The organism is Pseudomonas sp. Irchel 3F3 (assembly GCF_900187545.1).
In the GTDB taxonomy this organism is placed as follows: domain Bacteria; phylum Pseudomonadota; class Gammaproteobacteria; order Pseudomonadales; family Pseudomonadaceae; genus Aquipseudomonas; species Aquipseudomonas fortuita.
In genome coordinates, this window is record NZ_FYDS01000009.1 from 113,230 (window position 1) to 167,862 (window position 54,633).

A 54,633-nucleotide genomic window follows, 5' to 3' on the forward strand; every position below is an offset into this window, starting at 1 on the left:
GCCAATCTCACGCAGGATGCCGTCGCACACGTTGTGCGGGCTGATCCTCTCAGGCCGGGCCAGCCACGGCCGAGCGGCTGCCAGATCATCCTCGTTACGAAGCCGTGCATTCAGTGCATGGGCAAAACCGCACAGGCTGCGCAGCAGCTCCGTACGCAGGTGGTCGTCAGCAATCACCACGCTTTCGCGCACGAACGAGCGGGTTTCGATGATCAGCTTGCCCCAGGCCTTGCGGCCCTCCCACCAGCGGTCATAGCAGGCGTTGTTGCGAAAGCTCATGAAGATCGACAGCGACAGGCCAAGCAAGGTGAACGGCGTGGCGCTCACCGGGTAGAAAAACGCCGGGTAATGGCGCTCGATCAGCACGATCAGCGCTGCCAGCAGGGTCACCATCAGGCAGCGCAGGGCAATGCGCTTGACGATCGAACCCTTGAGGGTGAACAGCACACGCAGTACATCAGGGGTTGGGTGGACGATCATGGATATCCAGAGACGGCCGCTTAGCCGCCGGTCATGTTCATGAAGCGCAGGATCTGCACGTCGCCACCGACTTCGAAGTGATGGCGGTACGGCTTGAGGTGCAGCGAATCGCGGATGGCCTTTTCCAGGCGTTCGGCGTTGCCGGGGTGGGCGCGTAGCACGTGCTTGAGGTCCACCGAGTGTTCATTGCCCAGGCACAGCAGCAGCCGGCCTTCGACCGTCAGCCGTACGCGGTTGCAGGTGGCGCAGAAGTTGTGGCTGTGCGGCGAAATGAAGCCTACCCGGGTGTTCGCTTCTGCCAGACGCCAGTAACGGGCGGGGCCCTGGGACGACTCGGTGGATTCGATCAGGGTGAACTGCTCGGCCAGGCGCGCGCGTACTTCGTCGCTGGAGCAGAACGACTCGCCGCGCTCGTGTTCGCTGATCACCCCTAGCGGCATTTCTTCGATGAACGTGATATCCAGTTCGCGATCGATGGCAAAGCGCACCAGGTCGACCAGCTCGTGGTCGTTGCGCCCTTTGAGCACCACGCAGTTGAGCTTGGTGCGCTTGAAGCCGGCTTGGCGCGCGGCGTCGATGCCGGCGATGACCTGATGCAGGTCGCCGGTGCGGGTCAGTTGCTTGAAACGGTCGGCATCCAGGCTGTCGAGGCTGATGTTCAGGCGCGAGACCCCCGCGTCGAACAGTGGCTGTGCCAGGCGCCCGAGTTGCGAGCCGTTACTGGTCAGGCACAGTTCGCGCAGGCCGGGCAGGGCCGCGATGCGCCCGCACAGGTCGACGATGCCCTGGCGTACCAGTGGTTCGCCGCCGGTCAGGCGGATCTTGCGGGTGCCCAGGGCGACGAAGCGCTCGGCCACCTGGAACAGTTCTTCGAGGCTGAGGATCTGCTGGCGCGGCAGAAACTGCATGTCTTCGGCCATGCAGTAGACGCAACGGAAGTCACAGCGGTCGGTGACCGACATCCGCAGGTAGTCGATTTTCCGGTTGAAGCCGTCAATCAGGGCCCGGCTGTTCTGTTCCACGTTCGCGCTCGAATGGGTTGGGACACATCTCCAAGCTATAACCTGGCCGCAGGGGCGTCAAATTGCTTTGTCCGACTGCTTGATCGACGGCCTCTATCATGGCTGCAACCACATTCCCGGCCCATGATCGAAACCGCTTATCACACCGTAAGATCTTTCGATTGGACGCCCCTGCCTCACGCTCAATAGGCTGGAAAAAAGCATCGAAGCGTGGGGATTCATCGCATGAGCCAGGACGAACACATCAGGGACTACAAGGGTGCCGCCGCAGGCTGGGGGGCGCTCAAGAGCGTCACCAAAAGCTGGCTGGGCAGCGAAAATGCCTTCAAGAACCTGCGGGCCATGCTCAAGACCAACCAGAACGGCGGCTTCGACTGCCCCGGCTGTGCGTGGGGCGAGTCGCCGGAAAGCGACATGGTCAAGTTCTGCGAAAACGGCGCCAAGGCGGTTAACTGGGAGGCGACCGGTCGCTCGGTCGACCCGGCTTTCTTCGCCAAATACAGCGTCAGCGCGCTGAGGGAGCAGACCGACTACTGGCTCGAATACCAAGGCCGCCTCACACACCCGATGCGTTACGACGCTGCCACTGATCACTATGTCGAAACCACCTGGCAGGAGGCCTTCGAGCTGGTCGCCAGGCACCTGCGTGCGCTGCAGTCGCCCGATGAGGCCGAGTTCTACACCTCGGGCCGGGCCAGCAACGAGGCGGCGTTCCTCTACCAGCTGTTCGTGCGCGCTTACGGCACCAACAACTTCCCCGATTGCTCGAACATGTGCCACGAAGCCAGCGGCGCAGGCATGTCGGAAACCCTCGGGGTGGGCAAGGGCACCGTGGTGTTCCACGACCTGGAGCTGGCCGACGCCATCTTTGTCATCGGCCAGAACCCCGGCACCAACCACCCGCGCATGCTCGAACCGCTGCGTGAGGCGGTCAAGCGTGGGGCCCAGGTGGTCTGCTTCAACCCGCTAAAAGAGCGTGGCCTGGAGCGCTTCCAACATCCGCAGCACCCGTTCGAAATGCTCAGCAACGGCTCTGAGCCGACGTCCAGCGCCTACTTCCGCCCGGCCCTGGGTGGTGACATGGCGGCCATGCGCGGCATTGCCAAGTTCCTGTTGCAGTGGGAGCGTGAAGCCCAGGCCAAGGGCGAGCCGGCGGTGTTCGACCATGCCTTCATCGCCGAGCACACCAGCGGCGTCGATGACTACCTGGCAGCGGTGGACGCCACCTCTTGGGAACACATCGTCAAACAGTCGGGCCTGACCCTGGCCGAGATCGAGCTGGCCGCACGCATGTACCGCAAGGCCGAGCGGGTGATCATGTGCTGGGCCATGGGCGTCACCCAGCACCGCCATTCGGTGCCTACCGTGCAGGAAATCGTCAACCTGCAGTTGCTGCGCGGCAACGTTGGCAAGCCCGGGGCCGGTCTGTCGCCGGTGCGCGGCCACAGCAACGTGCAGGGCGACCGCACCATGGGCATTGACGAGAAGCCCAAGCCGGCGTTGCTCGACGCCATCGAAAAACGCTTCCAGTTCCGTGTGCCGCGTGCCCACGGGCACAACGCGGTGCTGGCGATCAAAGCCATGGAGGAGGGGCGGGCCAAGGTGTTCATCGCCCTGGGCGGCAACTTCGCCCAAGCCACCCCGGACACCCCGCGCACCCACGCGGCATTGCAGAACTGCGCGTTGACCGTGCAGATTTCCACCAAGCTCAACCGCTCGCACCTGGTCACCGGCCGCGATGCACTGATCCTGCCGTGCCTGGGCCGTACCGAAATCGACCTGCAGGCCGAAGGGCCGCAAGGCGTGACCGTGGAGGACACCTTCAGCATGGTCCACCTCTCCAACGGCCAGTTGCGCCCACGCTCGCCGCACATGCGCTCGGAGCCGTGGATCATCGCCGGCATGGCCAAGGCCACGCTGGGCAACCAGCCGATCGACTGGGAGTATGCGGTGGCCGACTACAACCGCATTCGTGACATGATCGCCGACGTGATCCCAGGTTTCACCGGCTTCAACGAACGCCTGCATAGCCCGGGCGGTTTCCACCTGGGCAACAATGCCGCCGATCGCAACTTCCGCACGACCACGGGCAAGGCTCGCTTCATGCCCCACGCACTGCCGGAAGAGTTGATCAACGCCAAGGTATTGGCCCGGGGTGACAAGCCCGACCTGATCTTGCAGACGCTGCGCTCGCATGACCAGTACAACACCACCCTGTATGGCCTGGATGACCGCTACCGCGGGGTGTTTGGCCTGCGTGAAGTGGTGTTCGTCAACGAGGCCGACATCCGCCGCATGGGCTTTGAGCCGGGTGAGCAGGTGGACCTGGTGTCGCTGTGGGAGGACGGCGTGGAACGGCGCGTTTCTGGGTTCCGCCTGGTGGCGTATGACGTGCCTGAGGGGCAGGCGGCGGCGTATTACCCGGAGACCAACCCACTGGTGCCGCTGGAAAGTTATGGCGAGGGGACCTACACCCCTACCTCGAAATTTGTGGCGATCAAGGTCGAGAAAGCCAAGGCAGGGAACCGCATTGCGGCGGTGTTGGCCGCGGATTGACGGGTTGCCTGCAAGGGCCCTATCGCCGGCAAGCCAGCTCCCACAGGGACTGCACAGCTTTCAGAACCTGTGATAAACCTGTGGGAGCTGGCCTGCCGACGATAGGGCCGGTGCAGCATACAGAATCAGGAACGATGCACCGGGTAAGCCGTGGTGTACTTCATCTGCTCCATGGCAAAACTGGAGGTGATGTTCGACAGCCCATCGGTGCGGGTAATCAGCTTTTTGTAGAACCGGTCATACGCCGCAATATCCCCCACCACCACCCGCAGCATGTAGTCCCAGTCCCCCGACATGCGATAGAACTCCATCACTTCCTCAAACCCGGTCACGGTCGCGGCAAACTGCTCCAGCCAGGCGCTGTCATGGCGCTGGGTCTTGAGCTGGACGAACACCGTCAGCCCCAGCCCCAGGCGTTCGGGGTCCAGCAGGGCGACACGGCCGAGTATGTAGCCTTCTTCTTCCAGGCGCTTGACCCGCTTCCAGCACGGCGTGGTGGACAGGTTGACGGCCTCGGCCAGGTCCTTGAGCGCGATCGAGGCATCGCGCTGAAGCAGGGTAAGTATGTGCTGGTCGAAACTGTCCATATCGCGCGCGGGCCGTGTAGAAAAATTTTTCACAGATTACCCCAAGGCCAGACGATTTGGGTTGTGCGATAGTTGCAGCCTTCACTCTGCCAATGGGCCTGACCATGTCCGACAAGCCGCGCAATTTCGCCACCCGTACCATTCACGCCGGCGAGCAGTTCAGCGTTGCCGAAAACGCCATTTTCCCGGCTATCGTCACCGCCAGCTCGTTCACCAAGCGCAGCCTGGACGACAAGCCGGAATACTCCTACAGCCGCGTCGGCAACCCCACCCGGCATGCCTACGAAACCTGTGTCGCTGCCCTTGAAGAAGGCGTGGGCGCTGTGGCCTGTGCCTCGGGCGTCAATGCCACCGCAACCGTGCTTGAGCTGCTGCCCAAGGATGCCCACGTGGTGGTGATGAACGGCGTGTATGGCGGCACCTTCCGCATTCTGGAGGACTACCGCAGCCGTACCTCGGGCCTGACCACCACCTATGTCGACCTCAACGACCTTGAGGCTGTGGCCGCCGCCATCAAGCCGCAAACCCAGCTGATCTGGATCGAGTCGCCGACCAACCCGTTGCTGCACCTGGTCGACATCAAGGCGGTGTGCGACCTGGCCAAGGCGCGGGGCATCCTGACCTGTATCGATAACACCTTCTGCTCACCGTGGAACCAGCGCCCGATCACCTTGGGCGTGGACCTGGTGATGCACTCCGCCAGCAAATACATCGGCGGCCACTCCGACCTGACCGGTGGCGTGGTAGTGGCGGCCAATGATGCACTGCTGGCACGCCTGCGCCGCATCAGCATGGCGATTGGCGCGGTGCAGGGGCCATTTGACTGTTACCTCGCCCTGCGCGGCCTGAAGACCCTGGATGTGCGCATGGAGCGCCAGTGTGCCAACGCCCTGCAGGTGGCACGCTTTCTCGAAGGGCATGCGCAGATCGAGCAGGTGTATTACCCGGGGCTGGAAAGCCACCCCCAGCATGAACTGTGCAAACGCCAGATGCGCAGTGGCGGGGCGGTGGTGGCGATGAAGGTGAAGGGCGACCGCGCCGCGCTCAACCGCCTGGTGGAGGCGTTGCAGATCTTTGTGCTGGCCGACTCGCTGGGCGGGGTGGAGAGCATGATCAACCACTCGTGGACCATGTCGCATTGCTCGCTGAGCCCGGAGCAGAAAGGCGTAATGGGGATCAGCGAGAACCTGCTGCGGTTGTCGATGGGGATCGAGGATTACCGCGACCTGATCGAGGACCTGGATGGTGCTTTGAAGGCATCAGCGGCGGGCTGATATAAACGCGGTCTTGTGGGAGCGGCCTTGTGCCGCGAAAGGGCCGCAGCGCGGCCCCGGCAATCTATGCGTTATTGCTGAAACCTTGGGGCCGCTACGCAGCCCTTTCGCGGTGCAAGGCCGCTCCCACATGGCGCGTTCAGGCCTGTGAAATCAATCAGGATTTGGGCGGATGGATGATCCGTTCGATCTTGTCCTTGATCAGCAACCGTTCCTTGCGCAGCCGGTTGACGGCGTCGTCGTTGGTACCGTTGCCTTCGGCGGCGACCACCTCCTTGTCCTTGGCGTTGTATTCCTTGTGCAGCGCGTGCAGCGCCTGGTCCTTGTCAATGAGCGCCTGGAATGCATCAGCGGTAACGTGCAGGTCAGCGAGCAGATCATGCGGAACTGGCATTTCTTCACCTCTGTCAGGGTTGTCGGTAAGGTCCTGACCACTGAGGATAGCCGCGTTTGCGCAGGCTTGTGAGGGCGGCCACGCTGAATGGCAGCTGAATGACTTTCACGAAATTGATAAAAGACCACGCTTCACGAAATTGTTACCGTCTTTTTCACAAAAAATTGATGATGCGCTTTCTAGAGTTCGCCCAACTTTCCCACGGTGCCATCCGGCCTGGGGGCTGATAATCACTCTTGATTGCGAACGCTGATGCTCAACCTTAAATCCCTGCGGACTGAATGGGTCACGCTGCTGGCCAGCCTTTACCTGCTGATTGGCTTGAACATGTTTCTCTGGGAGCACTTGCAAGAGGTGGTGCCCGCCGGCCTGTCAGGGCTTTGGCTGAGCCTGGCGTTTGCGGTGCTGATGTTGTTCGCCTTCAACCTCATTCTCACCCTGGTTGCCTTCCGTTATGTATTGAAGCCGGTACTCATCGTGTTGTTCATGAGTGGCGCGGGCGCGGCTTACTTCATGAACCAGTACGGTGTACTGATTGATGCCGGCATGTTCCGCAATATGGCTGAGACCAATGTTGCAGAAGTGCGCGATCTGTTGTCGCTGAAGTTTGCTGCCTATATCCTGTTATTGGGTGTCTTGCCGTCAGTGTTGTTGTGGAAGGTGCAGATCGCTTACCGCCCCTGGCACCGCGAGCTGCTGGGCAAGCTGGTGGTCAGTGGTGCCTGTGTCGTGGCCCTTGGCTCGGTAGCGCTGGTCAATTATCAAGGGTTGTCGTCGCTGTTTCGCAACCACCACGAACTGCGCCTGATGCTGACGCCGAGCAATATCGTTGGGGCCTCCATCGGTTATGTCAGTGAGCGGGTCGGTACTGCCTCGCGCCCATTCCAGTCTTATGGCGAAGATGCCAAGCGAGATGCCGCCTGGCAAAAACACGAGCGCAAGTCGCTGACGGTGCTGGTCGTCGGCGAAAGTGCCCGGGCAGACCATTTCGGCGTGCTGGGCTACGAGCGCGATACCACGCCGAACCTGGCCAAGGAACAAGGCCTGCTGGCGTTTTCCGATGTGCACTCGTGCGGCACGGAAACCGCAGTCTCGGTGCCGTGCATGTTCTCGGGCATGAAGCGCAAGGATTACGATGCCCGCGTGGCGAAGAACCGCGAAGGGTTGCTGGACGTTCTCCAGCGTGCCGGCCTGGCCGTGCAGTGGCGTGACAACCAGTCGGGCTGCAAGGGTACCTGCGACCGCGTGCAGTTCATTGATGTCAGCAACCTCAAGGACCCCCAACTGTGCGCCAATGGCGAATGCCATGACCAGATCCTGCTGCAAGGTCTGGACGAGCTGATCGACAACCTCGACAGGGACACCGTGCTGGTGCTGCACCAGATGGGCAGCCACGGGCCGGAATACTTCAAGCGCTACCCCAGTGGCGGCGAGCGCTTCACGCCGGTATGCCAGAGCAACGCACTTAACCAGTGCAGCGAGCAGGAGATCATCAACGGCTATGACAACACCCTGGCCTATACCGACAAGGTGCTGGCTTCGCTGATCGACACCTTGCGCAGCAAACAGGACAAGGTCGACACGGCCATGATCTACCTGTCCGACCACGGCGAGTCGCTGGGCGAGTACAACCTGTTCCTGCATGGCACGCCTTACCCCATCGCCCCTGAGCAGCAAAAGCACGTGCCGCTGCTGACCTGGTTCTCCGACAGCTACAAGGAGGACTTCGGCCTCGACACCGACTGCCTGGCCAAGCTCAGCGATGCCCCGCTGTCGCAGGACAACCTGTTCCACTCCATGCTCGGCCTGTTGCAGGTGCGCACCGAGGTCTACCAGCAGTCGCTGGACATGTTCGCCAGCTGCCGGCCTTGGCTGGCGGCCAAGCGCTGAAATGCCGTTCCTTCACTCACAAACAGCACCACTGATCGATATCAAGGATGGCCCGGGTTTCACCAGCAGTGCCCGCGCCGTATATACTGCGCGCCAATGTTAGTGGGAGAGCCTCGTGGCCATCGAAATTCACTGGATCCGTGACGACCAGAGCCTGGCCGAACACTGCCGCGACTGGCACCAACTGCCCTTCGTCGCCGTCGACACCGAATTCATGCGGGTCGACACCTTCTACCCGAAAGCCGGGCTGATTCAGATCGGTGACGGCCAGCGGGCCTTCCTGATCGACCCGCTGCTGATCGGCAACTGGCAACCCTTGGCCGATCTGCTGGAAGACTGCGGTGTGGTCAAGGTGCTGCACGCCTGCAGCGAAGACCTTGAAGTGCTGCTGCGCCTGACCGGCAAGCTGCCGCAGCCGCTGTTCGACACCCAGCTGGCTGCCGGTTACCTGAACCTGGGCTTCTCCATGGGCTATTCGCGCCTGGTGCAGGAGGTGCTGGGTATCGAGCTGCCCAAGGGTGAGACCCGCTCCGACTGGCTGCAGCGCCCGCTCTCTGAAACCCAGATCAGTTATGCGGCCGAGGATGCCGTGCACCTGGCCGAGCTGTTCACGGTGCTGCGCCCGCGTTTGTCCGACGACAAGTACGCCTGGGTGCTGGAAGACGGCGCCGAGCTGGTGGCCGCATTGCGCCGTGAAGTCGAGCCCGAAAGCCTGTACCGCGACGTCAAGCTCGCCTGGAAGCTGGCCCCCCAGCAACTGGCGGTGCTGCGCGAACTGTGCGCCTGGCGCGAGCGCGAAGCGCGCAACCGTGATGTGCCGCGCAACCGCATCCTCAAGGAACACTCGCTGTGGCCCATGGCCAAGAGCCAGCCGAACAACCTGTCGGCGCTGGCCAAGATCGACGAGATGCACCCGCGCACCATTCGTCAGGACGGTGAGTTTCTCGTGCAGCTGATCAAGCGCGCGGGCAGCCTGCCTGCCGAGCAGTGGCCAGCGCCGTTGCCTGAACCACTGCCGATCGAGGCTGCGGGCATTCTCAAGCAACTGCGTGCCATCGGCCAGGCCGAAGGCGAGCGCCTGGGCATTGCCCCCGAGCTGATGCTGCGCAAGAAAGCCCTGGAAGCGCTGCTCAAGACCGGCTACCCCCATGGCCCTTATCAACTGCCCGATTCGCTGCGCGGCTGGCGCCGTGAGCGCATGGGCCAGGCCCTGCTGGACAACCTGGCAGCTGCCGGAGAAACCCGATGAAACGCATTTGCTCGATCTACAAGAGCCCCCGCAAGAACGAAATGTACCTGTACGTGCTCAAGGCCGACGGCCTGGAGCGTGTGCCCGAAGGCCTGTTGCCGGCCTTTGGCACCCCCATGCACGCGTTTGACCTGGTGCTTAGCCCCGAGCGCAAGCTGGCCCGCGAGGACATCACCAAGGTGCTGGAAAACCTCGATAACCAGGGCTACCACCTGCAGATGCCGCCGCTGGAAGATGAGTACATCGAGCACCTGCCCGAAGAGCTGCTGCGCCGTAACGACCCGGTCTGACCATGCGTGTACTGATTGCTGAGCATGACCATGCTCGTTACGCCGGGCTTTTGCGCGAAACAGCGCCGAACGTGGAAGTCCTGACCAGCGGTGACTCCGCCGAGCTGGCCCGTCAGGCAGCGCAGTGCACGGTGTGGCTGGGCCAGCCGGACTTGCTGGCGAGCTTGCTGCGCCAGGGCCTCAAACCGGAATGGATGCAATCGACGTGGGCCGGTATCACGCCGTTGCTGGCCGATGGCCTGCCGCGTGACTATCGCCTGACCCGTGCGGTGGGCATATTCGGCCAGGTGATGGCCGAGTACATGCTGACCTACATGCTCGGCCATGAGCGCGAGGTGCTGTCGCGCCTGGTGAGCCAGGTCGAGCGGCGCTGGGATGACCGCCCGGGGCGCACGCTGGAAGGGCGCAAGGTGCTGATTGTCGGCACCGGCGACATTGGCCAGCGGGTGGCCGAGTTCCTGCAGCCGTTTGGTGTGGTGCTGTACGGCGTAGCCAGCAGCGCCCGGGAACAGGCACCGTTCGTCGAGGTGGCTGCGCTGGCCGACTTGCCACGCATGGTGGGCCAGGCCGACTACGTGCTCAACCTGCTGCCGGACACCCCTGCTACCCACGACCTGTATGACGCGGCGCTGTTCAAGTGCTTCCAGGCCACGGCGTTGTTCATCAATGCCGGGCGTGGCGCGGCCGTGGTCGATGCCGACCTGGTAGAGGCACTGAAGCAGGGCCATCTGGCCGGAGCGGTGATCGATGTCTGCCGGCAGGAGCCGTTGCCCCGGCAGCACCCGTTCTGGACCGCCTGGGGGCTATTGTTGACCGGGCACAGCTCGGCACCCACCTCGCCGGCAGCGATGGTGCGGTTGTTTGTCGAGAATGTGCGGGCTTATGAAGCGGGGCAGGGGTTGCGTGGGGAAGTGGACTTTGCCCGGGGCTACTGATTGATGTTGCCTGTGCCGGCCTCTTCGCGGGCTCGCCCGCTCCCACAGGTACAGCACCGTGCCTGTGGGAGCGGGCGAGCCCGCGAAGAGGCCAGTAAGGCCTCCACAAGGCTTACAGGCTGAAATCACCCTCGGCAGCCAGCTCGCTCAGCGGCTTGCGCGGGCTCGGTACTTCACGCGACTGCAGCGCTTCATCCAGGCTGGCCTTGTCACCCAGCTTGCCGATCGCCACCATGGCATGCAGCACGTAGCCCTCGGGAATCTTCAGTTCCTGACGCGCCAAGTCCTGGTCGAAACCAGCCATGCCATGGGTATGCCAGCCGCTGATGCTGGCCTGCAGGGCCAGGTGGCCCCAGGCGGAGCCGGTGTCGAAGGTGTGCCACAGCGCCGGTTTTTCTTCCGTGGCGCCCGGGGCTGCAAAGGTGGTCTTGGAAATGATCAGTACCAGCGCCGAGGCCTGTTGCGCCCAGCTGCGGTTGAACGGCACCAGCAGGTTCAGGTAGCGCTCCCAGTTTGGCGTGTCGCGGCGGGCATACAGGAAGCGCCAAGGTTGCGAGTTGTACGCCGACGGTGCCCAGCGTGCGGCTTCCAGGAAGCTCAGCAGGGTCTGTTCGCTGATCGGTTCGGCGGTGAAGGCGCGTGGCGACCAGCGGTTGATGAACTGTTCGTTGATGGCGTAATCGGCAATGCGGGGGTTGGCGCTCATGACAGCTCCTGCAAACGGACGGGAAACCCGCACGCTACTGCGTCCCGTCGCGACTGACAAGCGGTCTGGCTTTGCCGATGGCCAGGCTCTAGACTGGCGCCGCCGCGCGCCGTGGCCCTAAAGATGAATGCAGGAAACCGTGTGATGATCGCTGAAAACGCGCCGTTCTGGCGGCGCAAGACCCTCGAGCAACTCAGCCCGCAAGAATGGGAGTCGCTGTGCGACGGCTGCGGCCTGTGCTGCCTGCAAAAGCTTGAGGACGAAGACGACAACAGCGTCTATTACACGCGTATCGCCTGCAAATTGCTGGACATGGATACCTGCCAGTGCAGCGACTACCCCAACCGCTTCGCGCATGTACCGGACTGCATCCAGCTCACCCCGGGCAAGGCCGACCAGTTCACGTGGCTGCCAAGCACCTGCGGTTATCGCCTGGTCAGCGAGGGCAAGGACCTGCCGGCCTGGCACCACCTTGTCTGTGGCGATCGCCAGCAGGTCCATGAACAGCGCATTTCCCAGTCGGGGCGTATGCTCAGGGAGCAGGATGTGCACGAAGACGACTGGGAAGACCACCTGATCTTCCGCGCCAGCTGACCGGCGCGGCCCGCTGCCACGGGGAAACAAGGAGTTTCTGTATGCGTTGCCAGCTGTTGTTGCTGTTGGGCCTGATGGCCAGTTCGCCAGCCTGGGCGAAAAAGGTCGACCTTGACTACCAGGTGCGCCTGTTGCCCGCCAGTGGCCAAGCGGAAGTCCGCCTGACCCTGGCTGAAGGCAGTGCCGTGCGCAGCCTCGACTTCGACCTGGGCAAGGCGGCGGCCTTCAGCGGCTTCCAGACCGATGGCCAATGGCAACTCAAGGGCCAGCGTGGCGTGTGGCAGCCGGCGGCCGGCAAGACCAGCCTCAGCTACCGCGTGCAGTTGGACCAGAAGCTCGCCAGCGGTGCCTATTCCTCGCGTGTTACCCCTCACTGGGCGTTGTTCCTCGGCGACCAGCTGGTACCGCCTGCGCGGCTTGACCAGCAAGATGGCACGGAGCTTGTGGCACGCCTGGCGTTCGACTTGCCCGAGGGCTGGAAGAGTATCGAGACGTCCTGGCCACGCATTGGCAAGGACAAGTTCCGCATCGACAATGTTTCGCGCCTGTTCGACCGCCCGACTGGCTGGATGCTGGCCGGCGACCTGGGTAGCCGCCGTGCCCGCCTGGGCGATACCGAGGTCACTGTGGCCGCACCGGTCGGGCAGGGCATGCGGCGCATGGACAGCCTGACCTTGCTGACCTATGTCTGGCCGCAGTTGCAGGCCGTGTTCCCGCGCAACCCGCCAAAGCTGCTGCTGGTCGGTGCCCGTGACGGCATGTGGCGCGGGGCAATGGCAGCGCAGGGTTCGCTGTACCTGCACAGCGCCCGGCCGATGATCAGCGAGAACGGCAGCAGCCCGTTGCTGCGCGAAATGGTGCAGCTGTTCGCGCAGATCCATGGGCGTGACGGCAGTGACTGGCTGGTGGAAAGCCTGACCGACTACTACGCCAGCGAGTTGCTGCGCCGTTCAGGCGGGGTGAGCGACGACCGCTACCAGGCCTGGCAGGCACGCCTGAGCAAGCAGGGCGCCAAGGTCACCCGGCTCAAGGGCGAACGCGCCAGCCCCGCTCAGGTGGCCCGTGGGGTGATCTTGCTGCAGGCACTGGACAAGGAAATCCGCATCCACACACAGGCCAAGCGTTCGCTGGACGATGTGGTACGCGGGCTGATGCGCTTGCCCAGCGTGAGCACTGAAGACTTTGTGCAAATCAGCGAGAACGTCATGGGGCGCAAGTCCGAGGTGCTGCAGAGCAAGGTGTTGCGCTAGACATCCCTGGGGCCTGTACCTCGAACCCTGTGCGGTACCTGTGGGAGCGGGCTTGCCCCGCGAAGAGGCCAGCCCAGACGATACAAAGATCAGCTGTCTGCCAACGGATCCTTCCCGGTCACCGTCACTCCCCGCGTCGCCGCTTTGGCACTGGCCTTCAACGCCTCCAGCTCCACCGCACTGCGTTCTATATCCGAACGCAACCGGTGGTACTCCTGCCGATGTCGCTGCCACCACGCCTTGGTCGAGCAATGCCCGCTGACCCCGCGTGCCACCGCAATACCTCCGACCACGAGCTGCAGCAAGCCGATCAAGCCACCCTGGCGCAGCCCTTTGCTCACCATCAGTGCCCCTCCAGCCAGCGAACTGACCCGTTCCAGGCCATGGACATTGTGCTGCGAAGACGCAGAAGACGCAGCAGAATGGATATCGAACATGGCAAGACCTCCGTGTGAAATGTAAGCAGCTGACCAGCAGGGTGTCAGCCGCGTTCACTCGGGGCGCTCAGCGGCAACTTTATTTGAACTTGGGCCCAGAGCGGGTATTCAGCCCTTTGGCCAAACGGTCATACAGCACTACATTCACGGTCGCGGCCAGGTTCATGCAACCCTCGGTGGGGATGTAGATGGTCTCTTCACACCATGCCCGCACCTCGGGGCTGAGGCTGCCGTCTTCCGGCCCGAAGATGTAGATGGCCCGGTCCGGGTGGGTATATTCCGGCAGTGGCCGCGCACCTTCCACCAGCTCGACCGCCACCGGGGTACAGCCCAGCGGAACGATGCGCTGCAGGTCATCGATGCCGATCAGCGGAATGTCGTAGTGCACGCGCTTGGTGTCAGTGACAAAGTCACGCGCACGTTCGTAGCGTTTGCCGGTGTAGAACACCGAATTGACGCCATAGCAACCCGCAGCGCGCATCACCGAGCCCACGTTTTCTGGGGACTTGGGGTTGAACAGGCCGATGCAGCTGTATCGTTTGTTTGCCACGTACCGGGGCCCTTCGCGAAAAAAAGCGCGATTATACGGGCTGCCCGGTAGCAGTGGGGGCCGAATCGATGGTCAGTCTTTCTTCAACATGCCCGCCAGCGCGGCGAACGGGTTGTGGGTGGCCTTGGCGATGCTCGGTGTGCTGGTGGAACCTTCGCTGAAGTACTGCTGGTCGGTGTAGCGCGAGTGCTCGTTGTCGTGGCAGTACAGGCACAGCAGCTCCCAGTTGGAGCCGTCCTGCGGGTTGTTGTCGTGATTGTGGTCACGGTGGTGCACGGTCAGCTCGCTCAGGCGCTTGCCAGCGAATTCGCGGGCGCAACGGCCGCAGACGTGCGGGTACATTCTCAGGGCCTTGTCGCGGTAGCCCATTTCCTTGTCACGCTTGGCATCGGCCAGGATGCGATCAAGGCGCGCGGTGGCGGCGGCGGAAGAGGTGGAGCTCATGGTGTTTCCTTTGTTCTGATCAGGCAAATGACGGTTATGGCATTGAGTCTAGCGCGCTTGCAGGGCAGGCGGACAGGCGAAAGCGGTGATTTAGGCGTAGCCTGTAGAAAGGTTCCCGACAGGAGGTTGCTGATGTTTCACGCGATCCTGACCGCGCTGCTGATGGCTGGCCTGCCCCTGGCCGAAGCTGCCAGCACGCCACCTCGCCTCACTACGCCAGTGCCGGGTGCACCGGGCACCCCCACACCCACGCCATACCCGCAGATCACCCCGAGTACACCGCCCAAAGCCTACGACAGCCAGCCGGGGGCGCCCTTGTTGCCGCCAATGCCAGTGCCCGGGCCGCCGAAGGACCAGCCATTGCCGGGGTTGCGCCAGGACCCACCGAAGCCGGCGGTGCAGGATGATTGAGCATGAGCGGCCTGCGCTGGTCCTGTGGGAGCGGGCAGGTGCTCAAACCTCCCTTCAGGCGATACCTAATTCGCCAAACACGAACGCATACTCCAGGGCCACATCTTTCAACCCCTGGTACCGCCCGCTCATCCCACCATGCCCAGCTCCCATCTCGGTCTTGAGCAGCAGCAGGTTGCTGTCGGTCTTGTGCGTGCGCAAGCGCGCCACCCATTTGGCTGCTTCCCAGTACTGCACGCGGCTGTCGTTGTAGCCCGCTACCACCAGCATCGCCGGGTAGGCCTGCGCTTTTACATTCTCGTACGGCGCATAAGCCTTGATCCGTTCATACACCTGCGGCTCCTCAGGGTTGCCCCATTCGTCGTACTCGGTCACGGTCAGCGGCAGCTCGGGGTCGAGCATGGTATTGAGCACGTCGACGAACGGTACTTCGGCAATCGCACAGCGGAACAGCTCGGGCCGCAGGTTGAGCACTGCACCGATCAGCAGGCCGCCAGCGCTGCCGCCGCTGATGGCCAGCTGCTCGGCAGTGGTCACACCCTCGGCGATCAGGTGTTCGGCGCAGGCGATGAAGTCGTTGAAGGTATTGGGTTTGTGCTCCTGCTTGCCGGCGCGGTACCAGGCTTCGCCCAGTTCGCCACCGCCGCGCACATGGGCGATGGCAAAAGCCACGCCGCGTTCCAGCAGGCTCAGCCGCGCATGGGAGAACCAAGGGTCCAGGCTTTCGCCATAGGCGCCGTAACCGTACAGGTACAGCGGCACGGGTTGGCCCAGGTCCTGGCGGCGACGCACCAGGCTGATCGGCACCTGGGTGCCATCCGCTGCGGTTGCCCACCGGCGCTCGCTCACGTAGTCATCAGCATCGAACGCACCCAGCACCGGGGTTTGCTTGAGCACGGCCTGGGCGCCGCTGGCCAGCTCCAGCTGGCGCACCTGGGCTGGGCGGTTGAGCGCTTCGTAACGCAGGCGTACGCGTGTGCTGGCAAACTCCAGGCTGTCTTGCACGTACAGGCTGTAGGCGGCGTCGGGGAGTTCCACACGGTAGCATGGCAGGCCTTGTGGGCGTACTTCGATGATCGGCAAACCGCCTTCGCGCAGGCTCAGGGTCAGCGCGCCGGCATTCAGGCTGAGGCCTTCGAGCATGATCGCATCGCGGTGTGCCACCAGCACCTGCCAGTGTGCACGGCTGGGCACCGGTGTGGCAGGGGCCTGGTACAGCGCGAAGTTGATACCGTCCTGGTTGGTGCGGATGAACCAGCGCCACTCGCCATCGAGCTGGCCATGGTCGGGGAAGTACTCATGGCCTTCGACACGCGGCGCCAGGCAGGTGAACGGCGCCTGCGGCGTTTCGGCATTTAGTACCCAGGCCTCGCTGGTGGTCTTGCTGTTCAGCAGCAGCACCAGTTGGCGCTCGGAGCTGGTGCGGTAGCAGTGCAGGAAGAAGCGCCCGTCGGGCTCTTCGAACACGGTCTGCGCAGCGTCGCTGCCGAGGGTATGACGGCGCAGGCGCCAAGGGCGGTGGGTGTCGTCCAGTTCAGCGAAGAACAGCGTCTGGCTGTCATTGGCCCAGGTCAGGCTGCCGTCGCAGTCGTCGAAGGGCAGGGCGGTGATGCTGCCGGTGGCCAGGTCCTTGACGTACAGGGTGTAGATTTCATCGCCGCTGGTGTCGAGGCTGTAGGCAAGCAGGCGGTGGTCGGGGCTGACGTTGAACCCACCCAGCGACAAAAAGCCGCCATTGGCCAGGGCGTTGGGGTCGAGCAGCAGTTGCTCCTGGCTTTCATCGACGGTGTTCGAGTCGTCTGCCGGGCGCGGGCAGCGGTAGTGCCGTGGGTACTCGTCGCCTGCGGTGGTGCGGGTGTAGTACAGGTAGGGGCCCCAGGGGGCCGGCAGTGACAGGTCGGTTTCCAGGATGCGGCCCTTGATCTCTTCGAACAATTGCTCACGCAACGGTGCCTGGTCGGCCAGGCAGGCTTCCTGGTAGGCGTTTTCGGCTTGCAGGTAGGCGAGTACCTCGGGGGTGTCGCGCTGTTGCAGCCAGGCGTACGGGTCGGCGGCGTTATCGGCGTGGGCGATGGGAGGTTGGGGCTTGGTTTGCATTGAGGGTCTCTTGGTTGGGGTTGCCTGTACCGGCCTCTTGGCGGGCACGCCCGCGAAGAGGCCGGTACAGGCAAACACTGTCTGCGCCCGGAAAAGTGTTTATCATAGGCATCTCTTTGCCTGGCTTGCACGAACACCATGACCGAGAACGACTACACCTTTGCCTGGGGCCTGTACGCCGTGGCCGCCTTGGGCTGCCTGCTGGTGGCCTTCAAGCTTACCGGCTGGATGTGGCGCTGGCTGCGCGAACCGCTGCGGGTGGTGCTGGCAGTGCTGCTGCTGACCCCGACTGTCGTCGACCCGGTCAAGGACAGCTTCGCCCCGGCCATCGCCATCACTGCCCTGGACCTTGCCTTCAAGGTGGGCAACAACGCCTGGCGTGCGGTGTCCGACTTCGCCATGTACGGCATGATTGCCTTCGGCCTGTATTTTCTCTTCGTGCTGGTGCGCTGGCCGCTGGAAAAACGCGCCAGTGAGCGGCGTGTGCAAGCCGAGGCGGCCGCCAAGCGCCAGGCGGATGAAGATGACCAGGTCGCCGGGCAAGCCCCCTTGGCCGCCGAGCGCGGCGACCGTTACCGCGACGACCCACGCCCTGCCGTTCCCCGCGGCAATGGCCGGGTCGAGCCCCGTCTGTAAGCGGAGGAGACACGCCTGTGTGCGAACTGCTGGGCATGAGTGCCAACGTCCCCACCGACATCGTTTTCAGCTTTACCGGCCTGATGCAGCGCGGGGGCCGTACCGGCCCGCACCGTGACGGCTGGGGTATCGGCTTCTATGAAGGCCGCGGGCTGCGCCTGTTCCAGGACCCGGCCGCGAGCAGCGAGTCGGAAGTTGCCAACCTGGTGCAGCGTTACCCGATCAAGAGCGAGGTGGTGATCGGGCATATCCGTCAGGCCAACGTCGGCCGGGTGTGCCTGTCCAACACCCACCCGTTCATGCGGGAAATGTGGGGCCGCAACTGGTGCTTTGCGCACAATGGGCAACTGGGCGATTTCAAAGGGCAGGCCAGCTTCTACCGGCCGGTGGGCGACACCGACAGCGAAGCGGCTTTTTGCGACTTGCTCAACCGCATCCGCAGTGCTTTCCCCGAGCCGGTGCCGGTGGAACAGCTGCTGCCGGTGCTGGTGGAAGCCTGTGCCGGCTACCGTGGCCGGGGTGTGTTCAACTGCATGCTCAGCGATGGCGACTGGCTGTTCTGCTTCTGTTCGACCAAGCTGGTGCACATTACCCGCCGTGCGCCATTTGGTGCCGCGCGGTTGAAAGATGTCGACCTGATCGTCGATTTTCATACCGAAACCACCCCCAACGACGTGGTCACGGTGATTGCCACCGAGGCCCTGACCGAGAACGAGACCTGGCATCGCTACGAGCCCGGTCAATGGGCCCTGTGGCGGCACGGCGAGTGCGTGGCACACGGCCAGAGCTAAGGACGCTGCATGTTCAGAAGTTACCTGCGGTTGCTGCTGTTCACCTTCGGCCTGCTGGCCGGTATCCAGGTCCCTGGGCTGGTCAAGGACTATAGCCAGCGGGTCGAGGCGCACCTGTTCGAGTCGCGCGAGGCGCTGGATGGGTTCCGGCAAACGGCCGAGCGATTTTTCAAAGGCGATTTGCAGGCGCTGCTGCAGCATTACCGCAGCAGTGACGACCCGGTGTTCAACAGTGATGCCAACAGCATCGAAAGCCTGATGATCCGCAACGAACTGCTGGAAAAAGAATGGCAGGCGTTGCAAGGGCCGTGGGCCCAGCGTACCTGGCATGTGCTGGTGCAGGCCGACCCACAACTGCGCGAGGAAACCCTCAATGCCTACAGCTACCAGATTCTGCTGGTGCCCGAGGCAATTGGCTGGGGTGTTGGCGCAGGGTTTGTGCTGGCCTTTGTGGTCGAAAGCCTGTTGCTGGGGATTGGCTGGGTGATCCTGGGCGGGCGGCGCAGGGCGGTGAAAGAAAGCTGGCGCTAGGCTGCACGGCGCCTGTGGGAGCGGCCTTGTGTCGCGAAAGGGCTGCGCAGCGGCCCCCGGATTTCAGTTGTGATGCACAGATTGCTGGGGCCGCTTCGCAGCCCTTTCGCGACACAAGGCCGCTCCCACAAAGACCGCGTTAGCCGGTCAGATGAGTGCTATCCGCTGCCCACCCACATCCCGCGCATACCGCTCCAGCACCTGTCGGCACACCCCGACCACTTCATCGACCAACGCCACCCCTGTCTGCCACGCCACCACCAGTTCCAGGCTTGGTGGCGGTTGCAGGCCTTGCAGCAACACCAGCTCGCCCCGACCCAACTCGGCATCCACCAGCGCCGGCGGCAATGCGCCAATGCCAAAACCGTCGCGCAACAGCCGAGTGATCGCCGCCACCGAGTTCACGCAATTCAACCGCGGCGTCTGCGCCCCCGCAGCCTGCAGCAAGCTCAGCACCTCCTGGTGCGGCCGTGAATTCTTCGAGAAGGTGATGATGCGCTCGCGCCCAAGCTCGGCCAGCGACGCATAGTCCCGGTGCTGGTGCGAGCCAGCCGCCACCACCCAGCCCATGGGGTAGCGCGCCAGGTCGAGGCTGCGAATCGACTGCTCGCGCAGCAGGTCGGTCTGCAAAATCACGTCGAGAAAGCCTTTCTGCAGCTGCTCGCGCAAGTTCAGCGCGGTGTCGGCCACCAGCTCGATTTCGACCTGCGGGTAGCGCTCGGTCAGCTCTGCCACCAGCGCACTCATCCAGGTGTGGATCACCGTGTCCATCACGCCGATGCGAATGCGCCCGATCTTGGCCCGGTCGCTGTCCAGCGACTGCTTCATGGCTTTGGCGGTATCCAGCATGCGCTCGGCATACTCCAGCACCTTGCCGCCTTCCGGGGTCAGGCTGACCCCACGTGAGTCACGCAGCAACAGCTTCACGCCCAGGTCTGCCTCCAGCGCGGCAATGCGGCTGGATACCGAGGCTTGGGTGGTGAACAGCTTTTCTGCCGTCAGGCGGAAGCTTTTGAGCCGGGCGACCCAGACGAAGGTTTCGAGGAAGCGAAGGTTCATGATCAGTTTTTCTTGTTCCAGACCGGCGGTTTTTCTCGTTGGACGCAGGCGGCGTGGCCTTTGAACAATGGTGCCCAGGCCGCGACGCTTCATGTCGCCCATAAAACAATACCAACAAGCCGAGGCATCCATGAACCCCACCGGCGTGCAGCAGCAGGTCAGCTCACCTTCTTCGTCCGGGCCTTTCGCCTGGTACCGCGACATCGACAAACAGCAACGGCGCACCTTCTGGAGCTGCAAGATCGGCTATGGCCTGGACGGCATGGACACGCAGATGCTCAGTTTTGTCATCCCCACGCTGATCATGCTGTGGGGCATCACCACCACCGAAGCCGGATTGATCCATACCAGCACCTTGATCGCCTCGGCCGTGGGGGGCTGGGTCGCCGGTATCCTCTCCGACCGCATCGGCCGGGTGCGCACCTTGCAACTGACGGTATTGTGGTTCGCCTTTTTCACCTTCCTGTGCGGCTTCGCCCAGAACTACGAACAGCTGCTTATCGCCCGCACGCTGATGGGCTTTGGCTTCGGCGGTGAATGGACCGCTGGTGCAGTGCTGATTGGCGAGGTAATCCGCGCACAGGACCGCGGCAAGGCAGTGGGCATGGTGCAGTCCGGCTGGGCCATCGGCTGGGGCCTCACGGCGATTCTCTACGCACTGCTGTTCTCCTGGCTGCCGCCAGAGCAGGCCTGGCGTGCACTGTTCCTGTTGGGGCTGGTGCCGGCGATATTCGTGATCTTCGTTCGGCGCCTGGTCAAAGACCCTGAAGTGTATCGCCAGGCCAAGGCAGTGGAGACCGCCGAGGCACCTTCGCACTTCTACGAAATCTTCGCCCCGGGCATGCTGTGGACCACTGTGCGTGCGTCCCTGTTGACCACTGGCGCATTGGGCGGTTACTACGCCATCACCTCGTGGCTGCCGACCTTCCTCAAGAACGAGCGCGGCCTCAGCGTGCTGGGCACGGGTGGCTACCTGGCCATGGTGATCGTGGGTTCGTACGTGGGCTATGTGGTCAGCGCGTACTTGTCCGACCTGCTGGGGCGCAAGAAGAACTTCATCCTGTTCGCCGTGGGCTCGTTCGTGATCGTGCTGCTGTACACGCAGCTGCCGGTCAGCGATGGCGTGATGCTGTGGCTGGGCTTCCCGTTGGGCTTCTTCGCCTCGGGCATCTTCAGCGGCATGGGCGCGTTTCTGACCGAGCTGTTTCCTACGCGCATTCGCGGTTCGGGGCAGGGCTTTTGCTACAACATCGGTAAGGTCATTGCGGCTCTGTTCCCGTTGCTGATCGGTATGCTCGGCCAGAACGTGCCACTGGGCCTGGGTATCGGCATGTTCGCTGCCGTGTCCTACGGAATTGTGATCGTGGCGGCCTTGAGCCTGCCGGAAACACGCGGCAAACAGCTGCAGGCGCGGTAAGGTAAGCCTGTGAACAACAACAAGGGAGACCGCGTGGTGGAACGCCTGCTACTCAATTGCGACATGGGTGAGAGTTTCGGCAGCTGGCGCATGGGCCTGGACGCCGAGGTAATGCCCTACATCGACTGCGCCAACATCGCCTGTGGCTACCACGCCGGCGACCCCGGCATCATGCGCCGCACCGTGGCGCTGGCGCTGGCGCATGGGGTGACCATTGGCGCGCACCCGGCCTACCCGGACCTGGTCGGCTTCGGCCGCCGCTCCATGGCCTGCAGCCCCGAGGAAATCCGCGACCTGCTGCATTACCAGATCGGCGCGCTGGACGGCATCTGCAAAGTGCTGGGTGGCCGCGTGGCCTATGTGAAGCCCCATGGCGCGCTGTACAACGACATGATGGCCGACCCGCTAAAGCTGCGTACCGTGCTGGAGGCCGTGGCGGCCTACGACAGCACCTTGCCATTGATGTTGATGGCCACCGCTGACAACCGCGCCGCCCAGGCCCTGGGCGATGAAATTGGCGTGCCGTTGTGGTTCGAGGCCTTCGCCGACCGCGCCTACACCGCCAGCGGCCACCTGGTGTCGCGCCGCTTGCCTGGGGCAGTGCATCACGACCCGGCGCGGGTGGTGGAGCAGGCAGTGCGCCTGGCCCGTGGCGACGCGCTGATGGCGGACGATGGCAGTGCCCTGCGCCTGCAGGCCAGCACGCTTTGCGTACATGGCGACAACGACAGTTCGGTGGCAGCGGTGAGGCAGATACGCCAAGCCCTCGATGCTCTGGAGTCGCAATGAAGGCGCGTATTGAAGTGGTCGCCATCGACAGCCTGATGGTGCGCCTGTTCGACCGTATCGACGAGGCCAACATGCCGTGGATGCTCGCCGCCAGCCAGCGCCTGAGCGCCGTGTTCGGCGAGCACCTGCTGGATCTGGTGCCGTCCTACACCACGCTGATGGTGCAGTTCGACCTGCCGCCAGGTGAGGCGAGGGCGCTGATCACGCAGGCGCTGGAGGGTTTGCAGCCGGACACCGACCGAGGCGGCCGGCGCCACGAGATCCCGGTGTGGTACGACCCCAGCGTGGGCCCAGAACTGCCTGTGCTGGCGGCGCGCAGCGGCATGAGTGAAGCCGAGGTTGTGCGCTTGCATTGCGCACGTGATTATCCTGTGTTCGCCTTGGGCTTCGCCCCCGGTTTCGGCTTTATGGGCCTGGTCGACGAACGCCTGGCCAGTCCGCGTCTGAGCACCCCGCGCAAGCGGGTGGCGGCGGGTAGCGTGGGCATCGCCGAGCGCCAGACGGCGGCGTATCCGGCAGTATCCCCAGGTGGCTGGAACCTGATCGGGCGCACGCCGGTGCGCCTGTTCGACCGTGAGCGTGACGGCTACAGCCTGTTGCAACCCGGCGACCGGGTGCGTTTCGTGCCGGTTTCGCGCAGCGAGTTCCTGGCGTTGGGCGGCGATGTGGAGGCACAAGGATGAAGCAATTGAAGATCGAAGCCAGCACGCCGCTGTGCCAGTTGCAGGATGCTGGCCGTTTTGGCGTGCGTCACTTGGGCGTGACCCAGGGCGGGGCACTGGACTGGGTGGCGATGCGCTGGGCCAACTGGTTGCTGGGCAACCCGTTGGAGGCGCCGGTGGTCGAGGTGGCGTTGGGGGGCTTTAGCGTGGTGGCCGAACAGGATTGTGTGCTGGCCCTGGCCGGTGCCGACCTGGACGCGCGCGTCGATGATCAGCCCGTCGTGCCCTGGCGCAGCTTTGCCTTGAGCAAAGGGCAGCGCTTGACCCTGAAGCAGCCAAAGCAGGGTGTGCGGGCTTACCTGGCGGCACCGGGCGGGTTTCAGGGTGAGGATGTACTGGGCAGCTGTGCCACCGTGGTACGTGAAGCGCTGGGTGGCATCGATGGTCAGGGTACTGCGCTGGTTGAGGCCCAGGCACTGGCGTTCACCGGTAGCCATGCAACCCTGCGCGAGGTGCCACAAGCGCTGCGCCCGCAGTACGCAGAAAAGGCAGTGCTCGACCTGGTGATAGGCGCACAGATCGGTGATTTCAGTGGTACCAGCCTGTTCGAAGCCTTCAACCGGGAGTGGACGCTGGACAGCCGGGCTGACCGCATGGGCATCCGCCTGTTGGGGCCGCAGCTGGTTTACCAGGGGGCGCCGATGATTTCTGAAGGGATACCGCTGGGGGCGGTGCAGGTGCCGCCGGATGGGCAGCCGATTGTGTTGCTCAATGATCGGCAGACCATAGGCGGGTATCCGCGGCTTGGGGCGTTGACGCCGTTGGCGCTGGCGCAACTGGCGCAGTGCATGCCGGGGGCGGTGGTGCGCTTCAGGGCGGTGGTGCAGGATGAGGCCTGGCGGGAGCAGGAGCTATACCTGGACCGTTGGCGGTGACACTGCCGGCCCCTTCGCGGGCTTGCCCGCACACAGGTATTCCACACACCTCAGGATCTGTGGGGTACCTGTGGGAGCGGGCGAGCCCGCGAAGGGCCGGCACAGGCAACATCACTTGGACAGGTAGCGCATCCCTTCTTCCAGCCCCTGCAAGGTCAGCGGGTACATCTTGTCTTCGATCAGGTCCCGCACCAGGTGGGTCGAGGCGGTGTAGTCCCAGGCCTGCTTGGGGTACGGGTTGATCCAGATGATCTTCTTGAATTTCTCCATGAAGCGCTGCAGCCACACATACCCGGCCTCTTCGTTCCAGTGCTCCACGCTGCCACCCGGCTGGGTGATTTCATAGGGCGCCATGGCCGCATCGCCGACAAATACCACTTTGTAGTCGTCGCCATACTTGTGCAGCAGGTCGAAGGTGGAATAGCGCTCAGAGGTGCGACGCAGGTTGTTCTTCCACACCGACTCGTACACGCAGTTGTGGAAGTAGTAGTACTCCAGGTGCTTGAACTCGGTCTTGCAGGCCGAAAACAGCTCTTCGCAGACCTTGATGTGGGCGTCCATCGAGCCGCCGATGTCGAACAACAACAGCAGCTTTACCGTGTTGCGCCGTTCAGGGCGCATCTGGATGTTCAGCAAGCCGGCGTCCCGCGCGGTATGGTCGATGGTGCCGTCGATATCCAGCTCTTCGGCGGCGCCTTCGCGGGCAAACTTGCGCAGCCGGCGCAGGGCCAGCTTGATGTTGCGCGTGCCGAGCTCCACCTGGTCGTCGAGGTTCTTGTACTCGCGCTGGTCCCACACCTTTACCGCCTTGCCCTGGCGTTTACCGGCCTCACCCACGCGGATGCCTTCGGGGTTGAAACCGCCCGAGCCAAACGGGCTGGTACCGCCGGTACCGATCCACTTGTTGCCGCCGGCGTGGCGTTCCTTTTGCTCCTCAAGGCGTTTCTTGAATTCCTCGATCAGCTTGTCCAGGCCACCCAGGGACTGGATCTGCGCACGCTCTTCATCCGTGAGCGAACGCTCGAACTCCTTGCGCAGCCAGTCTTCGGGGATTAGCGCCTCGATGTGCCGGTCGAGGTTTTCCAGGCCCTTGAAGTAGGCGGCGAAGGCCCGGTCGAACTTGTCGAAATGGCGTTCGTCCTTCACCAGGATGGCGCGGGCGAGGTAGTAGAACGCGTCCATGTCGGCGAACACCACGTGCTTTTGCAGGGCCTGGTGCAGGTCCAGCAACTCACGTACCGACACCGGCACCTTGGCCGCGCGCATTTCATTGAACAGGTTGAGCAGCATGGCCCGGCTCCTGTCAGCGGTTGCCGCGCCGGCTCATGAAGGCCAGGCGTTCCAGCAGTTGCACGTCCTGCTCGTTTTTCACCAGCGCGCCGGCCAGCGGCGGGATGGCCTTGGTCGGGTCGCGTTCGCGCAGTACGGCTTCACCAATGTTGTCGGCCATCAGCAGCTTGAGCCAGTCGACCAGTTCGGAGGTGGACGGTTTTTTCTTCAGGCCCGGCACTTTGCGCACGTCGAAGAACACATCCAGCGCCTCGCTGACCAGCGACTGGCTGATGTTCGGGTAATGCACGTCGACAATCTGCTGCAGCGTGGTGCGGTCGGGGAAGGCGATGTAATGGAAGAAGCAGCGGCGCAGGAAGGCGTCCGGCAGCTCTTTTTCGTTGTTGGAGGTAATGATGATGATCGGGCGCTGCCTGGCCTTGATGGTCTCGTCGATTTCATAGACGTAGAACTCCATCTTGTCCAACTCTTGCAGCAGGTCGTTGGGGAATTCGATGTCGGCCTTGTCGATTTCGTCGATCAGCAGGATGACCCGCTCATCGGCCTCGAAAGCTTCCCACAGCTTGCCTTTTTTCAGGTAGTTGCGCACATCGTGCACCTTGTCTACGCCCAGCTGCGAGTCACGCAGACGGCTGACCGCATCGTACTCGTACAGGCCCTGGTGGGCCTTGGTGGTGGACTTGATGTGCCAGGTGATCAGCCGCGCACCGAACGAGGCCGCCAGCTGCTCGGCGAGCATGGTCTTGCCGGTGCCGGGCTCGCCCTTGACCAGCAGTGGGCGTTCGAGGGTGATGGCCGCGTTTACCGCCAGTTTCAGGTCGTCTGTGGCGACGTAGTCGCGGGTGCCTTCGAACTTCATGGGTCTGTCCTCTGCTGTAAGCCTGTACTGGCCCTTTCGCGGGTGAACCCGCTCCCACAGGAACCCCACATGGCCAGAGCTTTGTGGGTCTCTGTGGGAGCGGGTTTACCCGCGAATAGGCCGGCACAGGCAACACATGATTTGATTTGTTACCGACTATAACGCGGGGTTGCGCGGCTGGAAACGCAGACCGGGTATTCAGTCCCTGAATGCCCCGTCACGCAATCTCAGTCGGAATCCGGCGCGCCGCGCTCGTAGCGGGCATTGAACGCCTGGATAAACCCGTTACGCAGGATCTGCAGGAATGCCTCAAACGCGCTGACATCCTGCTTGCGCACGCTGCCACTGAGTTCCACCCGGGTAGCGAACTGGTTTTTTGGCTGGTTCTTCAGCACCGTTTCGGTCGCCCCCACCACTGCCTCCCACACCGAGCGGAAGAAGCCCTTGTCCTTTTCCTCGACGTCCTGTTGCCAGTCGAATACATCGACATCGCGCAGCAGCGGCTTTATGTAGCCGTTCAGCCGACCGTTTTCCGCCTGCGCCTCGATGACTACGTCCCCGTGCCCGGCGTTGAAGTCGAATTTGCCATAGGCGCTGGCGAAGTCGTTCAGCTTGCGCAGTTCGATGCCGGTAGCACGAAGCCTGAATTCGAAGTCATCGAAATCACTGAACGGGTCGAACGTCGCACGGCTTTCCACCTTGGCATCGCCTGCGATGAGTGCAGTACCTTCGAAACTCGCATCGCGACGGCCCTTGGGGTCACGAACATTGGTCAGGTTGCGGATGTTGGCGTTCAACTGAGTGGCCTTGAGGTCGACCGGTGGCTTGGAGTTGAAGTTGCGGAACGTCAGTACGCCGTTGTCGATGCGCACGTCATTGAGGGTGATGGGCAGCAGTTTTTCCAGTTGCTGGCGCCAGTCGGTACCCCGACCGGTCTGCGACGCCTGTTTGCTGCCACCGTCGACGAAGTTCAGTTCTGGGCGTACAAAGGTCACTTCGGCCACCACGGCCTTGTCGTACCACAGCGAATGCCAACTCACCGAAAGGTCGATCAGTGGCGCGTCGAGGAACGGTACCGGCACCTTGCCGCTGGTCTTGACGATCTTCAGGCCGTTGATCTGGTAAGCGCCGCGCCACCAGGCCAGGTCGACGTCGGCCACCTGGCCGCGGTAATCGCCCATGTCGGCCAGTTTTTCGTTCAGGTAGTTGCGCACCAGGTAGGGCAGGGCAAAGTGCAAGGCTGCCAGCAACACGACCAGGCAGCCCAGGCCGATCAGCGGCCAGCGATAACGGGCTCTCATCAGGGCGTCTCCAAGGCGGGATGTGCGGTTGACCGCAACACGCCCGGCCGAGTTCGAACAGGCTTTACGGGCCACCGGCCGGGGCTTACCCTTGAGGTCTTTCCGTGCTGTTTTTCATGCCAAGGACTCCTGCCATGAGCCGTATCTTTGCAGACAATGCCCATTCCATCGGTAACACGCCGCTGGTGCAGATCAACCGCATCGCCCCGCGTGGCGTGACTATTCTGGCCAAGATCGAAGGGCGCAACCCGGGTTATTCGGTCAAATGCCGCATTGGCGCGAACATGGTCTGGGACGCAGAGAGCAGCGGCAAGCTCAAGCCGGGCATGACCATCGTCGAGCCCACCTCGGGCAACACCGGTATCGGCCTGGCTTTCGTCGCCGCCGCCCGTGGCTACAAGCTGATGCTGACCATGCCTGCCTCCATGAGCCTGGAGCGCCGCAAGGTGTTGAAGGCGCTGGGTGCCGAACTGGTGCTGACCGACCCGGCCAAAGGCATGAAAGGCGCGATCGAGAAGGCCAACGAAATCGTCGCCTCCGACCCGGCCCAGTACTTCCTGCCGGGTCAGTTCGAAAACCCGGCCAACCCGGCCATCCACGAAAAAACCACCGGGCCGGAAATCTGGAACGACACCGATGGCGCCGTCGACGTGCTGGTGGCGGGCGTGGGGACGGGCGGCACCATTACCGGTGTGTCGCGCTACATCAAGCACACCCAGGGCAAGGCAATCCTGTCGGTGGCGGTCGAGCCCTTGGCATCGCCGTTGATCACCCAGACCCTGGCGGGCGAAGAACTCAAGCCCAGCCCGCACAAGATCCAGGGCATTGGCGCCGGCTTCGTGCCGAAAAATCTCGACCTGTCGATTGTCGATCAGGTGGCGACAGTGACCGATGAAGAGTCCAAGGCCATGGCCATCCGCCTGATGCAGGAAGAGGGCATTCTCTGCGGGATTTCCTGTGGTGCAGCCATGGCCGCCGCCGTACGCCTGGCCGAAAAACCGGAGATGCAGGGTAAGACCATCGTCGTAATCCTGCCTGATTCGGGCGAGCGTTACCTGTCGAGCATGTTGTTCAGCGACATGTTCAGCGAGCAGGAAAACCAGCAGTAATCGACCTTGCCGCTGACCCGGCGCAATAATCGCCGGAGTGGTTTATTGCACAATCTTCATGAATGCGATCCCGCCCGGGTTGTTTGTACCTCGGCGGGATCGGTTTATGATGGCAGGATGATTTTCAGAAGAGCAGGTGGTGCAGCCCTGGCTCTTCCCCAAGGAGTGAAAGCATGACCTTTTCCTTTGCAGCCAAGGCGGGTGTCTTGCTGGTGTTTTTCGGCAGCGTGTTGTTCGTGCACCTGCGCGGCAAGGCCCGCCTGCCGGTGTTGCGCCAGTTCGTCAACCATTCGGCGCTGTTCGCTCCCTACAACGCGTTGATGTACCTGTTCTCCGGCGTGCCGTCCAAGCCCTACCTGGACCGTCAGCGCTTCCCTGAACTGGACGTGCTGAAAGACAACTGGCAGGAAATCCGCGAAGAGGCCATGCGCCTGTTCGATGAAGGCTACATTCGCGCCGCCGAAAAGGACAACGATGCCGGCTTCGGTTCGTTCTTCAAGAAGGGTTGGAAGCGGTTTTACCTGAAGTGGTACGACAAGCCGTTGCCTTCGGCCGAAGCCCTGTGCCCGCGCACCGTCGAGCTGGTCAGCAGCATTCCCAACGTGAAGGGCGCAATGTTTGCCCTGTTGCCCGGCGGCAGCCACCTGAACCCGCACCGCGACCCGTTTGCAGGCTCGCTGCGCTACCACCTGGGCCTGTCCACGCCGAACTCCGATGCTTGCCGCATCTACGTCGATGGCCAGGAATACGCCTGGCGTGATGGCGAAGACGTGATGTTCGACGAAACCTACGTGCACTGGGTGAAGAACGAAACCGACTTCACCCGGGTGATCCTGTTCTGCGACATCGAGCGCCCGCTGAGCAGCCCGCTGATGACCCGCATCAACCGCAAGGTCAGTGCCTTCCTCGGCCGCGCCACCGCGCCGCAGAACACCGACGACGAGCGCGTGGGCGGGATCAACCAGGCGTATGCCTGGAGCAAGCGCTTCAGCAATAAAATCAGCACCCGTGTGAAGCAGTTCAAACGCGCCAACCCCAAGGCCTACCGCATCCTGCGGCCGGTGCTGGCAGTGGTGGTGGTGTACCTGCTGTATCACTGGTTGTTCTGATTTTTTGTTGTCTGACCCGTCCTCTTCGCGGGACAAGCCCGCTCCCACAGGTTCTCCTCATCCTTCGAGGACGATGGCGCTCTTGTGGGAGCGGGCTTGTCCCGCGAAGAATCCCACGCTATATTCCAGGCATTCACCTCCTCAAAGACCCCGTTCATGCCAGCCACCCCTTCCACCACAAGCTTTGCCTTCGCGCCAGTCGCGGGCAGGGTCGTGCGTGGCAGCCAGCAGCCGGTCATGATCAGTCATTACCCACCACCTGTCAGTGGCGTTGTAGGCGGCGTAGCTCCGCCTCCTTGCGTGGTCGTGCTGGGCTGATCGGCTTGTTGCCGAACCCCTACGCACACGCAACCTACTGAACACGGTCGGCTACTTCCCCGCTGAAGCGCACGCCGTCCGTTTGGCTTTTCTGCCTACTATCAGGTGGCAATACATGTCTGTCTTTACCAAAGCATCCGTGGCCTCGGCGGCCACGACCAGCCTGTTCGTCCTGCTGTGGAGCAGCGGGGCGATTGTCTCCAAGCTGGGCCTGGCGCACGCCAGCCCGTTCGCCTTCCTGCTGTTGCGCTCGTCGTTGGCCCTCGCGGGCCTGCTGCTGATCGGCCCGCTGCTGGGGCTGCGCTGGCCGCGCAGCCGAGGGGCGATTCTGCGCGCCTTGGGTACCGGGTGCGTGCTGCTCGGCGCCTACCAGATCTTCTACTTGCTGGCGCTCAACACCCATGTCACCCCTGGCGTCATGGCCACGGTCATGGGGGTACAACCGATCCTTACCGTGGTGCTGATGGAGCGTCAGCGCTCATGGAGCCGTTTGTTCGGCCTGGGGCTGGGGTTGGCTGGCCTGATCATGGTGGTGTACCAGGGTATCAACCTGGGAGGGGTGTCGCTGGCGGGGATGCTGTTTGCCCTGCTGGCGCTGGCCAGTATGACCCTGGGCTCGATCCTGCAAAAGCGCATCACCGATAACCCCATGGGCACGTTGCCGCTGCAGTACCTGGCCGGCTTTGCCATGTGCGCGCTGTTCGCACCGTTGCAACCACTGCATGTCGAGTGGGCCGGCGGCTTTGTCGGCGCGTTGCTGTGGATGGGCCTGGTGGTTTCATTGCTGGCGACGTTGCTGCTGTATCGGCTGATCGCCAAGGGTAACCTGGTCAATGTCACCAGCCTGTTCTACCTGGTGCCGGCGGTGACCGCAGTGATGGACTTCCTGATCTTCGGCAACCGACTGGCACCGCTCAGCCTGCTGGGCATGGGGTTGATCGTGGTGGGCCTGCTGTTCGTGTTTCGCAAGCCCGCCGCGCGCCTGGCCGAGGCGTAAGTCCTAGCGGAACTCTTCGGGGATGGCGTGGCGCAATACGCCTTCCTCGAAGTCCAGCAGGCCGGCCTCGCGCTGGGTGAGCAGGTAGTAGAGCAGGGTGTCGAGTGAACGCGCTGGCGGGACTTCGACGGCCAGCATTCTCACGGCCTGCTCGGTTTCGCACTTGCAGCCGAAGTCCTGCAAGGCCGTGCATACCTGGTCCAGGGCTTCCGGTGGCTTTACCAGCACCCGGAATACCGAGCTGCCGCTGCCGCAGCGCAGTGCGTCGAACCAGGTTTCGCCGTTTTCTTCACGGGTGGTTATCACATCACCCGGCGCAATGCCGTAGACATGGAAGGGGATGTTGTCGACGGCATAGCCGCCTTCCACGGCTTTGGCCCATAGGCCTTCGACCGAGGCCGGTGGGTAGCCGTTCTCGTCCTGTTCCAGGCGGAACAGGACCTTCTTGTACGCGCCGTTCATCATGTGCCCCACTTCAGCTGCGCGCCGGGCGCAGCACCAGCCACAGTGCCATGCCAATCAGCAAACCGCCATACAGGTGGCCCATCGACAGTGACTCATCCAGCAGCCAGGCGCCCCACAGTACACCGAACACCGGAATGAGGAAGGTCACGGTGCTGGCCTTTACCGGTCCGATTTCTTCCAGCAGGCGGAAGTAAAGGATGTAGGCGAACGCCGTGCACAACAGCCCCAGGCCCAGCAGCGACAGCCACACCTGCCAGCCGCCCCAGCTGGCGGGTGGCTGGCTCAGCGCGCTCCAGGCGAACACTGGGCTTAGCAGCAAGGTAGCGCCGAGCATGCTGCCCAGCGCCGAAAGGCGGCTGTCCAGGCCGCTGATCCAGCGGCGGGCAAGGAAGCCGGCAAAGCCGTAGCAGGTGGTGGCCGCCAGGCAAGCGAGGGCGCCTTGCAGCAGGGCCATGTCCAACGCGACCGGGCCGGCGCCGCTGAGGATGCCGACGCCAAACAGGCCCAGGAAGATGCCGCACAACTTGGGCAGGGTCATGGGCTCGCGGAAGAACAGCATGCCGATCAGCACGCCCATCAGTGGCGTGGTGGCGTTGAAGATCGCCGAGTAGCCGGCTGGCAATACCTGAGCGGCAACGGAATAGAAGGTGGCGGGGATACCGGAGTTGATCATGCCCAGCACCAGGCAGGCACCCAGCTTGCCCTGGAAGTCCCAACGCACGCGGGCGACCGCGACGATGCCGATCAAGCCCAGGCAGGCAATGGATACCCGGAAGAACGCGGTCGGCACCGTGCCCAGCTCGGGGGCGATGATGCGCATGAACAGGAAACTCGCCCCCCAGACGGCAGCAAGGGTCAGCAGGCGGGCTAGGGCGATGGGGCTCACGGCGGTCTCCGGGTACAGGGCAGGGCGCGAGTGTACGCCAGGGGGCGGGGGGATTCTTGTGCTTTCTTGCGGTGCAATCCATTGCGGCCTGCAAGGGCCATGCAGGCCTTCGAGGTGTGGCATTAACCCTGCACCACAAGGGCGGCTAAGCTCAGTACTCAATCTTTGCACCGAGGCCCACCGCATGACCCAGCACTGGCCTGCCGGCGAGATCGCCCGGATGATCCTCGATGGCTTCGACGACTATCGCGAGCATTTTCGCCGCATCACCCTAGGCGCCCGCGAGCGCTTCGAGCAGGCGCGTTGGCAAGATAGCCAGCGGGCAGCCGCTGCCCGTATCAACCTGTACGAACAGAAGGTCGGTGAGGTCAACGGCTGGTTGCGTGATGCGTTCGAAGACGAGGTGCTGCTGGAGGTCGAGCAGTGGCCTCTGGTTAAAAGTGCCTACATACGCCTGATCGACCCGCGCCTGGACGATGAGCTGTCAGAGACCTGGTACAACTCATTGTTCTGCAGCCTGTTCAGCCATGACCAGATCAGCGACGGCTGCATGTTCATCCACACCACCCGGCCGTCCATCCGCAGCCACCAGCGCGCCACGCAAACCTGCACCTATCGCCCCGATGGCAATCTGCAGGGCCTGCTACGGGCGATTCTTTCCGACTATGCATTCGCCTACGCCGACCTTGAAAGCGACGTGTCACGCCTTGAGGAGCAACTGCGCGAATGCCTGCCGGATTGGGTGTGCAAAGACCCGATGCTGGCAGTGGAGCTGTTTTCGCCGGTGCTGTACCGCAACAAGGGTGCCTACCTGGTCGGCCGGTTGTACAACAGCGATGAGCAGTGGCCGCTGGTGATACCGCTGCTGCACCGCGAAGGGCATGGTATCGAGGCCGATGGGCTGATCACCGACGAAGCCGAGGTGTCGATCATCTTTTCCTTCACCCGCTCCTATTTCATGGTCGATGTGCCGGTACCGGCAGAGTTCGTCAACTTCCTCAAGCGCATCTTGCCGGGCAAGCACATTGCCGAGCTGTACACCTCCATCGGTTTCTACAAGCACGGCAAGTCGGAGTTCTACCGGGCGCTGATCAACCACCTGGCCGGCAGCGAAGACCGCTTCGTCATGGCGCCTGGGGTGCGCGGCATGGTCATGAGCGTGTTTACCCTGCCGGGCTTCAACACCGTGTTCAAGATCATCAAGGACCGCTTCTCGCCGTCTAAAACCGTCGACCGCGCCACGGTGATCGACAAGTACCGGCTGGTGAAAAGCGTCGACCGCGTGGGGCGCCTGGCCGATACCCAGGAGTTTGCCGATTTTCGCTTCCCACGGGGCAAGTTCGCGCCCGAGTGCCTGGCCGAACTGCTGGAGGTAGCACCGTCGACGGTGGTTTTGGAGGGTGACACGGTACTGATCCGCCACTGCTGGACCGAGCGGCGCATGACGCCGTTGAACCTGTACCTGGAGCATGCCAGCGAAGGCCAGGTGCTGGAGGCGCTGGAGGATTACGGCCTGGCCATCAAGCAACTGGCGGCGGCTAACATTTTCCCCGGCGACATGTTGCTGAAGAACTTTGGCGTTACCCGCCATGGCCGGGTGGTGTTTTACGACTATGACGAGATCAGCTTCCTGACCGAAGTGAACTTCCGCCACATTCCGCCACCGCGTTACCCCGAAGACGAGATGTCGGGCGAGCCGTGGTACTCGATCGGGCCGCATGACGTGTTCCCCGAAGAGTTTCCGCCGTTCCTGTTTGCCGATATTGGCCAGCGGCGGTTGTTCAGCCGCTTGCACGGGGAGTTGTATGACGCGGATTACTGGAAGGGGCTGCAGGCAGCGATTCGTGAGGGGAAGGTGATTGATGTGTTTCCCTACCGGCGCAAGGCCCGGTAAATGCTTGGCCTGTCTTGGCCCTATCGCCGGCAAGCCAGCTCCCACAGGATTACCACAGGGCTGAGCGTTCTCGGGGACCTGTGGGCGCTGGCTTGCCGGCGATAGGGCCAGGGCAGGCAACCAGTGACTTCACCCCTTCAAACACTTCAATTCACCGAAATCAGTCCGCACCTTGCCCAGCTTTTCTTGCAAGAACCGCCGCTGTTGCGGGGTGCTCAGCTGCACCAGGTCCACCAGCAGGCTGCGCGCCTGTTGTTCGGTATTTTGAAACGCTGAGCGGTATTCAGGCGTCCACAAACTTTCCTTGCGCTGCAACAGTGTCGCCAGGCGTGGTTCAAAGCTGGCGTCATTGCGCTGGTTCATCGCCAGCAACAATTGCTGCTGCCAGTGGGCGCGGTTGGCGATCCATTCGCGGTTCTGGTCGCCCAACGCTGTGGACCAGGCCTGGACCCGTTGCTTCTGTGCTGCCGACAACTCGCCGAACCACGGGGTCAGGCGTTTCTCCATGCGTTCGCTACGGCGGGCGATCTGTTTGGGCAGCGGCGTATCCACGTACTTTTTCTGCCGTTCGCTGATGTCATCGCGGAACGCTTCGCGCATCTGCGCCACTTGGGTATCGCTCATGCCGCGCAACAGTTCAGTGGCCGATGGGGTGATTTCCTCTGCCACCCGGCCAATCGCCTCACGGGCCTCACGGGTACGTTGCTGTAGGGCCTGGTCGGTCACTTGGCCATCGGCGACCATGCCGCGTACCCGGTCCAGCCAGTCGAGGTAGCCGGGCAGCTGGGTCTTGCAATGCCAGGCCAGGTGCTCGCGCAAGCGGCCGTCGAGCAAGGCCTTCTGCTCGCTGTTCATGTCCAGGTAATCGCCCAGCGACCACGGCACCAGGCGGTCGAGGTTGCGGTAGGCCAGGTCGATGCGGCTGCAGGCGGCCACGGCCAGTGCGAAGCCGACGGCGACAAGCAAGGCTTTGAGCAGGCGTAGCGGCATGTGCTGTTCCTTCCTCAGTCTGGCCAGAGGGTAGACGCAAGGGCGGGCTGGCGGTTCAACTGTATCAGTGGTCGGGCCATGCGGTGGCTTCAGGTGTAGAATAGCCGCCTTGTCTTGAGGATCATCGGAAATGGCTCTGCTTGGGCGTTACAACAGTTTGCAAATCGTGAAACACGTGGACTTCGGCCTGTACCTGGACGGCGGCGCCGATGGCGAAATCCTGCTGCCGGGGCGCTACATCCCGAAAAACGCCGAAACCGAGGTGGATGACTGGCTGAACGTGTTCATCTATCTGGACAGCGAAGACCAGCTGATCGCTACCACTGAAAAGCCCAAGGTTCAGGTGGGTGAGTTTGCCAGCCTCAAGGTCAAGGACATCAACGGGGCCGGTATCTTCCTGGACTGGGGCCTGCCCAAGGACCTGCTGATGCCGTACTCGGAAGAGGCTCGGCAGCTGAAGATCGGCGATTACTGCGTGGTGCACGTCTACCTCGACAAGCGCACCCGCCGCATCACCGCTACGTCGCGCCTGGACCGTTACCTCGACGTCAGCCCGGCCGACTACAAAGTCGGGCAACCGGTCGAGTTGCTGGTGGCCGGCGAAACGCCCATGGGCTTCAAGGCCATCATCAATAACCGCCACTGGGGCCTGATCCACAAGAATGAGGTGTTCAAGTTCCTGCGTTCGGGCATGCACGAAAAGGGCTTCATCAAGGAAGTGCGCCACGACGGCAAGATCGCCCTGAGCCTGCAACCGGTGGGTGCGGCGCTGGCTGACAGCCTGCAAGAGCAGATCATGGCGCGTCTGGAGGCTGAAGGTGGGGTGTTGGGCGTGTGCGACAAGAGCGACCCGGCGCTGATCAGCAAGCTGTTCAACGTCAGCAAGGGCAACTTCAAGAAGGCCATCGGCGCGTTGTTCAAGCAGGGCCTGATCGTCATCCATGACGACCGTATCGAGAAGGTCTGACCGCCTTAAGCCTGCACGAAGTTGCGGAAGTCCAGCTGCTCGCCACCCGGGCGGGTGTCGCGCAGCAGCGAATCGCGGTCGGCGCTGAGCGCAAGGCTGATGGTGGAACGGCGCTTGCCGGGCTTGCGCACTTCCATCTGCTCCAGGTGAGCCTTGAGGAAGTTGGTGGGCACCTTCAGGTGCTGCAGCTCATCGCTTTCTGGCGTGTGCAGCAGCAGGTTGACCCAGTCGGCCTGGCCCTTGCCCAGCAGCGCCACAGGCACTTCGAACCACCACAGGTTGCGTTTGTTGTCCAGGATGGCGAACAGCGTATTGCTGCTGTTCAGCACCGGCTTGGCCAGTGCTTCGTTGCGCCGGGCGATGGCGGCGGGTTTGTCGAGTTTCATGCAGGTTCCTGCGGGTTGACGCTATGAAGGCCTGCATTGTGAGGGGTGGCACCGGGCGGGGCAAGCCCGCGAACAGGCCGGTAGCGTTAACGCCGAACCGGCAGGCTCAACTCGGATGTTGCCCCGTCAGCTGTCGTCACGGTCGCAGTAAAACTGCGCAGCCCGCCGATGCCCTCCAGCACCTGCGCAAACCGCGCCTGGCCCTGCTTGTCACTGTTCACCAGCACCTCCCCGAGGTACTGCTGCGCCTCGGTGCCATCCGCCTCGGCATTGCCAAACAACTCCACCCGCAGCAGGCTCGACGCCGGCCCCTGCACTTCACCACGCAACACATTGCCTTGCAGCGCAATCAGGTGTGGCGCTTGCTGGTTATGGTTGGGCAGCGGTTGGCAAGGCTTGGGCTCGCCGTTGGCATCGCAGATGATTGCCTGGTCTTTCTTCGGCAAGTCGGCCCCCACCCCGCGCGAGCCCACATACAGCGCATGCGCCTGGGCCGGTACGCCAAACACGATGGCGCCTGTGCGCTGGCCCGGCACGCACGAACCGCCAGCTTCGCAGCGGCGGATATCCTGGCTGTTACCCCAGATGCGATTGCCGCTCAGGCGTGTGGCGGTGGCCTCCGGCTCCGGGCGCAGTGCCACGCCGATGCGGTTGCCGTGGATCAGGTTGCCGTCGAGGATGTTGCCATCGCCGGTAACGCTGACGCCGATCGAGTTACCAGTGAACGTGTTGGCAGCCAGGTAGTTGCGCTTGCCCCAGTTGATCTGCAGGCCGTCGGAGTAGTTTTCGAAGCGGTTGCGCACCACGCTGTTGTCGTTGCCCAACAGAATCTCGATACCCTGCGATGGCTCGGGGTTGGCCGAGGTGGAGCGGAACAGGTTATCGGCCACCAGGTTGAATGCCGCGCCGCGGGTCAGCTCCAGGCCGTCGCCATTGTCGATCAGCTGGTTGCGCAGCACCTTGTTGTTGTTCGTGGTGGTAGCGGTGGGGTTACCCGCGCCGTCGTCACCGGTCAGCATGATGCCAGCGCCGCCCTTGTTGGCGATGATGCGGTTGTCTTCGATCACGTTGCCACTGGCGCGGTTGACCAGGATGCCGATGCAAAAGTTGCGCACTTCCAGGCCGCTCAGGTGCACGCCCTGGGTGTCGCGCAGCACCAGCCCGGGGTTGGTGGTGGTGCGCACGTTGGTGCCGAACTGGCCGGGCAGGGCGCCGGGGCAGGTGCGTACGCCCTGGTCCTTGATGTAGGCCGAACCGTCGATGGCGATGTACTGGCCATCGCGCGCCCAAGGCAGGCCGGTGATGCGCACCGGGCCCTTGATGTCTGGGAGCGCACGGCTGGGGCGAATGATGTAAGGCGGTTTGCCGACAGCGGCAATGTCGATGCTGTAGTGGCCGGGGTTCTGGTTGCTGGTTTCGATGGCCCAGCGCAGCGAACCGGGTTGGCTGTCGTCGGCGTAACGCTCGACACGCAAGGTTTCGGAGTTGGCCGGTGCAGCGGCCAGGGCAGGCAGGGGGAGCAGTGGCAGCAAGGCCACCAGTGCAGGCATCAGACGCATGGGTGCGGGTATCCGGAAAACATTGTTCTTATCGAGTGCCAGCCTGCTGTGGGCGGACGTTTGCGGGGATTCTAGGGCAGCTGTGCTGGCTGCGTAGGTGCGCCGGGGTCATTTTGTGCGGTATTCGCCCGCAGTTTTACCGTTCGGCTTGCGAATGGAAAATTCGTTGAAACTCCTGGCGAGGGTGTTGGGTCCACCTTCTGTCGACACGGTTCACGTGTCTCCATTTGCAGGAGTTTTGCCATGAGCGGTACTAAAGACAAAGCGAAAGGTCTGGCCAACGAAGCAATCGGCAACGTGAAACAGGGTGTTGGCAAGGTAACCGGCAACGACAAGCTGCGTGCAGAGGGCAAGGCGCAGGAAGTCAAAGGCGAGGCGCAGCAGATCAAGGGCGATGTAAAGGACGCGGTGAAAAAGCCTTGATTTGAGCAACCTGTACCGGCCTCTTCGCGGGCAGGCCCGCGAAGAGGCCTATATGGGCTTGAACCTTTTCTGATGCATTGGCCGGGAGCAGCACAGCAGCGGTATGGTCTATTAGACTTGTCTGTTGAATCGATCGAGCGGCGAAAGGAGACGCTATGATTTTTTCCGCCCTGCAGGGCCTGCCCTTGCACCGCGTGCTGGTGCGCACCGTCAAGGAATTCCTTGATGACGAGATGTCCACCTATGCCTCTGCGCTGGCTTACCAAGCACTGTTTTCGCTGTTCCCTTTCTTGCTGTTCCTCATTGCCCTGATTGGTTTTCTGCATTTGCCGGACTTCTTTTCCTGGCTGCGGCTGCAGTCGGAACTGGTACTGCCACCGCAGGCGCTGGAACAGGTCAACCCGGTGATCGACCAGTTGCAGCAGTCCAAGGGCGGGCTGTTGTCGGTGGGTATCGTGATTGCCTTGTGGACCGCATCGGCCGGCGTACGCCTGATGATGAGCGCGATGAACGCTGCTTACGATGTGCCCGAAGGCCGCCCGGTTTGGAAGCGGATCCCGCTTTCCATTTTCTACACCATCGGCCTGGCCGGCATGTTGCTGGCGGCCGCAGCACTGATGGTACTGGGCCCGCAGGTGATGGAATGGATCGCCGCCCAGATTGGTATGCAGGAGTTCATCGTCACACTCTGGACCATCCTGCGCTGGCCAGTGATCATCATCTTGCTGATGGTGGCAGTGGCCCTGATCTACTACGTCATGCCTGACGTGAAACAAAAGTTTCGCTTCATTACACCCGGTTCGGTGCTGGCAGTGGTGGTGTGGATCGTGGCTTCCCTGGGCTTTGCTTATTACGTGAAAACCTTTGCCGACTACAACGCGATGTACGGCAGCATTGGTGCAATCATCGTGCTGTTGCTGTATTTCTATATTTCCGCTGCCGTATTGCTGCTGGGCGCGGAGATGAACGCGGTGATCGAGCACATGTCGAGCGAGGGTAAAAACCCTGGTGAGAAAGATTTCGAAGGGCACAAGGCTCCGCAAACCATCACCGTGCTGGGCCATGAGCACCCGCAACCCAGCGAGCACCAACCTTCCGAGCCGAACCCCAGATGATCCGTGACATTCTAAAGATGGGCGACGAACGCCTGCTGCGCATCGCCCCGCCCGTGCCCGAGCACATGCTCGGCACTGTCGAACTGCAGCAACTGATCGACGACATGTTCGAAACCATGCGCCATGTGGGCGGCGTAGGCTTGGCCGCGCCACAGATTGGTATCGACCTGCAGTTGGTGATTTTCGGCTTCGAGCGCAGCGAGCGCTACCCGGATGCCGAAGCGGTGCCGCAGACCATTTTGATCAACCCGGTCATCACGCCGATGTCCACTGAAGTGGAGGACGGCTGGGAAGGTTGCCTGTCGGTACCGGGCCTGCGCGGTGTGGTGCCACGCTTCAAGCATATCTGCTACGAAGGGGTCGACCCCCAAGGCAACCCGATCAACCGCTTTGCCGACGGTTTCCATGCGCGGGTGGTGCAGCACGAGTGTGACCACCTGATCGGCCGGCTGTACCCATCGCGTATCCAGGACTTTGCCAAGTTCGGCTACACCGAGGTGCTATTCCCCGGGCTCGAGGTCAGCGACGACTGACCCCGCTGCAGGGCTACCAGGCGTTTGCTGCGCTGGTAGCGCTGCAAGCGACTGGCCAGGGTTTCGGGCAGTTGCCCGGCCATGTGGAAACCCAGGCGCTGATAGAAGGGCGCCAGGTCCGGGTGGCAGAACAGCCAGGTTGGTCCGCCAGCGTGTTGCAGCGCCGCGTCGATCAACCGCCCGGCCACCCCTTGGCCGCGCTGTTGCGGGTCGACGAACAGCCCCGTCAGCCATAATCCTTCGCCTACCGCACTGAGGCTCAAGCCCGCAATGATGCCTGGGGCGCGTGCCACCCACAGTTCAGCGTCGCTTGCAGCACGCATGCGCGAGCCGTGTTGGCGGTAAAAATGCTCCAGCAGCCGGCGTTCTGTGGCCGCAAGTGTCGAGCAGTGAATATTTTTTAATGAGATGACGCGTCCTTCCCTGAAAGCTGGCCAAAGGCTCTGGCCTGAGATGTTGCGGCCATTTTGACGCAGATTGTTGCAAATCGGGCAACGGTGAATATCCGAGTTCAGGGTTCAACTATTGGCAACCGGGAGTAGAATTTTACTCATCCCCCCTGGCAGTACGAAGCGGGATCGGTACTTCGTGCCATCTTCACCGTAGATGGCAACTTCTCCGCGCCGGGTACGGCAATAGAAGTCAATCGATCAGCTTGAATGCTCAAAAGGCACACTCACATGAAACCATTACTGATTCTTGCATTGGTCGGTATGTCCTCGTTCGCCCTTGCCGATGAGGTCAAACCCGTCTCCAGCGAGCCTGTGGCCCAGCAGTACGACTACTCCATGAACCTGGACATCAAGCGGGTGATCAACCTGTCGACCATCCCCAATGTCTGCGAAGTGGTACCTGCGACCATGACCTACGAAGACCACCAGGGCCAGGTGCATACCATCCAGTACCGGGCTATGGGTGAAGGTTGCCAGCAAGGTTGACCGACAGGTATCCAATGTAGTTGCTGATGGCCTCATCGCCGGCAAGCCAGCGCCCACAAGGTTGTCGCAGCATTTGCATGTTGTGCTACCCCTGTGGCAGCTGACTTGCCGGCGATGGGGCGATCAGCATTCAGAATATTTTCAAGCGTTGTCGATTACTCTGCTCTCCGTTCGACCATAGGTGACGGCACGCCGCACTGCGTGTCAAAACCCTACGTACTGTCGGAGGCACCCCGATGAGCACCGCAGCCGAAACCGAGATCCGCCAACTGATCGAGCGCTGGATGCAGGCCGTGCGCGATCGCGACATCCCCAGCATCACCGCCCCCTATGCCGATGACATCGTTGCCTTCGATGCCATCCAGGCCCTGCAATTCAAAGGCAAGGCCGCCTACACGGCGCACTGGGAAATGTGCATGGGCATGTGCACCGGGCCCATGGTCTTCGAACTTGCCCAGCTTACCGTCCACGCCGATGGCGACCTGGCCCTGGCCCACTGGCTGAACCGCTGCGGCCCAGGCGACGACGAAAGCCAGTGCGGCTTCATGCGCGCGACCGTGGGCTATCGTCGTCAAGGTGGCCAGTGGCGGGTGATCCACGAACACTGGTCGGCACCCTTCGACATGGAGACGCAAAAAGCCCTGTTCGATCTCAAGCCCTGAGCCGTTATCGCCAAACGCACTTTGCCGATGCCCTGGAGGCGACCATGAAATACCTGTGCCTGGTCTATTGTGACGAGGGGCTGCTGCATAGCTTGCCCGACAGCCCGGAAGACGCCGAATGCCTGGCCTACGCCGAAGCCGTACATGGCTCGGGGCGAATGCTGGCGGCCGAGGCGCTCAAGCCTGTGCAGACCGCCACCACGGTACGTGTGCGTAACGGGCACATGAGCCTGACCGACGGCCCGTATGCCGAAACCAAGGAGCAACTCGCCGGCTTTTACCTGGTGGAGGCCCGCGACCTGAACGAAGCGCTGAATATCGCCAAGGGCATCCCTGCGGCACGGGTCGGCAGTGTCGAGGTGCGACCGGTGCGTGAACTGCAACCCTGACAGCTACGGAGAACCATCAGCATGAGCCTTGCACACCCCGCGCAAGCGCAACACGAGTTGTCCATCAGCCGCCTGATCGACGCACCGCCGGCCAAGGTGTTTCGCGCCTGGAGCGAACCCCATTGGCTGATGCAGTGGTGGGGGCCGCATGGCATGACCACCCCGGAGTGCGAGATGCAGTTGTGGATCGGGGGGGTATTGCGCACCCTGATGCGAGCGCCGGATGGTAGCGAATACCCGACCCAGGGCGTGTTTCTGGACATTGCCGCGCCGCGACGGTTGGTGTTCACCGATGCCTTTGGCCCCGGTTGGGTGCCGTCAGAAAAGGCCTTCATGACCGCCGTGATCAGCTTTGACGAGGAGCAGGGCAAAACCCGCTACACCGCCCGCGCCTGGCACTGGAATGCTGCTGACTGCCGGGCCCATGAAGAAATGGGTTTTTATCAGGGCTGGGGAGAAAGCCTGGACCGCCTGGTGGAGGTGGTGACCCAGCGGATGCCCGACTGATGACAGCCCTGGCGCAGGTGCGCGCCGAAGTCGAGTCGGTGTACCGGCGGGAGTCGCGGCGCATCCTGGCGACATTGATCCGCCTGCTGGGTGATTTCGACCTGGCCGAGGAGGCCATGCATGATGCCTTCTTCATCGCCGTCGAGCGCTGGCAGCGTGATGGCATCCCCGAGAACCCACGGGCGTGGCTGGTCTCCACCGGGCGCTTCAAGGCCATCGATGCACTGCGCCGACGCGCACGTTTCGATCGCTCCCAGGCAGACTTGAGCATGTTGCTCGACGGCCAGGGGCAGGACCCCAGCGAAGAAGAGTTGTTGGCGGATGACCGCCTGCGGCTGATTTTCACCTGTTGCCACCCGGCGCTGTCGGCCGATGCCCAGGTACCGCTGAACCTGCGCGCAGTCTGCGACTTGACCACCGAGCAGATTGCCCGCGCCTTCCTGCAAAGCCCGACTACCATCGCCCAGCGCATCGTGCGCGCCAAAGCCAAGATCCGCGATGCCGGCATCCCCTACCAGGTACCAGCGTTGAGCGAACTGCCCGAGCGCCTGGAGAGCGTGTTACGGGTGATCTACCTGGTGTTCAACGAAGGCTATTCGGCGTCGTCGGGCGAGTCACTGCTGCAGCAGGAGCTGAGCGATGAAGCCATTCGCCTGGCGCGGCTGCTGGTGCAATTGTTGCCTGATGCGGAGGCCAACGGCCTGCTGGCCTTGATGCTGCTTCAGGCATCGCGGCAGCAGGCGCGCACCGATGCCCAGGGCAACCTTGTGCTGCTGGAACAACAGGACCGCAGCCTGTGGGACCGGCAACGCATTGACGAGGGCTGCGAGCTGGTGCGCCAGGCCCTGCAAAGCCGGGCGTTCGGTGCCTACACGGTGCAGGCAGCGATCGCCGCTGTGCACGCTGAAGCGGCAACCGCAGAAGAAACGGACTGGGTGGAAATCGTCGGGCTGTATGATGTGTTGCAGCGGCATTGGCCGTCAGCGGTGGTGGAACTGAACCGGGCGGTGGCGCTGGCGAAGCGCGATGGGCCGCAAGTGGGCCTGCGGGAAGTCGAAGGGATTCTGGCGCGCGGTGATCTGCTGGACTATCACCTGGCGCACGCGGCGCGGGCCGAGCTGCATTACCAGTTGGGGCAGGTGGAGGAGGCGCGTGCGGCCTGGCGCCAGGCGCTGGCGCTGACCCGGCAGGCGCCGGAGCGGCGGCATATCGAGCAGCGGCTGAAAGTCATCGAGTGATGTTGGCTGCGCTGGCCTCTTCGCGGGTAAACCCGCTCCCAGCAGGATCACCACAGACTTGAGCATGGTGCTGTACCTGTGGGAGCGGGTTTACCCGCGAAGAGGCCGGTGCGGTCTACATCAATCTTCAGCTAGCCACGAAATTCGGCGGCGACACCAGCTCGACTGTCTGCTGCTTGCGCGGCGCCAGGATTTCGGCCTCACCCTGGACCACCAGCTCATCGTTCTGGTTGTACACGTTGGTGGCAATGCGCACCTTGAACTTGGGCAACTTCTCGAGAATCTCCAGGCGCACGGTCAGGGTGTCGCCAATCTTCACCGGCTTCTGGAAGCTCATCTGCTGGCCCAGGTAGATGGTGCCAGGGCCTGGCAGGGTGCAGGCCACCGCAGCACTGATCAGCGCGCCGCTGAACATGCCATGGGCAATACGCTCGCGGAACATGCTCTTGGCGGCGAACTCGGCATCCAGGTGAACCGGGTTGTGGTCACCGGACATGGCAGCGAACAGCTGGATGTCGCGTTCTTCAACGGACTTCTTGTACTCGGCCGTCTGGCCAACTTCGAGGGCTTCGTAAGGCGTGTTGGTGACCTGGGACATCGGTGCTTCCTTAAGCGTTAGGCGAGGGCGGCTATCATTCACTGCGCACGGGGCGGCCAAGGGCCAGCGCCTGCTCAAGCCAGCCGAGAATATCGGCGGTGACCTCGTCACGGTTGGTTTCGTTGAGTACTTCATGCCGCGCCTCAGGATAGACGCGCAGCTGTACATGTCGATTGCCGGTCGCGCGCAGGGCGTCGGCCAGATGGGTTAGACGCTTGCCGGCACTGACCGGATCACATTCGCCACCGATTACCAGCATGGGCAGGTTCGGATCGATCTGCGCGAGGTTACCCGGCTGGCTGATCTGCGCCAAGCCTTGCAGCAGGTCGAGCCACAGCTGGTTGCTGCAGCGAAAGCCGCACAACGGGTCGTTGACGTACAGGTCGACCTCGGCTGGGTCGCGGCTAAGCCAGTCGAACGCCGTGCGGTTGGGTTTGAACGCTTTATTGAACGACCCGAACGACAACCATTCGATCAGCGCACTCTTGCCTTGCGGCCCTTGGCGCCAGCTCTCCAGCCGGGCAATCAGCCGCGCCAGGCGGTACAGCGCCGCCGGTTGGTAGTTGGAGCCACTGAGAATCGCCCCGTGCAGGCTGGCGCTGTGGTGCAGCAGGTAAGCCTGGGCAATGTAGCTGCCCATGCTGTGGCCGAACAGAAACAGCGGCGTGCACGGGTACTGCTGGCCGATGTGCTGGGCCAGCAACCCAACGTCATTGACTACGGCATTCCAGCCATGATGGCGGGCGAACAGGCCGCGGCTGCCCAGCTCGGCGCTGCGCCCGTGGCCGCGCTGGTCGGCAGCGAACAGGGCAAAGCCGGCCTCGCTCAGGGCATGCCCCAGGCGCTGGTAGCGCCCGGCATGCTCGGCCATGCCATGGGCCAGCAGCACCACGGCCTTTACCGGTGTGGCCGGCAGCCATTGATGCACATACAGGCTGCAGTGCTCGCTGGCGGGGAGCCAGAAGGCGTCGTGGGGCATGGCGGGTCCTTGTGCGCGCGGGTACCCGAACAGTGTATGCACAACCGGCCGGATTGCAGGAAGGGCACAAATAAGATTCACAATGTTAATGGCGGCACTTGGCGTATATGCCGCCTTGGGCTTACCTGCTAACGTCGGAGCAACGCCTTTTTGCCGGCAGGCAATCAGGTAAAGGACTAAAGGACGCAGTGCAGGTCCAGGCAGAGGAACAATAATAAATGCAAGCCGACTTCTGGAATGACAAGCGCCCGGCGGGCGTGCCTTCCACCATCGACATCAATGCCTACACCTCGGTCGTCGAGGTATTCGAGCGCTCCTGCAAGCGCTTTGCCGACCGCCCGGCGTTCAGCAACCTGGGGGTGACCCTGACCTACGGGGAGCTGGAGCGCCACTCGGCAGCCTTCGCCGCCTGGTTGCAGCAGCACACCGGCCTCAAGCCGGGTGACCGCATCGCGGTGCAGATGCCCAACGTGCTGCAATACCCGATCGCGGTCTTTGGTGCCATGCGTGCCGGCCTGATTGTGGTCAACACCAACCCGCTGTACACCGAGCGCGAAATGCGCCACCAGTTCAAGGACAGTGGCGCACGTGCGCTGGTGTACCTGAACATGTTCGGCAAGCGGGTGCAGGAAGTGCTGCCCGATACCGGCATCGAGTACCTGATCGAGGCGAAGATGGGCGACCTGTTACCTGCCGCCAAGGGCTGGCTGGTCAACACGGTGGTCGACAAGCTGAAGAAGATGGTGCCCGCTTACCAGCTACCCCAGGCGATATCGTTCAAACAGGTGCTGCGCGAGGGCCGCGAGCACTCGCCCAAACCGGTGCCATTGAGCCTGGACGACATCGCCGTGCTGCAGTACACCGGCGGCACCACCGGCCTGGCCAAGGGCGCCATGCTCACCCACGGCAACCTGGTGGCCAACATGTTGCAGGTGCTGGCCTGCTTCTCGCAGCACGGCCCCGACGGGCAGAAGCTGCTCAAGGACGGCCAGGAGGTGATGATCGCACCCCTGCCGCTTTACCATATCTATGCCTTTACCGCGAATTGCATGTGCATGATGGTCACCGGCAACCACAACGTCCTGATCACCAACCCGCGTGACATCCCCGGCTTCATCAAGGAGCTGGGCAAGTGGCGTTTCTCGGCGCTGTTGGGGCTGAACACCCTGTTTGTCGCATTGATGGACCATCCCGGTTTCCGCCAGCTGGATTTCTCGGCGCTGAAGGTCACCAACTCTGGCGGCACGGCGCTGGTCAAGGCCACCGCCGAGCGCTGGGAGGCGCTTACCGGGTGCCGCATTGTCGAAGGCTACGGCCTGACAGAAACCTCGCCGGTGGCCAGCACCAACCCCTATGGCCAGCTGGCGCGCCTGGGTACGGTGGGCATCCCGGTAGCGGGTACCGCCTTCAAGGTAATTGACGACGATGGCAACGAATTGCCCCTGGGCGAGCGGGGCGAGTTGTGCATCAAGGGGCCACAGGTGATGAAGGGTTACTGGCAGCAGCCTGAGGCCACTGCCCAGGCCCTGGATGCGGACGGCTGGTTCAAGACGGGTGATATCGCGGTGATCGACCCGGACGGTTTCACCCGCATCGTCGACCGCAAGAAGGACATGATCATCGTCTCGGGCTTCAACGTGTACCCCAACGAGATCGAGGACGTGGTGATGGGCCACCCCAAGGTTGCCAACTGTGCCGCCATCGGCGTGCCGGACGAGCGTTCTGGCGAGGCAGTGAAGCTGTTCGTGGTGCCGCGCGAGGGCGGGCTGAGCGTGGAAGAGCTCAAGGCTTACTGCAAGGCCAACTTCACCGGCTACAAGGTACCCAAGCACATCGTGCTGCGCGAGTCGTTGCCGATGACGCCGGTGGGCAAGATCCTGCGGCGGGAGCTGCGCGACATAGCTTGAGTCTGTGTTGGCTGTTTCGCGGGTGAACCCGCTCCCACAGGTACTGCACAGCCTCCAAGCTTTGTGCGGGCCCCTGTGGCAGCGGGTTCACCCGCGAATGCGTTCAATGTGGTCTAACAGGCCTGTTTCAGCCTGATCTGCGACATTTTGGTTAAAAACTCTAAAAATGACCTGTATTGTTCATTGAGTCATTTTTGTGACTGCAAGGCCTGTTTTGGCCTCTAGGCGACCCCAGGCAAAGCTGTTACTCTCGGCCCGCTTTCAGACGATCCGGTTTGCAACGAACCGCCGTCTCATATCAATAATAAGCGCATCGACGCGCCAATCGAACTTCGCTGTTGCTGAAGGAGTGGGCTTCCATGATCGAAAATTTTTGGAAGGATAAGTACCCAGCCGGGGTTACGGCGGAAATCAATCCTGACGAATTCCCCAATATCCAGGCAGTACTCAAGCAATCCTGCCAACGCTTTGCCGACAAACCGGCCTTTAGCAACCTGGGCAAGACTATCACTTATGGCGAGCTGTATGCGCTGTCGGGGGCGTTTGCCGCCTGGCTGCAGCAGCATACCGACCTCAAGCCGGGTGACCGCATTGCCGTGCAGCTCCCCAATGTCCTGCAATACCCGGTCGCGGTCTTCGGCGCCATGCGTGCCGGGCTGATCGTGGTCAACACCAACCCGCTGTACACCGCGCGGGAGATGGAACACCAGTTCAACGACTCCGGCGCCAAGGCTTTGGTGTGCCTGGCCAACATGGCCCACCTGGCCGAGAAGGTGGTACCCAAGACCCAGGTCAGGCACGTCATCGTCACCGAAGTGGCCGACCTGCTGCCCCCGCTCAAGCGCCTGCTGATCAACAGCGTGATCAAGTACGTGAAGAAGATGGTGCCGGCCTACAGCCTGCCGCAGGCCGTGCGCTTCAACGACGCGCTGGCGTTGGGCAAGGGTCAGCCGGTGACCGAGGCCAACCCGCAGGCCAACGACGTGGCCGTGCTGCAGTACACCGGTGGCACCACCGGTGTGGCCAAAGGCGCCATGCTGACCCACCGCAACCTGGTGGCCAACATGCTGCAGTGCCGAGCGCTGATGGGCGCGAACCTGCACGAAGGCTGCGAAATCCTCATCACCCCGCTGCCGCTGTACCACATCTACGCCTTTACCTTCCATTGCATGGCAATGATGCTCATCGGCAACCACAACGTGCTGATCAGCAACCCCCGTGACCTGCCTGCCATGGTCAAGGAACTGGGCAAGTGGAAGTTCAGCGGCTTTGTCGGCCTCAACACGCTGTTCGTTGCCCTGTGCAACAGCGAGGCGTTCCGTGCACTGGACTTCTCGGCGCTGAAAATTACCCTGTCGGGCGGCATGGCCCTGCAACTGAGCGTGGCCGAGCGCTGGAAGGCCGTTACGGGTTGCGCCATCTGCGAAGGCTACGGCATGACCGAAACCAGCCCGGTGGCGGCGGTGAACCCGGCAGAAGCCAACCAGGTGGGTACTATCGGTATTCCGGTGCCGTCCACCCTGTGCAAGATCATCGATGACGCCGGCCACGAGCTACCGTTGGGCGAGGTGGGCGAACTGTGCGTCAAGGGCCCGCAGGTGATGAAGGGCTATTGGCAGCGCGAAGACGCCACCGCCGAGATTTTGGACAGCGAAGGCTGGCTGAAGACCGGTGACATCGCCCTGATCCAGCCGGACGGTTACATGCGCATCGTCGACCGCAAGAAGGACATGATTCTGGTCTCGGGCTTCAACGTGTACCCCAACGAGCTGGAAGATGTGCTGGCGGCCTTGCCGGGCGTGCTGCAGTGTGCAGCCATTGGTGTGCCTGACGAGAAGTCAGGTGAAGTGATCAAGGTGTTCATCGTGGTGAAGCCGGGCATGACCGTGACCAAGGAGCAGGTGATGGAGCACATGCGTGCCAACGTTACCGGCTACAAGGTACCGCGCCTGATCGAGTTCCGTGATGCGCTGCCGACCACCAACGTGGGCAAGATCCTGCGCCGCGAGCTGCGCGATGAAGAACTCAAGAAGCAGGGCTTGAAGAAGATCGCCTGACGCCCCGCCAGCGCGGTCCCTGCAGGAGCAGCCGTGTGCTGCGAAAGGGCCGCAAAGCGGCCCCAGCAATTTCAGCATTACGGCTGAGAACCTGGGGCCGCTTTGCGGCCCTTTCGCGGCACAAGGCCGCTCCTGCCGAGGTTGCACCGCTTCAGGCTCAGCGCAGTTTTTCCAGCATCTGGTAGTACCACATCCCCGCCGCCAGCAGCGGGTTGCCCAGCAAATCCCCCATCGGCACCCGCACATGCTTGCACTGGGCAAAGGTGTCGAACTTCTCCAGCGTCCCGGTCAATGCCTCGGCCATGATTTCGCCCATGATGTGGCTGGTGGCAATGCCGTGCCCCGAATAACCCTGGCAGTACCACACGTTGTCCGACAGCTTGCCCAACTGCGGGATGCGGTTGACCACGATGCCCATGGCGCAGCTCCACTGGAACTCGATCGGCACGCCTTTCAATGCCGGGAAGGTGCGCTCGATGCACGGGCGCAGTTCACTTTCGATATCCCGTGAGTCACGGCCGGAATAGTTGGCGCCACCGCCGAACAGCAGGCGCTTGTCGGCGGTCAGGCGGTAATAGTCGAGCACGAAGCGGCAGTCGTACACCGCCAGGTCCTGCGGGTTGATCTGCTCGGCCAGTTCACCCAGCGGCGCGGTGGTGACGATACCGCCCATGGCCGGGAAGATCTTGCCCTTGAGCTGGCGCTTTTCCAGTTTGTGGTACACATCGCCGGCCAGCATCACCTGGCGTGCCTCGACCCGGCCGTGGGCGGTGACCACCGCCGGGCGCGGGCCGTGGACGATGTCCAGCACCTCGGAGTTTTCGAAGATCAATGCACCCAGGCTGTGGGCAGCGCGCGCCTCACCCAGGCACAGGTTGAGCGGGTGCAGGTGCAGGTTGCGCAGGTTCTTCAACGCGCCCAGGTACAGCGGGCTCTGCAGGTGCTCGGCCACTGCGGCGCGGTCGAGCAATTGCACCTGCTCGCCCATGCCCCGGCGCTGGGCCTCGGCCTCGAATGCGCGCAGCTCGTTCATGTGCGAGGGCTTCATCGCCGCGTGCAGGTGGCCGTGCTTGAGGTCGCAGTCGATGCCATAGCGCGCCACGCGCTGTTCGATCACCTGGTGCCCGCGCCAACGCAGGTGCCAGATGAAATCGTCGACTTCGGCGCCCAGGTGGCTACGCATCTGCGTGCGCATGGCCTCGTCGCCCGACAGGCTGCCGGTGACCTGGCCGCCATTGCGCCCGCTGGCGCCCCAGCCGATGCGGTTGGTTTCGACGATGGCGACCTTCAGGCCACGCTCGGCCAGCTCCACCGCCGTGGCGACGCCGGTGAAGCCGCCACCGATGATGGCCACGTCCACCTGCACCGTGCCCTTGAGCTGCGGGTACTCGGTGTGGTCGTTGAGCGTGGCGCTGTAGTAGGACGGCGCACGTTGCGCCGGGCCATTGTTCAATGCTGCGTTCATGGGTGTTCCTTGTTATGTAGGGGCTCAGGCCTGGTGCAGGTACCAGCGCCAGTCCTGCTCGCTGACTTCGGCCATGAACTGGCGGTACTCGGCGCGTTTGACCTTCAGGTACACGCCAAGGAAGTCTTCGCCCAATGCTTCGCGGGCCCAATGGGAATGTTGCAGGGCGTCGAGGGCAGTCAGCCAGTCGGTGGGCAGGTGTTCGGTGGCCTGGGCATAGCCGTTGCCTTCCACCGGTGCGCCCGGGTCCAGCTGTTCGCGGATGCCCCGGTGGCTGGCGGCGAGAATAGCCGCTGCGGCCAGGTAGGGGTTGGCGTCGGCGCCGCAAATGCGGTGCTCCACATGCCGGCTGTTGGCCGGGCCGCCGGGTACACGCAGGCTCACGGTGCGGTTGTCCACGCCCCAGGTCGGCGCCAGCGGCGCATAGCTGTTGGCCTGGAAGCGGCGGAACGAGTTGGCGTTGGGGCAGAACAGCAGCAGCGAATCGCGCAGGTGGCGCAGCATGCCGGCCACGGCCTGACGCAGCAGCGGGGTGCCGGCTTTGTCTTCACTGGCGAACAGGTTGTTGCCCGCGCTGTCCGCCAGGCTCAGGTGCATGTGCATGCCGGTACCGGCCAGGTTGGCAAACGGTTTGGCCATGAAGCAGGCCTGCATGCCGTGGGCGTGGGCCACGCCTTTCACCAGCCGCTTGTAGCGCACGGCCTGGTCCATCGCCTGCAGGGCGTCGCCGTGCTCCAGGGTGATTTCCACCTGGCCGGGTGCGTATTCCGAAATAGCGGTACGCGCCGGAATGCCCTGGGCCTTGCAGGCCGCGTACAGGTCGGCGAGGAACGGTTCGATCTGCTCCAGTTCACGCAGGCCATAGACCTGGGTGGTGCGCGGGCGGCCACCATCGTTGTCCAGCGCCGGTTGCGGGCGGCCCTGGGCGTCGCGTTGCTGGTCGAGCAGGTAGAACTCCAGCTCGCAGGCCATCACCGGGTGATAGCCGTCGGCTTTCAGCGCTTCGATGGTGCGCAGCAGCACATGACGCGGGTCGGCCACGCTGGCCGGCAGGCCTTCGCTCGGGTGCATGCTGACCTGCACCGCAGCAGTGGGTACCCGGCGCCAGGGCAAGCGCACCAGGCTGCCTTCGAGCGGGTAGGCGCGGCAGTCGATGTCGCCCACGTCCCAGACCAGGCCCGAGTTTTCTACGTCGTCGCCGTTCAGGGTCAGACCGAGGATGGTGCTGGGCAGCGGCCGGCCCGTTTGGTACACGGCCAGCAGTTCCTCGCGGTGCAACAGCTTGCCGCGCGGCACGCCGTTGGCGTCAAGGATGAACAGTTCGAACAGCTCGATATCGGGGTTGTCGGCCAGAAAACGGGCAGCCTGCTCTACGGGTGCAAAGTGCATGATTGATTCGCTCACGTGCGCACAGGGCCACCGCACAAGCAGGCGGCCCAGTTGAGTCAAATGGCCAGACGCTGGCCGGGTTTGTTCACAATGGCGTGAGCGAAGTGTCCGGTGGGCGCGCGTGGCGGCAGTGCCACAGGGCCCAGAAGGCGAGGATGATGTGGACCAGCGGATTTTCCCCGGCACGGCTCCGGGCCTTCGGGAGCGAAGGGCGGGAAGACGGTGGCGCGATGGGCTGGACGGGAGTCATGCCTTTGATACTCACATGCGGCGTAAGGTTGATTAAAGCAGTGAATGGCAACCTTCACATATGCCCTTGCTAAACTTTCAGCCGCCATACGATCCCTGCAGGAGCGGCCTTGTGCCGCGATGGGCTGCGGCAGCAGCCCCGGCACTGTGTGCTGAGGCGCAGGTCTTGGGGCTGCTGCCGCAGCCCATCGCGGCACAAGGCCGCTCCTACAGGGACCGTGCCAGCCTGGACAGCAAAGTAGGCTCAAATCTGCGACAATCGCGCATCCTTCGAATGCCGATCATGAAAAAGCAGGCTCACCTGCATCACTAAAAAGCCCCATGACTGACCACGCCATCGACAAACTGCTGCAAAACCTCGACCACGCCATGATCGCCGACCGCCATCGCCTGCGGCGGCAACTGCACGAACTGCGCAAGCGCCCCGACGAGGCGAAACTGGCGCAGTGGGTGGAAAAGGTCCAGGCCTCCTGCGCTCAGGTCACCGCGCGCCAGCAGAGTGTGCCGACCGTGCGTTACGACGACAACCTGCCGATCGCCGCCAAACGTGACGAAATAAAGAAGGCCCTGGCCGAGCACCAGGTGCTGGTGATCGCCGGCGAAACCGGTTCGGGCAAGACCACCCAGCTGCCGAAGATCTGCCTGGAGCTGGGCCGTGGCAGCCATGGCCTTATTGCCCACACCCAGCCGCGCCGGATCGCCGCGCGCAGCGTGGCGGCGCGGGTTGCCGAAGAGCTGGGCACGCCCCTGGGCGGGCTGGTTGGCTACCAGGTGCGTTTCGAAGACCAGAGCGACTCCAATACCCTGGTCAAGCTGATGACCGACGGTATCCTGCTGGCCGAAACCCAGCACGACCGCCTCCTGGAGCGTTACGACACCATCATTGTCGACGAAGCCCATGAGCGCAGCCTGAACATCGACTTCCTGCTCGGCTACCTGAAGACCCTGCTGCATCGCCGGCCGGACCTGAAGCTGATCATTACCTCGGCGACTATCGACCTGGAGCGTTTTTCCAAGCACTTCGACGACGCGCCCATCATCGAGGTGTCCGGGCGCACTTTCCCGGTGGAAACCTGGTACCGCCCGCTGACCAGCGAGCAGGACGAGGAAGGTAACCAGATCGAGGATGACCTCACCGTCGACCAGGCCATCCTCGCGACCCTGGATGAGCTTTCGCACCATGAGCGCAGTGAGGGCAAGGGGCCGGGCGATGTGCTGATCTTCCTGCCGGGCGAGCGGGAAATCCGCGATGCCGCCGAGATCCTGCGCAAGGCGCAACTGCGCCACACCGAGATTTTGCCGCTGTACGCACGCCTGTCGCCAGCGGAGCAACAGCGCATCTTCCAGCCGCACACCGGGCGGCGCGTGGTGCTGGCCACCAACGTTGCCGAAACCTCGCTGACGGTACCTGGTATCCGCTACGTGATCGACACCGGCACGGCCCGCATCAGCCGCTACAGCTACCGCGCCAAGGTACAGCGCCTGCCTATCGAGGCGGTGTCCCAGGCCAGTGCCAACCAGCGTAAAGGCCGCTGCGGCCGGGTAGAGCCAGGCATCTGCGTACGGCTTTACAGCGAAGAAGATTTCAACAGCCGGCCCGCGTTCACCGACCCGGAGATCTTGCGCACCAACCTGGCGGCGGTGATTCTGCAGATGCTGCATTTGCGCCTGGGTGCGATCGATGCCTTCCCGTTCATCGAGCCACCGGATGGCAAGGCCATCAGCGACGGCTTCAACCTGCTGCAGGAGCTGTCGGCGGTCAACCGCGAGAACCAGCTGACCCCCATCGGCCGCCAACTGGCACGTCTGCCGGTCGACCCGCGGCTGGGCCGCATGCTGCTTGAAGGCGCACGCCAGGGCAGCCTGCAGGAAGTGCTGATCGTTGCCAGTGCGCTGTCGGTGCAAGACCCACGCGAGCGCCCGCCGGAGCGCCAGCAGGCTGCTGATCAGGCGCATGCGCAGTGGAAGGACGCTGATACCGACTTTGCCGCACTGGTCAATTTGTGGCGGGGTTTCGAAGAGCAACGCCAGGCCCTGACTGCCAGCCCGTTGCGCAACTGGTGCCGCA

At 62.9% G+C, this 54,633-nt stretch carries 55 protein-coding genes (2 of these 55 cut by a window edge); 32 read left to right on the forward strand and 23 right to left on the reverse strand.

Features of this window, described 5'->3' with window-relative positions; genetic code table 11:
* A protein-coding gene (locus CKW35_RS20415; RefSeq protein ID WP_016488612.1) for a bestrophin family protein crosses the window boundary here: on the reverse strand, positions 1–480 show its 5' portion. Its footprint begins 420 nt before the window's first position; only the first 480 of its 900 coding nucleotides appear in the window; its start codon is at positions 478–480; its stop codon lies beyond the left edge, outside the window.
* Between the two features lie 20 nt (positions 481–500).
* Complete coding sequence (gene moaA / locus CKW35_RS20420; protein WP_016488611.1) at positions 501–1,502, reverse strand: GTP 3',8-cyclase MoaA; 1,002 nt, start codon at positions 1,500–1,502, stop codon at positions 501–503.
* 225 nt (positions 1,503–1,727) lie between these two features.
* Here moaA and CKW35_RS20425 point away from each other — a divergent pair, with 225 nt between their 5' ends.
* On the forward strand, positions 1,728–4,058 hold the full coding sequence (locus CKW35_RS20425) for an FdhF/YdeP family oxidoreductase (protein ID WP_060519199.1): 2,331 nt from the start codon (positions 1,728–1,730) through the stop codon (positions 4,056–4,058).
* A 125-nt stretch (positions 4,059–4,183) separates the two neighbouring features.
* Here CKW35_RS20425 and CKW35_RS20430 read toward each other — a convergent pair whose 3' ends face one another.
* The gene (locus CKW35_RS20430) at positions 4,184–4,645 is read right to left on the reverse strand and encodes an Lrp/AsnC family transcriptional regulator (protein WP_016488609.1); all 462 of its coding nucleotides are present in this window, start codon (positions 4,643–4,645) and stop codon (positions 4,184–4,186) included.
* 92 nt (positions 4,646–4,737) lie between these two features.
* Between CKW35_RS20430 and CKW35_RS20435 the strand changes: the two genes are divergently transcribed.
* Positions 4,738–5,919 (forward strand): PLP-dependent aspartate aminotransferase family protein, encoded by a 1,182-nt coding sequence (locus CKW35_RS20435; protein WP_060519197.1) that lies wholly within the window; start codon positions 4,738–4,740, stop codon positions 5,917–5,919.
* Positions 5,920–6,076: 157 nt separating this feature from the next.
* Here CKW35_RS20435 and CKW35_RS20440 read toward each other — a convergent pair whose 3' ends face one another.
* Positions 6,077–6,313 (reverse strand): YdcH family protein, encoded by a 237-nt coding sequence (locus tag CKW35_RS20440; protein ID WP_016488607.1) that lies wholly within the window; start codon positions 6,311–6,313, stop codon positions 6,077–6,079.
* 252 nt (positions 6,314–6,565) lie between these two features.
* Between CKW35_RS20440 and CKW35_RS20445 the strand changes: the two genes are divergently transcribed.
* The 4 genes from CKW35_RS20445 to CKW35_RS20460 all read left to right on the forward strand — a co-directional run bounded on the left by CKW35_RS20445 (position 6,566) and on the right by CKW35_RS20460 (position 10,677).
* Positions 6,566–8,203, forward strand: coding sequence for a phosphoethanolamine transferase (locus CKW35_RS20445; RefSeq protein WP_095116747.1), 1,638 nt, complete (start codon positions 6,566–6,568; stop codon positions 8,201–8,203).
* Between the two features lie 115 nt (positions 8,204–8,318).
* Positions 8,319–9,452 (forward strand): ribonuclease D, encoded by a 1,134-nt coding sequence (gene rnd, locus CKW35_RS20450; protein WP_016488605.1) that lies wholly within the window; start codon positions 8,319–8,321, stop codon positions 9,450–9,452.
* Positions 9,449–9,742, forward strand: a complete 294-nt coding sequence (locus CKW35_RS20455) for a YcgL domain-containing protein (protein ID WP_016488604.1) — start codon at positions 9,449–9,451, stop codon at positions 9,740–9,742. Before rnd ends, CKW35_RS20455 begins: the two co-directional genes overlap by 4 nt.
* Positions 9,743–9,744: 2 nt before the next feature.
* Positions 9,745–10,677, forward strand: a complete 933-nt coding sequence (locus CKW35_RS20460) for a D-2-hydroxyacid dehydrogenase (protein WP_095116749.1) — start codon at positions 9,745–9,747, stop codon at positions 10,675–10,677.
* Positions 10,678–10,789: 112 nt separating this feature from the next.
* On the opposite strand, the gene CKW35_RS20465 is transcribed toward CKW35_RS20460, so the two are convergent.
* Positions 10,790–11,383 (reverse strand): nitroreductase family protein, encoded by a 594-nt coding sequence (locus CKW35_RS20465; protein WP_095116751.1) that lies wholly within the window; start codon positions 11,381–11,383, stop codon positions 10,790–10,792.
* Positions 11,384–11,527: 144 nt separating this feature from the next.
* Between CKW35_RS20465 and CKW35_RS20470 the strand changes: the two genes are divergently transcribed.
* Together CKW35_RS20470 and CKW35_RS20475 are read left to right on the forward strand one after the other, a co-directional pair.
* The gene (locus CKW35_RS20470; RefSeq protein WP_016498373.1) at positions 11,528–11,977 is read left to right on the forward strand and encodes a YcgN family cysteine cluster protein; all 450 of its coding nucleotides are present in this window, start codon (positions 11,528–11,530) and stop codon (positions 11,975–11,977) included.
* Between the two features lie 41 nt (positions 11,978–12,018).
* On the forward strand, positions 12,019–13,227 hold the full coding sequence (locus tag CKW35_RS20475; protein ID WP_016488600.1) for a hypothetical protein: 1,209 nt from the start codon (positions 12,019–12,021) through the stop codon (positions 13,225–13,227).
* An 89-nt stretch (positions 13,228–13,316) separates the two neighbouring features.
* Here CKW35_RS20475 and CKW35_RS20480 read toward each other — a convergent pair whose 3' ends face one another.
* The 3 genes from CKW35_RS20480 to CKW35_RS20490 all read right to left on the reverse strand — a co-directional run bounded on the left by CKW35_RS20480 (position 13,317) and on the right by CKW35_RS20490 (position 14,658).
* Positions 13,317–13,664 (reverse strand): DUF2892 domain-containing protein, encoded by a 348-nt coding sequence (locus tag CKW35_RS20480; RefSeq protein WP_024718076.1) that lies wholly within the window; start codon positions 13,662–13,664, stop codon positions 13,317–13,319.
* A 79-nt stretch (positions 13,665–13,743) separates the two neighbouring features.
* Positions 13,744–14,214 carry an RNA methyltransferase gene (locus CKW35_RS20485; protein ID WP_016488598.1) on the reverse strand — a complete coding sequence of 157 codons (471 nt, stop codon included), beginning with the start codon at positions 14,212–14,214 and terminating at the stop codon, positions 13,744–13,746.
* A gap of 72 nt (positions 14,215–14,286) precedes the next feature.
* Entirely contained in the window at positions 14,287–14,658 is a 372-nt protein-coding gene (locus CKW35_RS20490) for a YajD family HNH nuclease (RefSeq protein ID WP_016488597.1), read from the reverse strand.
* A gap of 132 nt (positions 14,659–14,790) precedes the next feature.
* Between CKW35_RS20490 and CKW35_RS20495 the strand changes: the two genes are divergently transcribed.
* The gene (locus CKW35_RS20495) at positions 14,791–15,069 is read left to right on the forward strand and encodes a hypothetical protein (protein WP_095116753.1); all 279 of its coding nucleotides are present in this window, start codon (positions 14,791–14,793) and stop codon (positions 15,067–15,069) included.
* A gap of 54 nt (positions 15,070–15,123) precedes the next feature.
* On the opposite strand, the gene CKW35_RS20500 is transcribed toward CKW35_RS20495, so the two are convergent.
* Complete coding sequence (locus CKW35_RS20500; RefSeq protein ID WP_095116755.1) at positions 15,124–17,166, reverse strand: S9 family peptidase; 2,043 nt, start codon at positions 17,164–17,166, stop codon at positions 15,124–15,126.
* Between the two features lie 138 nt (positions 17,167–17,304).
* On the opposite strand from CKW35_RS20500, the gene CKW35_RS20505 reads away from it, so the two are divergent.
* Genes CKW35_RS20505 through CKW35_RS20515 form a run of 3 tightly spaced genes read left to right on the forward strand, consistent with a single transcriptional unit; the run spans position 17,305 to position 19,124 of the window.
* Positions 17,305–17,802 carry a hypothetical protein gene (locus tag CKW35_RS20505; RefSeq protein WP_016488594.1) on the forward strand — a complete coding sequence of 166 codons (498 nt, stop codon included), beginning with the start codon at positions 17,305–17,307 and terminating at the stop codon, positions 17,800–17,802.
* Positions 17,803–17,819: 17 nt separating this feature from the next.
* Positions 17,820–18,593 carry a class II glutamine amidotransferase gene (locus CKW35_RS20510; RefSeq protein ID WP_016488593.1) on the forward strand — a complete coding sequence of 258 codons (774 nt, stop codon included), beginning with the start codon at positions 17,820–17,822 and terminating at the stop codon, positions 18,591–18,593.
* 9 nt (positions 18,594–18,602) lie between these two features.
* Positions 18,603–19,124, forward strand: a complete 522-nt coding sequence (locus CKW35_RS20515; protein WP_095116757.1) for a DUF2937 family protein — start codon at positions 18,603–18,605, stop codon at positions 19,122–19,124.
* Positions 19,125–19,271: 147 nt separating this feature from the next.
* Here the strand turns inward: CKW35_RS20515 and CKW35_RS20520 are convergent, their stop codons facing one another.
* The gene (locus CKW35_RS20520; RefSeq protein ID WP_095116810.1) at positions 19,272–20,183 is read right to left on the reverse strand and encodes a LysR family transcriptional regulator; all 912 of its coding nucleotides are present in this window, start codon (positions 20,181–20,183) and stop codon (positions 19,272–19,274) included.
* Positions 20,184–20,313: 130 nt separating this feature from the next.
* On the opposite strand from CKW35_RS20520, the gene CKW35_RS20525 reads away from it, so the two are divergent.
* Genes CKW35_RS20525 through CKW35_RS20540 form a run of 4 tightly spaced genes read left to right on the forward strand, consistent with a single transcriptional unit; the run spans position 20,314 to position 23,986 of the window.
* A complete protein-coding gene (locus CKW35_RS20525; RefSeq protein WP_023048404.1) occupies positions 20,314–21,600 on the forward strand; it encodes an MFS transporter in 1,287 nt (428 codons plus the stop codon).
* Positions 21,601–21,609: 9 nt separating this feature from the next.
* Entirely contained in the window at positions 21,610–22,389 is a 780-nt protein-coding gene (locus tag CKW35_RS20530) for a 5-oxoprolinase subunit PxpA (protein ID WP_016488589.1), read from the forward strand.
* Positions 22,386–23,072 (forward strand): 5-oxoprolinase subunit PxpB, encoded by a 687-nt coding sequence (pxpB, locus tag CKW35_RS20535; RefSeq protein ID WP_016488588.1) that lies wholly within the window; start codon positions 22,386–22,388, stop codon positions 23,070–23,072. The genes CKW35_RS20530 and pxpB overlap by 4 nt, the downstream gene beginning before the upstream one ends.
* Positions 23,069–23,986, forward strand: a complete 918-nt coding sequence (locus tag CKW35_RS20540) for a biotin-dependent carboxyltransferase family protein (RefSeq protein ID WP_095116759.1) — start codon at positions 23,069–23,071, stop codon at positions 23,984–23,986. Before pxpB ends, CKW35_RS20540 begins: the two co-directional genes overlap by 4 nt.
* A gap of 111 nt (positions 23,987–24,097) precedes the next feature.
* Here the strand turns inward: CKW35_RS20540 and CKW35_RS20545 are convergent, their stop codons facing one another.
* The 3 genes from CKW35_RS20545 to CKW35_RS20555 all read right to left on the reverse strand — a co-directional run bounded on the left by CKW35_RS20545 (position 24,098) and on the right by CKW35_RS20555 (position 27,436).
* Positions 24,098–25,276: a VWA domain-containing protein gene (locus tag CKW35_RS20545; protein ID WP_016488586.1), complete on the reverse strand. Its 1,179-nt coding sequence runs from the start codon at positions 25,274–25,276 to the stop codon at positions 24,098–24,100.
* Between the two features lie 13 nt (positions 25,277–25,289).
* Entirely contained in the window at positions 25,290–26,135 is an 846-nt protein-coding gene (locus CKW35_RS20550) for a MoxR family ATPase (protein WP_016488585.1), read from the reverse strand.
* 227 nt (positions 26,136–26,362) lie between these two features.
* Positions 26,363–27,436, reverse strand: a complete 1,074-nt coding sequence (locus CKW35_RS20555) for a DUF748 domain-containing protein (protein WP_016488584.1) — start codon at positions 27,434–27,436, stop codon at positions 26,363–26,365.
* Positions 27,437–27,570: 134 nt separating this feature from the next.
* On the opposite strand from CKW35_RS20555, the gene cysK reads away from it, so the two are divergent.
* The 3 genes from cysK to CKW35_RS20575 all read left to right on the forward strand — a co-directional run bounded on the left by cysK (position 27,571) and on the right by CKW35_RS20575 (position 30,969).
* The gene (gene cysK / locus CKW35_RS20560; RefSeq protein ID WP_016488583.1) at positions 27,571–28,545 is read left to right on the forward strand and encodes a cysteine synthase A; all 975 of its coding nucleotides are present in this window, start codon (positions 27,571–27,573) and stop codon (positions 28,543–28,545) included.
* A 173-nt stretch (positions 28,546–28,718) separates the two neighbouring features.
* Complete coding sequence (locus tag CKW35_RS20565) at positions 28,719–29,654, forward strand: aspartyl/asparaginyl beta-hydroxylase domain-containing protein (protein WP_016488582.1); 936 nt, start codon at positions 28,719–28,721, stop codon at positions 29,652–29,654.
* A 433-nt stretch (positions 29,655–30,087) separates the two neighbouring features.
* Complete coding sequence (locus CKW35_RS20575; protein WP_016488580.1) at positions 30,088–30,969, forward strand: DMT family transporter; 882 nt, start codon at positions 30,088–30,090, stop codon at positions 30,967–30,969.
* Positions 30,970–30,972: 3 nt separating this feature from the next.
* Here the strand turns inward: CKW35_RS20575 and CKW35_RS20580 are convergent, their stop codons facing one another.
* Together CKW35_RS20580 and CKW35_RS20585 are read right to left on the reverse strand one after the other, a co-directional pair.
* Positions 30,973–31,431 carry a DUF4265 domain-containing protein gene (locus tag CKW35_RS20580; RefSeq protein WP_095116811.1) on the reverse strand — a complete coding sequence of 153 codons (459 nt, stop codon included), beginning with the start codon at positions 31,429–31,431 and terminating at the stop codon, positions 30,973–30,975.
* A gap of 13 nt (positions 31,432–31,444) precedes the next feature.
* Positions 31,445–32,320 carry a DMT family transporter gene (locus CKW35_RS20585; protein ID WP_016488578.1) on the reverse strand — a complete coding sequence of 292 codons (876 nt, stop codon included), beginning with the start codon at positions 32,318–32,320 and terminating at the stop codon, positions 31,445–31,447.
* Between the two features lie 184 nt (positions 32,321–32,504).
* On the opposite strand from CKW35_RS20585, the gene aceK reads away from it, so the two are divergent.
* Positions 32,505–34,214 carry a bifunctional isocitrate dehydrogenase kinase/phosphatase gene (gene aceK, locus CKW35_RS20590; protein WP_095116761.1) on the forward strand — a complete coding sequence of 570 codons (1,710 nt, stop codon included), beginning with the start codon at positions 32,505–32,507 and terminating at the stop codon, positions 34,212–34,214.
* 129 nt (positions 34,215–34,343) lie between these two features.
* Here the strand turns inward: aceK and CKW35_RS20595 are convergent, their stop codons facing one another.
* Positions 34,344–35,204 carry a DUF6279 family lipoprotein gene (locus CKW35_RS20595; protein ID WP_095116764.1) on the reverse strand — a complete coding sequence of 287 codons (861 nt, stop codon included), beginning with the start codon at positions 35,202–35,204 and terminating at the stop codon, positions 34,344–34,346.
* A gap of 130 nt (positions 35,205–35,334) precedes the next feature.
* Between CKW35_RS20595 and CKW35_RS20600 the strand changes: the two genes are divergently transcribed.
* A complete protein-coding gene (locus CKW35_RS20600) occupies positions 35,335–36,171 on the forward strand; it encodes a S1 RNA-binding domain-containing protein (protein WP_023048395.1) in 837 nt (278 codons plus the stop codon).
* 5 nt (positions 36,172–36,176) lie between these two features.
* On the opposite strand, the gene CKW35_RS20605 is transcribed toward CKW35_RS20600, so the two are convergent.
* Positions 36,177–36,557: a hypothetical protein gene (locus CKW35_RS20605; RefSeq protein ID WP_016488574.1), complete on the reverse strand. Its 381-nt coding sequence runs from the start codon at positions 36,555–36,557 to the stop codon at positions 36,177–36,179.
* Between the two features lie 86 nt (positions 36,558–36,643).
* Entirely contained in the window at positions 36,644–38,116 is a 1,473-nt protein-coding gene (locus CKW35_RS20610; RefSeq protein WP_016488573.1) for a nitrous oxide reductase family maturation protein NosD, read from the reverse strand.
* 243 nt (positions 38,117–38,359) lie between these two features.
* Between CKW35_RS20610 and CKW35_RS20615 the strand changes: the two genes are divergently transcribed.
* From CKW35_RS20615 to def, 3 genes are all read left to right on the forward strand, one after another.
* On the forward strand, positions 38,360–38,539 hold the full coding sequence (locus CKW35_RS20615) for a CsbD family protein (protein ID WP_016488572.1): 180 nt from the start codon (positions 38,360–38,362) through the stop codon (positions 38,537–38,539).
* Positions 38,540–38,694: 155 nt separating this feature from the next.
* Positions 38,695–39,654 (forward strand): YihY/virulence factor BrkB family protein, encoded by a 960-nt coding sequence (locus CKW35_RS20620; RefSeq protein ID WP_016488571.1) that lies wholly within the window; start codon positions 38,695–38,697, stop codon positions 39,652–39,654.
* Complete coding sequence (gene def, locus CKW35_RS20625) at positions 39,651–40,187, forward strand: peptide deformylase (RefSeq protein ID WP_016488570.1); 537 nt, start codon at positions 39,651–39,653, stop codon at positions 40,185–40,187. Before CKW35_RS20620 ends, def begins: the two co-directional genes overlap by 4 nt.
* Here def and CKW35_RS20630 read toward each other — a convergent pair.
* A complete protein-coding gene (locus tag CKW35_RS20630) occupies positions 40,142–40,510 on the reverse strand; it encodes a GNAT family N-acetyltransferase (protein WP_060519177.1) in 369 nt (122 codons plus the stop codon). The genes def and CKW35_RS20630 overlap by 46 nt on opposite strands.
* A 357-nt stretch (positions 40,511–40,867) precedes the next feature.
* Between CKW35_RS20630 and CKW35_RS20635 the strand changes: the two genes are divergently transcribed.
* From CKW35_RS20635 to CKW35_RS20655, 5 genes are all read left to right on the forward strand, one after another.
* Positions 40,868–41,125, forward strand: a complete 258-nt coding sequence (locus tag CKW35_RS20635; protein ID WP_016488568.1) for a DUF2790 domain-containing protein — start codon at positions 40,868–40,870, stop codon at positions 41,123–41,125.
* Between the two features lie 236 nt (positions 41,126–41,361).
* Positions 41,362–41,787 carry a nuclear transport factor 2 family protein gene (locus CKW35_RS20640; protein WP_016488567.1) on the forward strand — a complete coding sequence of 142 codons (426 nt, stop codon included), beginning with the start codon at positions 41,362–41,364 and terminating at the stop codon, positions 41,785–41,787.
* A 44-nt stretch (positions 41,788–41,831) separates the two neighbouring features.
* The gene (locus CKW35_RS20645) at positions 41,832–42,176 is read left to right on the forward strand and encodes a YciI family protein (protein ID WP_016488566.1); all 345 of its coding nucleotides are present in this window, start codon (positions 41,832–41,834) and stop codon (positions 42,174–42,176) included.
* 21 nt (positions 42,177–42,197) lie between these two features.
* Positions 42,198–42,683 (forward strand): SRPBCC family protein, encoded by a 486-nt coding sequence (locus CKW35_RS20650; protein WP_095116766.1) that lies wholly within the window; start codon positions 42,198–42,200, stop codon positions 42,681–42,683.
* Positions 42,683–43,921, forward strand: coding sequence for an RNA polymerase sigma factor (locus CKW35_RS20655; protein WP_095116768.1), 1,239 nt, complete (start codon positions 42,683–42,685; stop codon positions 43,919–43,921). Before CKW35_RS20650 ends, CKW35_RS20655 begins: the two co-directional genes overlap by 1 nt.
* Before the next feature lie 127 nt (positions 43,922–44,048).
* Here CKW35_RS20655 and CKW35_RS20660 read toward each other — a convergent pair whose 3' ends face one another.
* Together CKW35_RS20660 and CKW35_RS20665 are read right to left on the reverse strand one after the other, a co-directional pair.
* On the reverse strand, positions 44,049–44,519 hold the full coding sequence (locus CKW35_RS20660) for a MaoC family dehydratase (RefSeq protein WP_016488563.1): 471 nt from the start codon (positions 44,517–44,519) through the stop codon (positions 44,049–44,051).
* A 34-nt stretch (positions 44,520–44,553) separates the two neighbouring features.
* A complete protein-coding gene (locus tag CKW35_RS20665) occupies positions 44,554–45,498 on the reverse strand; it encodes an alpha/beta hydrolase (RefSeq protein WP_016488562.1) in 945 nt (314 codons plus the stop codon).
* Positions 45,499–45,716: 218 nt separating this feature from the next.
* Here CKW35_RS20665 and fadD2 point away from each other — a divergent pair, with 218 nt between their 5' ends.
* Positions 45,717–47,405, forward strand: coding sequence for a long-chain-fatty-acid--CoA ligase FadD2 (fadD2, locus tag CKW35_RS20670; RefSeq protein ID WP_095116770.1), 1,689 nt, complete (start codon positions 45,717–45,719; stop codon positions 47,403–47,405).
* Between the two features lie 359 nt (positions 47,406–47,764).
* On the forward strand, positions 47,765–49,462 hold the full coding sequence (fadD1, locus tag CKW35_RS20675; RefSeq protein ID WP_016488560.1) for a long-chain-fatty-acid--CoA ligase FadD1: 1,698 nt from the start codon (positions 47,765–47,767) through the stop codon (positions 49,460–49,462).
* Positions 49,463–49,619: 157 nt separating this feature from the next.
* On the opposite strand, the gene CKW35_RS20680 is transcribed toward fadD1, so the two are convergent.
* Complete coding sequence (locus CKW35_RS20680) at positions 49,620–50,927, reverse strand: FAD-binding oxidoreductase (protein ID WP_060519172.1); 1,308 nt, start codon at positions 50,925–50,927, stop codon at positions 49,620–49,622.
* Positions 50,928–50,951: 24 nt separating this feature from the next.
* Positions 50,952–52,316 carry a glutamine synthetase family protein gene (locus tag CKW35_RS20685; RefSeq protein WP_016488558.1) on the reverse strand — a complete coding sequence of 455 codons (1,365 nt, stop codon included), beginning with the start codon at positions 52,314–52,316 and terminating at the stop codon, positions 50,952–50,954.
* A gap of 570 nt (positions 52,317–52,886) precedes the next feature.
* Between CKW35_RS20685 and hrpA the strand changes: the two genes are divergently transcribed.
* Positions 52,887–54,633, forward strand: partial view of an ATP-dependent RNA helicase HrpA gene (hrpA, locus tag CKW35_RS20700; RefSeq protein WP_060519169.1) — the 5' end (the start) only. It continues 2,159 nt past the right edge of the window; the window shows 1,747 of its 3,906 coding nt (coding positions 1–1,747); it begins with the start codon at positions 52,887–52,889; its stop codon lies beyond the right edge, outside the window.

What these genes read in the sequence shown, in the direction of transcription:
- CKW35_RS20425 (WP_060519199.1), top strand. Translation starts at nt 1,728, where the DNA reads ATGAGCCAGGACGAACACATCAGGGACTACAAGGGTGCCGCCGCAGGC.
- CKW35_RS20430 (WP_016488609.1), bottom strand. Translation starts at nt 4,645, where the DNA reads ATGGACAGTTTCGACCAGCACATACTTACCCTGCTTCAGCGCGATGCC.
- CKW35_RS20435 (WP_060519197.1), top strand. Translation starts at nt 4,738, where the DNA reads ATGGGCCTGACCATGTCCGACAAGCCGCGCAATTTCGCCACCCGTACC.
- CKW35_RS20440 (WP_016488607.1), bottom strand. Translation starts at nt 6,313, where the DNA reads ATGCCAGTTCCGCATGATCTGCTCGCTGACCTGCACGTTACCGCTGAT.
- CKW35_RS20445 (WP_095116747.1), top strand. Translation starts at nt 6,566, where the DNA reads ATGCTCAACCTTAAATCCCTGCGGACTGAATGGGTCACGCTGCTGGCC.
- CKW35_RS20455 (WP_016488604.1), top strand. Translation starts at nt 9,449, where the DNA reads ATGAAACGCATTTGCTCGATCTACAAGAGCCCCCGCAAGAACGAAATG.
- CKW35_RS20460 (WP_095116749.1), top strand. Translation starts at nt 9,745, where the DNA reads ATGCGTGTACTGATTGCTGAGCATGACCATGCTCGTTACGCCGGGCTT.
- CKW35_RS20465 (WP_095116751.1), bottom strand. Translation starts at nt 11,383, where the DNA reads ATGAGCGCCAACCCCCGCATTGCCGATTACGCCATCAACGAACAGTTC.
- CKW35_RS20470 (WP_016498373.1), top strand. Translation starts at nt 11,528, where the DNA reads ATGATCGCTGAAAACGCGCCGTTCTGGCGGCGCAAGACCCTCGAGCAA.
- CKW35_RS20475 (WP_016488600.1), top strand. Translation starts at nt 12,019, where the DNA reads ATGCGTTGCCAGCTGTTGTTGCTGTTGGGCCTGATGGCCAGTTCGCCA.
- CKW35_RS20480 (WP_024718076.1), bottom strand. Translation starts at nt 13,664, where the DNA reads ATGTTCGATATCCATTCTGCTGCGTCTTCTGCGTCTTCGCAGCACAAT.
- CKW35_RS20490 (WP_016488597.1), bottom strand. Translation starts at nt 14,658, where the DNA reads ATGAGCTCCACCTCTTCCGCCGCCGCCACCGCGCGCCTTGATCGCATC.
- CKW35_RS20495 (WP_095116753.1), top strand. Translation starts at nt 14,791, where the DNA reads ATGTTTCACGCGATCCTGACCGCGCTGCTGATGGCTGGCCTGCCCCTG.
- CKW35_RS20500 (WP_095116755.1), bottom strand. Translation starts at nt 17,166, where the DNA reads ATGCAAACCAAGCCCCAACCTCCCATCGCCCACGCCGATAACGCCGCC.
- CKW35_RS20505 (WP_016488594.1), top strand. Translation starts at nt 17,305, where the DNA reads ATGACCGAGAACGACTACACCTTTGCCTGGGGCCTGTACGCCGTGGCC.
- CKW35_RS20515 (WP_095116757.1), top strand. Translation starts at nt 18,603, where the DNA reads ATGTTCAGAAGTTACCTGCGGTTGCTGCTGTTCACCTTCGGCCTGCTG.
- CKW35_RS20520 (WP_095116810.1), bottom strand. Translation starts at nt 20,183, where the DNA reads ATGAACCTTCGCTTCCTCGAAACCTTCGTCTGGGTCGCCCGGCTCAAA.
- CKW35_RS20525 (WP_023048404.1), top strand. Translation starts at nt 20,314, where the DNA reads ATGAACCCCACCGGCGTGCAGCAGCAGGTCAGCTCACCTTCTTCGTCC.
- pxpB (WP_016488588.1), top strand. Translation starts at nt 22,386, where the DNA reads ATGAAGGCGCGTATTGAAGTGGTCGCCATCGACAGCCTGATGGTGCGC.
- CKW35_RS20540 (WP_095116759.1), top strand. Translation starts at nt 23,069, where the DNA reads ATGAAGCAATTGAAGATCGAAGCCAGCACGCCGCTGTGCCAGTTGCAG.
- CKW35_RS20545 (WP_016488586.1), bottom strand. Translation starts at nt 25,276, where the DNA reads ATGCTGCTCAACCTGTTCAATGAAATGCGCGCGGCCAAGGTGCCGGTG.
- CKW35_RS20550 (WP_016488585.1), bottom strand. Translation starts at nt 26,135, where the DNA reads ATGAAGTTCGAAGGCACCCGCGACTACGTCGCCACAGACGACCTGAAA.
- CKW35_RS20555 (WP_016488584.1), bottom strand. Translation starts at nt 27,436, where the DNA reads ATGAGAGCCCGTTATCGCTGGCCGCTGATCGGCCTGGGCTGCCTGGTC.
- cysK (WP_016488583.1), top strand. Translation starts at nt 27,571, where the DNA reads ATGAGCCGTATCTTTGCAGACAATGCCCATTCCATCGGTAACACGCCG.
- CKW35_RS20565 (WP_016488582.1), top strand. Translation starts at nt 28,719, where the DNA reads ATGACCTTTTCCTTTGCAGCCAAGGCGGGTGTCTTGCTGGTGTTTTTC.
- CKW35_RS20575 (WP_016488580.1), top strand. Translation starts at nt 30,088, where the DNA reads ATGTCTGTCTTTACCAAAGCATCCGTGGCCTCGGCGGCCACGACCAGC.
- CKW35_RS20580 (WP_095116811.1), bottom strand. Translation starts at nt 31,431, where the DNA reads ATGAACGGCGCGTACAAGAAGGTCCTGTTCCGCCTGGAACAGGACGAG.
- aceK (WP_095116761.1), top strand. Translation starts at nt 32,505, where the DNA reads ATGACCCAGCACTGGCCTGCCGGCGAGATCGCCCGGATGATCCTCGAT.
- CKW35_RS20595 (WP_095116764.1), bottom strand. Translation starts at nt 35,204, where the DNA reads ATGCCGCTACGCCTGCTCAAAGCCTTGCTTGTCGCCGTCGGCTTCGCA.
- CKW35_RS20600 (WP_023048395.1), top strand. Translation starts at nt 35,335, where the DNA reads ATGGCTCTGCTTGGGCGTTACAACAGTTTGCAAATCGTGAAACACGTG.
- CKW35_RS20605 (WP_016488574.1), bottom strand. Translation starts at nt 36,557, where the DNA reads ATGAAACTCGACAAACCCGCCGCCATCGCCCGGCGCAACGAAGCACTG.
- CKW35_RS20610 (WP_016488573.1), bottom strand. Translation starts at nt 38,116, where the DNA reads ATGCGTCTGATGCCTGCACTGGTGGCCTTGCTGCCACTGCTCCCCCTG.
- CKW35_RS20615 (WP_016488572.1), top strand. Translation starts at nt 38,360, where the DNA reads ATGAGCGGTACTAAAGACAAAGCGAAAGGTCTGGCCAACGAAGCAATC.
- CKW35_RS20620 (WP_016488571.1), top strand. Translation starts at nt 38,695, where the DNA reads ATGATTTTTTCCGCCCTGCAGGGCCTGCCCTTGCACCGCGTGCTGGTG.
- def (WP_016488570.1), top strand. Translation starts at nt 39,651, where the DNA reads ATGATCCGTGACATTCTAAAGATGGGCGACGAACGCCTGCTGCGCATC.
- CKW35_RS20630 (WP_060519177.1), bottom strand. Translation starts at nt 40,510, where the DNA reads ATGCGTGCTGCAAGCGACGCTGAACTGTGGGTGGCACGCGCCCCAGGC.
- CKW35_RS20635 (WP_016488568.1), top strand. Translation starts at nt 40,868, where the DNA reads ATGAAACCATTACTGATTCTTGCATTGGTCGGTATGTCCTCGTTCGCC.
- CKW35_RS20640 (WP_016488567.1), top strand. Translation starts at nt 41,362, where the DNA reads ATGAGCACCGCAGCCGAAACCGAGATCCGCCAACTGATCGAGCGCTGG.
- CKW35_RS20645 (WP_016488566.1), top strand. Translation starts at nt 41,832, where the DNA reads ATGAAATACCTGTGCCTGGTCTATTGTGACGAGGGGCTGCTGCATAGC.
- CKW35_RS20650 (WP_095116766.1), top strand. Translation starts at nt 42,198, where the DNA reads ATGAGCCTTGCACACCCCGCGCAAGCGCAACACGAGTTGTCCATCAGC.
- CKW35_RS20655 (WP_095116768.1), top strand. Translation starts at nt 42,683, where the DNA reads ATGACAGCCCTGGCGCAGGTGCGCGCCGAAGTCGAGTCGGTGTACCGG.
- CKW35_RS20660 (WP_016488563.1), bottom strand. Translation starts at nt 44,519, where the DNA reads ATGTCCCAGGTCACCAACACGCCTTACGAAGCCCTCGAAGTTGGCCAG.
- CKW35_RS20665 (WP_016488562.1), bottom strand. Translation starts at nt 45,498, where the DNA reads ATGCCCCACGACGCCTTCTGGCTCCCCGCCAGCGAGCACTGCAGCCTG.
- fadD2 (WP_095116770.1), top strand. Translation starts at nt 45,717, where the DNA reads ATGCAAGCCGACTTCTGGAATGACAAGCGCCCGGCGGGCGTGCCTTCC.
- fadD1 (WP_016488560.1), top strand. Translation starts at nt 47,765, where the DNA reads ATGATCGAAAATTTTTGGAAGGATAAGTACCCAGCCGGGGTTACGGCG.
- CKW35_RS20680 (WP_060519172.1), bottom strand. Translation starts at nt 50,927, where the DNA reads ATGAACGCAGCATTGAACAATGGCCCGGCGCAACGTGCGCCGTCCTAC.
- CKW35_RS20685 (WP_016488558.1), bottom strand. Translation starts at nt 52,316, where the DNA reads ATGCACTTTGCACCCGTAGAGCAGGCTGCCCGTTTTCTGGCCGACAAC.